Below are 57076 nucleotides of genomic sequence, written 5' to 3'. Positions count from 1 at the left end.
CTCGGTCCGCTGGTGGATATGGGGCTTCGTCTCGCAGGAAGTCGGTCAGGGCGCAATGCACGTAATGACCTGCAGAGTTATCTTGGCGGCTTCGACAGCGCCCATCGGGCACGACTGGTCACGCGCTTGGGTTGGCATGACACTGCCTTTCTACTACCCGAGCAGCAGGTGGGCGCGCACTGCGAACACTTGCACTTCTACGAGGCCGGCTCGCAACTTCCGCCGATCAGCGAAGCGGGCACGCTTGAGCAATGGCAGGAACAGATCGGCGCGCTGTGCATCGGTAATCACCGTTTGGCGTTTGTCGTCGGTGTGGCCTTCGCGGGGCCGCTGCTGCACATGCTTGGCCATGAGTCGGGCGGGTTTCACTTGTACGGCGACAGTTCCGGCGGCAAGACCACGCATTTGCAAGTCGCCGCCTCGATCTATGGCGGGCCGCGTCTGGTGCGCTCCTGGCGCTCGACCGACAACGCGCTCGAATCCATCGCCGCCGCGCATTCCGATGGCCTCCTGGTACTGGATGAGATCGGCATGTGCGACCCGCGCATCATCGGCGAGACGGTGTACATGCTCGGCAACGGCACCGGCAAGGCACGCGCCAACGATCGAGGCCAAGCAGGCCGTCAGGTACAGGAGTGGCGTCTGCTGTTTCTCTCCACCGGCGAGAAGACGCTGGCCCAGCATATGGCCGAGGCCAACAAGGAACTGAAAGCGGGCATGGAAGTGCGCATGCTTGCCGTCCCGGCCGATGCCAGCAAAGGCCTTGGCATGTTCGACACACTCAACGGTTTCGATGATGCCGCCGCCCTGTCCGACGCGCTCAAAGCTCGCGTAGCGAAGTACTACGGCACACCACTCACTGCCTTCCTGACGGCGCTATGTGAACCCGGTAAGCGTCACGGATGGTCCGCCATACTGCGCCGCACGTTGGAAGGTTTTATCGCCCAGTCGTTACCGGCGTCGGCCAGCGGACAGGCACACCGTGCCGCTGCTCGCTTCGGGCTCGCCGCCGCAGCGGGTGAGCTGGCCACCGCGATGGGGATCACCGGTTGGCCCGACGGAACCGCCACCACCGCTGCTCGCGTGTGTCTCAACGCATGGATGAACGAGCGTGGCGGCGCCGGAAACTTCGAGGGAGATGCAATCGTGGCGCGACTGAGGCAGATCATCGAACGCTTCGGCGAAAGCCGCTTCACCCGCTGGGAGTCAGCAGCGGCAAAAATCGATGAACACGGTCCGCGCACCATCGACCGCCTCGGCTTTCGTAAAACGCTGGAGCACGGTTTGGGCGACGCCCTTCACACCACCAATACCTACTACGTGCTTCCCGAGCTATGGCGCTCGGAAATCTTCCGAGGCATGAACATCAACGCGGTTAACAAGGAACTGCTCCAGCGCGGTGTTCTGGAACCCGGGAAGGACGGTAAGGCGTCGAGTCTGATCCGGTTACCCGGTCTCGGCACGCAACGTTGCTACATCGTAAAGACGATTCCGGGAGTGGATGAGAGCGAGGCTCGGGCTGCCTGAGGGCATCTTTGCTGATCGAGGAAGCGCCGGCTTAATCCCGGCCTCGCCAGCCACTCAACCAAACCAGAATCGAATTGAACAGAGACTAACCACATGAACGAGATTCAAGACCTGAAAGACCACCGCGACCAACTGCTGAGCGAGGCCGATCAACTGCATGCCGAACTATTGCCCCTTGAGGACGTGTTGGAAAGTGAGGAAACCATCGAGCCGACTCAGGAGCGCGAACTACGCGACAAGTACAACGAGCTGAAACGGAATTTCGATTCGCGCAAAAACAATGCCGACATTTTGGATAGGAAGATCAGTCGCCGTGAGAACCTTGCCAACTGCAACTCCCTGATGGCGGGTTACATCGAAGCAATGGATAACTGGACCGCTGATGAGCAGGAACTGAGGGAGAAGCGCCAGAGCCTCAGCACCCGCCTGGAGCAAATTCAGCAGCAGGCGAAAGAGGATATGGCGAAAGCTCGTCAGGCAGAATCGGACGCCGCCACGGCGTACGCGCAGGCAGTCGCGTGGGGCGATACTGAAGGCGAGAAGACCGCCAACACCGATGCGCAAAAGGCTGCGAAGAACCTCACGGTGGCCACCGAACACAATCGTCGCCAACACCTGATCATGACGGCTTTGGAACAGGAGCTGGTCACCGTAGATAAATACATCGCAGAAGCACGGATAAAGCATAAAGGGATAGAGCGCAACGCCCTGTTGCTATCGCAGACGGTACTCGAAGAGAAATGGAACGAGGCCGCTAAAGCGTTGTTCGAGGCCGGCGGAAAGCTGTGGGCGAATTACAACCTGCTTGGCCGTGACCAGATTGGACTTATGAAGCTTGCCGTTCCAGAGCAAGGTGAGAACTTTGGGAAGTGGACGTGGGAAGAGCTATCAGATCGCGCGCGCCAATATCGCGCTCGGGACTTAATCCAGCTCGACACCCTGCCAGTGCAGCAGCAGTCCGAAGATATGAGCAATCTCGAACAACGTAAGGATGAACCTAATGAACAAGCCAATACAGAACAGCGCCAGTTGGTCTGACACGCTCAAAACGCGGAAGGCCCATCTCAATGCCCTGCTGAAGACCATCAACGCAGGGCCGGGCAAATCCAGTCCAATACAAAAGCTGACGATTAACGCGATTAAATCGGAAATGATGCACATTGAAAGCCAACTGAACCGCCGAAAATAGCGCTGAACTTATAACCGGCTCATTTTATCTTAATAATTACGCACGACCACTCCGAACAAGGGAAAGACAATGTCCAAACTCGCAGAGTACCACCAGCTGGAAAAACACCTCGCTGAGCAGCTCCAGGCACTGGAAGCGATGAAAGGTGATGATGGACTGAAGAAAGAAATCGAGTTCGAAACCAAGCTTCGCAAGCTGCTCGAACACTATGGGTTTAGCCTGAAGCACATCATCAACATTCTAGAGCCGCAAACCACGGTGCGGCGTCCAGCCGCCGCACCGGCCGACAGCAAACGCAAACCACGCCAACTCAAAACCTATAAAAACCCTAACACCGGTGAAGTCATCGCGACAAAGGGCGGAAATCACAAAGCCTTGAAAGAGTGGAAAGCGAAACACGGTGCCAACGTCGTCGAAGGATGGTTGAAGAAGTAAAAACAGCTTCACCTGAAAAAGGGCCCAGACGGGCCCTTTTTGCTGCTGGCCCTTAACCCACAAAAATCACCGGTAAGCTCATAGCCACATGACGAAAGACCTGCGCAGTCGTGTGTTTCCACAGCATAGGTTTGCTTTCGGCCAAAAGCAGCCATGCAAAGCATCTACTACTCGGCAGGGGCGCTTCATCTGCTTGTCATTACCTCTCATATTGGCCGGCAGAGAGGCGTCGGGAAACGCGTGATAGCTACTAGGTAGGCAAACATGGACGAGCCGATGGCCACATGCTAGCTTTGTTAATTTTTACGACCATGAAAAGTTTCATAAAGATATAAAGGGACGTTATGGACAAGTTATGTGGGGTAGAATTATCAGGCTCTGAAGCAGTAATTGTGCTGCTGGAAAAAGTTAATGATGGCTATGTATTTCTTAGTAATGATTCACAGAAAGTTAAGCTCGGTGATGACGAATCCAGTGACGACATAAAGTCATTCTTTGAGACATTTCAGAATTTTGCAAGACAACACGACGTAGAGCTAGTAGTTATAAAAAAGCGTCCTCAAAAAGGAAAAATGGCTGCTGGTGCGGTATCCTTCAAAATGGAATCACTTATCCAGCTTAATGGAGTTGCGGAGGTAACATTTGTAACCGGTCAAGGGATGTCTGCATCTGAAAAAAAGGTTCCTTTTAACCTGCCTGCCGGTCTTAGAAAATATCAGGAAGACGCCTTCAAAGCGGCTGCTTTTTACATTCGGAAGCAGGGGCTATGACAGGGATACTAATTGACACCGTCGGTGCCCCTCGGCAAATAAAGGACCAACTTAGAATTTTGAGTAAAGACATAATATTCACTAGGGAGGGAAATAAAGGGGCGAATGGTTATTTGTTTTTTGGCCAGAATCGGATTTTGAATAACGAAGTAGCTGTCAAGTTTTACTACTGGGGAGGAAACGTCAAGTATCATGCTGAACCCAGTACTTTGGCGTTGATTGAAGCCCCAAATATTTTGCCAGTAAAGAGTGCAGGCCTTCTTGACGGGGAATGGGCATACTTTGTAACACCTCGCTTGGATGGCGATCTTGACGATGTGTTAGAAAAGACTGAGCACAGCAATCTTCGAGCTGTTGAGCGTATCAGGCAAGTTTTGTGTGGTGTTGTTCACTTACACCAGCGTCGCTACCTACACAGAGATTTGAAACCATCTAACATTTACGTGGGTGATGATGGTAGGTCGATCATCGGTGACTTTGGATCAATTAAATACATCCCTGAAGATCTGGATTCAATACCTGCTTCAAGCCATGCTGTTCTATACAGACCACCGGAATCTCTTGAGGCAGGATCTTACGGGTTCGCTGGTGATCTGTATCAGTGCGGAGTGATGCTCTATCAACTTTTGGGCGGCTATCTGCCTTATGAAGAAATGGCTTGGTTAAGCCAAAGACAAAGGCGTGAACATGATTTGCTTCCGTCGAGAGCTGATCAAGCGCTGTTTGTTGATAGGTGCATAAAAGAGCGGATTCAGCGTGGAAAGATTCTTGATCTCTCAACGCTTCCCCCCTGGGTTCCAGATATCCTTAAGAGAACAATAAGAAAAGCGACCCATGTAGACTCAAAGAAACGGTTTGCTTCTGCTTCTGCTTTTCACACTCACCTTAACAATATTAAGAGTAGTATCCCGGATTGGTCGGTAATCGAAGGGCGCCCTGTGTTGGTCACTCCTACCATTTCTTATAGAATCCTCGAAAAAGATAATATTCTTTATGTGCAAAAATCAAAAAATGGCGGTGATTGGAGACGGGATAATTCGATTGCTGGCACTAGCCTTGCTGACATTGTTCATGAAATTGAGGAGAAAATCTAGCGATACGCTCGCCCCGTTGGACTTCCCCTTTGGGTCAATTCCACCGAGCAGACGATACAAGCTGGCCTTTATTCCCTACAGCAAAAAGAAGGCTGATTTATTTAAGGAAAATACATCAGTTCCCTTTTTTATTTAAAGTAGAAAATCCGAATAAAAGATTCAAGAGAGAATTATGGATTGTACTAGAATGTATGATGAGGTTTTTAACGGTATTACTCTTGACGAAATACGCAGACGTATTGCAGTGTTTCAAGCATCCTCTGGGTCTTGGGGAGAGCGTGAGACTCATGCATGGATACTGGATCTAGCTATAGGGCAGGCGGGAATTGCAAGAACGCCGCGAATTCCTATATCACGAAGGAGCTACCCAAAAGATACAAACTTCATCAGGGCTCGGAACTTAAAAGACGAACCTACAGAAAAAGCATTCTTTATCTCTGATATGTGGGAAGCACCTCCAATAGCTATAAAGGCAGGGAGATTCAATGCTTCGGGCGAGCAGTTTTTGTATGTCACTGAGGGGCAAACGGAAGCGCCAAAGCTTGAAGTAGACGTAAAAGACGGTGACCCCTATCTTCTAATATTCTACAAGTCTACCGATGATGTGGAGCTAGTGGAAATCGGCTGGCCGAGTGAGAGCATTCCCGATTATTTTGGCAAGCACGCCGATAAAGCAAAAGAAATTCTTGATTTTATAAATAATAGTTTTCGCGAAGATGAAATTTATACAATTAGCAATATAATTGCAAAAGAAGTTCACTTGGGTGGATTTGATGGATGGTGCTATCCCTCCGTTAAGTTGGATGGGGCTATTAACGTTTGCTTCAATCTTTCCGCTAAAAGCAAGCTGGATTTCTCTGGCGCGTTTGCTGCACGAGATTATGGAGCTCAATGTCAAGCACTTGCTGTATTTGTTGATGGCTATGCAGGTCTAGCTACATTTAGTGACTGGAGTGGAGTCAACTCACTAGCGCAGAAATATTATTACGATATTTGGTCTGATTACGGGCGGACTGGTAAACTATCTGATCTTAAGGATAGTAATAAATCAACAGACACAGAAATCATATATATCCTAAAACCAGCCTCGTGACATCGATTCTGGGCAATTGTAAATTCAAAGCGGCGCTTCGGCAACAGTCTGCTGAATCGCCCCATATTTATCAACTCGCGAGAACGTCTACTTCTGGCCCAGGCTGTGTAAAACGCAGGCACCGTATTAAAGTCAGCGTTTCTACGTAAAATCTGGCAGTCCTTAGTTAACTAGCAGACCTGAAATTCGTGTAGGAACGAGATTTTCGTTCTGGTTCTGAATCTCAACTCTGCGCTAAAACGTTTTCACACAGCCTCGGCCGGAAGCGATCGATCATCAGCGGGGACTTTCGGACCAAAGCGTCATTCCGTCTATGGACGAAACCAGGGAGAACTATTATGCCCTTATGACATTGGATAGATATTGGGCAACAGAGTCTATCTGATATCCCTCATCGTTTTCTTGTTCTCCCCAAGCACACTCCACATCCTCCATCAACTTATCGTTAATAAACCATGATATGGGAATGGGCGACCCTGTCTTCAAGTAGTATGCTAACAACCTGTAATCACCGCGATCTTTGTGCGATAGCGATGAAGGGCCTTCACGTTGCACAACTGACCAGAATAGCTCATCTACTTCAGGCATATACTCCGAGGCTATATCAAGCCCATCCCCGAGCACTTCTTTCCATGCATAGTAAGTTAGATAAGATTGCATATCAGCCATTTGCATGCATACAGGCAAAACATTGCTTAGTCGAGAATGAAGCGCCGTAACATCCAAGGCAGTATCCCCATGAATGACATCACCAGAAATTGGAAGATGATAGCTATACAACTCACGACAAAATCGCAACTCATCAAGTAAAGATACAATCTCTCGCGCATAAAGATCTTGACGCACATAGTAGTTATCAATATCCCTAGCCAATGCGCTATGGGAAATTGATCTAACCTTTTCCAAACTAAAATCAGCGTTCAATAGCATATTTGCCGACAGAGCACTGAATAACGAATAGTAGCATGCGTAGAATGAAAGATTTTTCATCCCCTGCACTTGAAGGACTTGTGACTGTGTGAAGTAGAGTGCGGCCAACGATATTTTTTTTGATGCCAAGTAATGGCGTGCTATCCATTCTACCCCAACGAATACGTCGTGATTTCCAAAAATCTTCTTCAGCTTCTCGTGCTGAACTCCCGAAAACCGCCCCAGCTTTTCTCTAGAGATATCAGTGTTTAGTGCGGAAAATTTACCATACTCATTTTCAATTCTTTTTAAAACTGACATAAATACCCATTTTAATAGCGAACTTACACTACAACCTTCGTAGTTATGGTTTGGACCGAGAATTTAGTTTGTGAATTCGTAGCACAGGAAAGAGAAAAACCAAATAACAGCTAAACTTACGTGTGAAAGCAGGAGCAAAAGCACTACTGAAAAACAAGTTAAACGTAAAAGTCTAAACTGCCATGCAGACGCCTCGTCTAACACGGCAGCTTAGTGTCAAATTCTCGGTTACTCTAATGCACCCAAGTCGGAAGCTCCAACAATGCGGGATTTACCTAAAAATAAATTACCACCCACCAAATAGGGTCGTAACTTTTTAAGTCTGCGGTAATAAGCAAGCAGAACGCGCAACTGATGTAGCGCATCGACATTTAGATAATCAAAACTGCTTCGATAATCATCCCATTTCATTAAGTCAAAAAAGAAGTCTACAAACTCTTCTAAACGGATCAGAATTTCAGGAGCAAGAGTAGCTGACATTAATCTTTCATCATCAAAGCCTGATATCTTGTTATCTTTGAAATATCTATAAACCGTCGAATAATACTGCTCTAATGCCACAAAAGAATTTTCATCAAAAATTTGATTCGCGGACGTTTCAATTCTACGAGCAAGGTTAGACAACAAATTGAGTTTGATATGCCCTGGAGAGGCAAACTGAATCTCTGATACCTTTGCCCTGTGTATAGATGGCGTTACTGAATTCAACCCTGTGAAAAGGTGGACCGCACTGAACCCCCCTGTCCAACTGCCTGCAAGTTTACTCAATGCACCATGTACCGCTGGGCGATCAAGATGTTCCAGCCCGTAGTGAAATGAATAGAGCTGCTGATATATTTTAGGGACTAGTGAAAAGTCATCTATATACAGCTCACCATCTAAGCCGAGAAAATAAGACTCTGTAATTTCCTCTGCTAACTTCTCCGCCGCCGGAGTTGCTATCTCAGGAGTCAGATACGAGTCAAACTCAGGCAAATACGCTTCTGGTAATTTGTCCCAACTTGTACGAAGAAAAGCACTGCGTTTTGCGGAAACACCAGTATGAAATACAACTACCCACTCAGAGTCTATATATATATCTCTAAGTGTTATCTGTTGCTCCAAGTAATCTCGAAGAGATTTTCGGCCCACAGGTATTATGCACCAACGATTACGAGTCGCATTGCAATCGAGCCAAGCGTACAACAAATCATCGCCCGACTCGCTTTTATAAAGACTTAATAATGGCCCCTCAAATTCAATCAAATCAGCATTCCACTGATGCTTAGATAGAGTTCGAGCATCTATTTTTTCACCTTCAATACGGAGAAAGCTCATGGGATTGCTCGCACCGTCGAGACGTTATTATAAACGTTACCCGTCGCGTAGGGGTGAAAGTCAAAATGGCCATAGCGATCCGCCGTGGTACAGGCTCCGTCATTGGGGGTAATTAACAAATTTGCTACGTGCCCACCAAACACCTTACGTGCCATGCGAAAGCTTTTTTGAACGCTTTGGAAAGCACTGACACTTTGGGCATACGACATATGCATAGATAGCCCCCAGCAAGAGCACTTCTCGACTGGATCAGTGGCCCGAAGAAAGCGCGGAGGGTTTCGAACGGCCACTGGAGCAAAACACTGCGTACTAACGGGATTTGCCACCCACCGCCATGCATCTCGTTGAATCGGAGATGTTCCTGCTGGCGGACATTGATATCCATTCGCGGATAGCAGAGCTAGCTGGGCGCTATAGGTATAAGACATAAAATCCCTTTTTATGGTTCGGCGGCCGGAATCGAAGGCATTGCGCCATCATTTCATACCCGTGACATTTCCGAAACTAACGCTGCCTTCATATCTTCCGCCCCCGACGAATGGCAAGCGAAAGGTCACCTCAATTCGAGTCGTAACTCTACAGAATACTGCTATTGATTGAGGATGGGCTTTATCTGGATCCCCTGGATTTCCTAGACCTTATCCAAGCTCGCCCCCTTAATGTTTTCAAATTCTAGCATTGAATGTATTGCCTCAAATTTGTCTAATTTAAATGACTGCTTTGGCCGTTAGCAGACCTAGGTGCACCGTTCTGTATGATTCAGCAGGCGAGTTGGAAACGTTACACCTTTCGTAATTGCTACACCGCGTTCTCTAGGAGACGCCAGCCAGTGTAACTCGATTTTTATTCAATAAAATCAATACTTTGACCGATAACGCTACACCTGCAACACCAGTAACACGTCGTTTTCCGTATGTCCACCCCACCCCCCCATCAGCAATGAATTCCACCAGCGAAGAGAGTCCAGCAGGAGCCGGGGGGCCCCTAAGCAAAAGAGATATACACGGGGTCGAAAACCCGCAGGACTGTGTTAGCGACAGGATACCCAGCTTAGTGAACAGGTGAACCGGGTGAACACACAGTTCACCAGTGCAAATGCACAAGGTCTTGAGAGGTTGCCGGGGACCCTGAACAAATCTGAAAGACACGGGACACAAAACCCGCAGCATCTTGTTAGCGACTGAGTTTTCTACGTTGGTTGACAGGTTGACGTGGTTGCCACCATCCCCAAGGTTGACGGGGCTCCACCATTCGCTATCAACAACACAATGGCGCACCTTTACCGTTGCGGTAACGATGCCCCTTTCTCTTCAATATCCTTTCAATTTCAACGTCGAAATTTCAGTAAGCTCGGGGAACTGTCGCTACCAAGATCTCGCGGGTTTCCGACCCCGTGTCCTTCAGATATCCCTAGGGTCCCCGGCGGTATCTGGCGCACCAGGCCACTGCATCAACCCTGCTCACCCCCCCAGCTGGCAGGACTTTGCAGACGCCAAACCGATTTGCAACCCAGCGTTTGGTACGACCCGATGGCAACACTTTTACCCGCCATTGCCCCTTTTTTAACCACAGACGTCAGGAGGGGATTGAGATTGAGTTAAAACTCACGACTGGGATCATAACTTGGAATCTGGTTTCTTCAGTATATGACCCTGAGTCATCACCGTAAGTAAGACTCAACCCATCAAAACTACTTAAAATCACATCCATAACAAAAATATTGAGCGGGACTTTTGGCGACCAGCAATGGGTTAGCAACTCGCCTGGCTCCGTCTTATTTGAGTTCCATATGATATAACGATATTTAATTCCCGCTCTGCAGCACAACTCAACGTTTTTCGCATGAGAGATATCGAGGCCAAAGCTGGGGCTTTTACTTGCACTCCAGCGAGAAGAGTTACTAAACTCAACCTTAAACGTCGAATCCATACACTTGAATGCATAAACCCTACTTATGTAAAGCTCAACTCCAGACAACTCATTGTAGCGAGGAATGGCAACATACCTGACTCCATTAGCAGGATCCTTCCTTTTAAACTCTAGAACCTCGATAGAACCGTCTTCGCCCAACCCAACAGCATCTATATCAGATAAATAAAGCTTGGAAAAATTCATCAAACAACGCTGAGAGAACAATCTTTTCAAGCCACTCAAACTTTCCGAGCTAAGCCAACCACTAATTTTTTTATCTACCGCAAGCGAACTACGAAGCGAAAGTTCAGCAATGACACCATCCGTGATCTGCTTCTGATAGGCTTTTGCCTGTTCGCTCAAGTCGGGCAAAAGAGTGCCATCACCTTTAACAATCAGCTCTGTGACTTTCCATTGAACATCTATACACTCTTCGAGAATAGAGACCTCGGACTCAACGAGAAAAAACTGGTCTACTCTATTAGCGCTGCTAATCATTTCTATGAACTGACGGTTAACATCACCATTTACACCGCCCTCTGAAAGCTTGAACCAAACTCTGTCTCTTGAATACTTACTTTTATTCCTGTACATCCACCCAAAACTCAACCTTTCGGGAAGCTTTAGTGCATTATTCCTCACCAAATACTTTTCGAAATACATCTCCGTAACAAGGCTAGCTAATCGCTTTGTTTCGACGTACGTTCCATTTTCATCTAGCTTAAATTCAACCCGATGAATCCAGTCAATCAACACCTGTTGTTCAGTCATTCAACCTAGTCCTGTGTTCCCTCACTCGAAAACGAGCAATACTCAAGGCCAACAAAATATTTCAGCAGTCTTCACCGTTCAAAAAAGATAGCGTTATTACCTCTTGACGATCGGTACCGACGATCACCAGCCCACGAAAATTGATCTTTTCATTATGAAACGTACGAAATTTACGAATGTAACCGGAATCGGCATCAAAATCCTCTCCAACGCTATCGAAAGCCCTTCGGACAGTGGACCGCCATGAATACCTAGGTAACCGCAGCATCATTTTTCTCTGATGCATGCACGCACGCATCAATATGGTTAAAATGCATCCAGCACCGAGATGCCTGTATCCCCACTTGTATCCCAAAGCATCTGAATCGCTTGCAGACCGCGATTTATATGGAACACACGAGTCTCCCTCGGGCACCAAAATTAAGAAAGGTCTTGCTTAGCAAGGCCTTTTTTTTCGCCCGCAGAAAAGCACCTGACACCCCACCGTCCCGTGTAGGAGCTGCCGAAGGCTGCGATCTTTTGATCTTGCTTCTCTTCTGTCCTTCTCGCCGGAAGAACATTTCACAAGGATTCCCCCCATGGAATTACACCTGGAAACCGTCGCCCTCTTCTCCCTCAAACTGGCTTATGAGTCGGAAGATTCAAGCCCGATTTTGCGTGACGATTTGGTCATGGGTGATTACCAGCGGGATGTGTTTGAGTTGCTGGTGCGGCGGGGGGATGTTGAGGCGATTCAGGTGAAGGTGGATGAGTGTGTGGGGTTGGCGTTGGAGGCGGTTGGGGGTGTGGATAAGCCGTTGGGGCGGGAGTTGGGGAGATTGGCGGGGGAGTTTGCTGGGGTTCAGACGATCACGCACCTTGATGCCCCGCTCATCACGCTCAAGGATTATCTGAAAGACATTCAATGAATGAGGGTCGAGACTTCTCGGGTGCCGTTGATGCTATTTAAAACATGCAAACTATCACTTCTGCTAGTACCCAGACCTCGCGATTCCCTGAATACTGAACGCTTCAGTTAGAACTTTGAGGCGTTCACCCCATGACAACTCAACCTAAAACTCTACTTTGCCATTATCGCTATGATGCTCTCGACCGGCTGATCGGTAACTTGATCATGGGTGAACCAGAGCTGCAGCGATTCTATTGCAAAAATCGCCTAAGCACTGAGATACAGGGGAGGATACGCCACTCCGTCATCCAGCATGGCGACCAGCTATTGGCGCAACTACAGAGCAATGGCGATGCACTCCACACCACATTGCTGGCTTACGATCAAAAGCGCTCGGTGACGCAGACACTCAAAACCGATGGTCAAACACAAACCATAGCCTATTCGCCCTATGGTCACAGCGACCCTTTAAGTAGGGTACCTAGCTTACTCGGCTTTAATGGGGAGCGGCCGGAACCGTTGACTGCGCATTACCTGTTGGGGAACGGATATAGGGCTTTCAATCCAGTGCTAATGCGATTCAATAGCCCTGATAGTTTGAGCCCATTTGGTAAGGGCGGTTTGAACCCGTACACCTATTGTTTGGGAGAACCAATCAACAGCACTGATCCGACAGGACATGTAATACAAACATCAGCAATCGTAGCAGCACTCCAAAAACATAAACCCTATCTAAAAATACCGCGTCCAACACTTGCCTCACCCACAGCCCTCACCAAACTAAAAGCAACGCCACCAACGCTAGGTGAATATACCCTTGCGGGCTATCATGGCTCCTCAAGCAGACATATAAAAAGCTTCGAAAAAGGATTGAATATTAAACAAGCAGGATCAGCTAACGGATTGAATTATGGAGAGGGATTCTACGCAACACCCGACATTCAATTTGCCAGCAACTATTCCGTACCTGCTGCCTATGGCGATCGGCCATATAAAGACATTGGCATTTTTTTTCCGTACACTTCGCTTTCTCGAGACTCAGCCATAACAGATGTACATTACGTGCTTAACGCAGAACTACCAACTACATTCGGAGTTTACGTAAAGGATTACCACCTAAAAAAACCGGGTATAGACTTTCAATACATCCCATCGCTACATGGTCCACTGACTGACGCTGAGCTCGTTTTCCCACCATCAATGTATGAAAGCATCAAAGTAGTACCTCTACCTTCACGTGCCAACCCGCCAAAGCCTTACATCGACAATTTAAATATTAGAAAAAAAGTGAAGCTCTTTTAGCGGCGACTCTGGTCTTTATCGCTACGCAGAAAAGAGGTGGGGAACACATTACTTCCCAGCACGAGGGTCGGAGTCGAGCGCTCCGAAGGTTGCAGATCGAGAGTCTCCACGTTACGCTCCCCACCGTCGCTGCCAATTCAGCGACCGGGTGTGGTAACCCGAGTTATTCAAGGCGCAACAGCGCCCCAATCACGTCATCAGGCGCTTTTTTTATGCCTGCGACGTGAGTTATGGCGGCTGTGCGTGGGACGCCCTCGGGCGTGCCGGTTTCCTTGATTCCCGGTTTACCACCCTGCGCACAGCTGTCACCCATTCGTGTGGTAACGAACGTGGCAGCTCCTCATATCAAGGAGTTGGATAATGCGCAGTATCAATCCGTTTGAAATTTGGCTTTCCCCTCTACTCAACCCCCTATCGCGTACCCCCCTCCCCCATTGCCTCTCCATCCTCGGAGGTGGCCAATGACTGAACAATCTGAACTCAAAACCATTGGTCTGACGCCCGCGATCTACTGTGCGGATCAACCACTGTTCCACGTCACTCGCGGGGTTCCTCTTGGTGATGCGTTGTCCATGGCTTCCGATTTTTTGTTCCTGGCCAAGACGCTCACTGAAGATGCTGCTTATGCCAGGGACACTGATCGTCACGCCTGGGCTGCGCATTATCTGACTTCGATGAGTAAGGCGTTGGTGGATGATGCGGTGAAGGTGCTTACTCGGGATCGGGTTTATGTGCCGGTGTCCAAGCGGGCGGGGGCTAAGGCTGAGGGTTAGTGGTTGAGGCCTGTGGGGGTGGTTTGTGAGGGTGGTGGCTGATTCGGCATTTGTGTTGGCTGAGTGGGCGCTATCGCTGGCAAGCCAGCTCCCACAGGGTATTGCGGTGCGCTGTCGGGTGTTATTTGACCTTGGGGTTTGAGTGGGGTGTGGTGCATCTTCGGGATTGAGGGTGGTTGGGCTGACGATATCGCCAGCCATCCTGCGCTGAAGAAAAATCCTGAGGGTTACTTCAGCGCTTTTACGACTCGAACGTCGATGGGAAAGCCATCCGCACCGGCCAATTTCTTCCATCCCACGTACTGAAAAACCCCTTTCGGATTGATGTAGTCGCCTCGCTCCACGGTTTCACCGCCCAGCACGGCGACGTGCTTGTAGACGCCGCAGCTGCCGTCCGAACGATGGACGGTGTACACCACGTAGGGTTTGATGTAATGCGCGGCGCGGAAATGGCGGCCGCAGCCAAAATCGACAGTGAGCATCAAGGTTTTCAGATTTGCTTCGCCATCCAGTTCGGCGTGCTGGTCGAGGTCGCCGATTTCGCCGACGTCGGTGAAGCCCAGAAAGCGAGCACGTTTGTATTCCGGGGAGTTCAGGTGCTCGGTCTGGGCTTGGCGGAAATGTTGATCCATCGCCTCGTCGTTTTCAGCACTGCCCTTGGCCACTGTGTCTTTGGCTTGGGAGACGACGTTTTCACAACGGGCGTAATCGGGGGAGCTGAGGCTTGGCTGGGCCAGGTTCTTGCGGTGTACCGTAATGGTTCGCAGAAAGCCCTGGATGTTGGGCAAGACATCCATGGCCATCTTGCGCCCGTTCTGTACATCGGTCACATCCCGCTGTAATTGCTGGCAATCGGAGAGGTAGGTTTTCCAGGCGTATTCCGGAGATTCTTCCCAGTCGGCGAACGCCGGGGTCATCACGACGGCGAAAGTGATTGCGCAGAATAGGCGCGAGGCTGGAGTGGCAGTGAGCATGTGTAGTCCGTTACAGAGTTGAAGGCAGTGGCGCGACGCTACTATTTTGCCAATTTGCTGTCCACTGGCAGCCCAAGGGGCAGGCCCCATTTCCTGCTTGATGGGGGGTTGGGGTTTGGTGCAGAACATCCCTTTTTTGCATTTATAACTCGCCACCGATCCCCTACTGCTGTGGCGGTCCCAGCAAGGCCAGTCTCAGGGAAGGTCCCTCCAATTGCGTCTTAGAATCAAATGACAAAAAAACAGTAGATAGAAGCCGCAAATAATGTGAACCCACTAATGATCCATGGCACCAACAATTTTCGTTTCAGGTGAATGGGCAGATTCAACAACTCATCCTTTTCTATAAGCCCACGTTTTTCACAGAGCCGAGGAATCAAAAACATTAGAGCCATTGTACAATTCCTGATGAGCAGACCCACCAAACCTGCATGGGAAAGCACCTTGCGATTACTCGCTACAAACTTACTTTTATCCAGGTAACTTTCTAACAGCTCAGTAAAACGATACGAAGACAAAACAATCCAGAACGTTGATACGATTCCAAGAAAGAATATCAATATCACGATGATCGCCAGCGCAACATTATTCATTATGGCAAGACCTTACAAATAACTTCTCACTACCTTTCCAAACTTTTCACCGCACTCATCCACAACCCAACCACCTACATTTACTCTAATTACATCATGAAGCTAGCGCCTCTAGACTTCCGCTAACGGCACATAATACTAAGACCATCCTGTCTCTGTAATAGCTCAACCGAATCCACCCACGACTCGAAGGACAATACGCCCCGACTAATACCCACTCAGCGACTTTTTATAAAAATATCTGACCATCTTGAATACGACACGGCAGGAATTGATAAAAAATCATGCCAATCATCCAACTCAATTAACGCACTTCACAAAGGCCCCAAACACAATAAAAGCAATACTTAATAGCCAGAAACCCCCCACGAGATCACTAGCATCCTTTTTAAAGCTTTCGGAAATCGTTCGACTTCAGCAGCATTGACGATACCTCGCCTCACTGAAATGCCCGGCATGATCAAACCATAGTGAGAACCCCACTACGCATAAACTCCCCAAAAATCCCCATATTATAAAATGCGGCTTTGTTAACGCTCACAAAATGACCATTACACAAAAACGCTTCCGCTTTTTCGGTGTGAACTTGCACAATATACATCAGCCATACCGCGACAAGCAAAAGCGGCGCAAGCATCATTAAAAATACAAGGTCGACATGGACATTATTCATTGCGGATTTTTATTATAGGTAAAAATAGCAACTAGCAAACAACTTTACTTTCACTCACCAAATATCATAACAGCACCTATACACCAGCCGACTTATCAACATACTCAATGTAAAACCCTAAAATCATAAGTGCGCTCGTAAACAGGAAACACAACCCCCATGAAACAACCAAAACTCGTTTTATTCTTCTTGGAAACTCTTTGACCTCATTCACATTAACAAGCCCCCTTTTCGCCAAAAGATCTGGATTTATCAACACCAAAGTAATGAAGCCATTGCGCATAGCTTTCCCCAATAAGCCAGCTTGATCAAATGCTTCCAAATTAGCTTTTACAAAACCACTGTTTGACAGCAGTGCTTCTGCTTTTTCCGTATAGACATGAACCATATAAATTAGCCACACGAGGATAATTATCAGTGGCATACCAATGAAAAACCCCAGGAGCCCTAAAGAAACCGAACTCATTACATCAATTCTCTGTAAATAAACTCACCGAATTTTTCACCTGCTGCACCTCCGAGCTTTTCGCCTTCCTTACTTCCCACTACCCCTCCTATTACGCTGCACACCAGTGCGCCGCCTCCTCCAGTAGTCAAACCCAATATCGCTATACATCCGTACGAAGCTGCGAGACCGCCAAGTAATCCCCCACCGCTGCCACCAGCCAAACTAAGAACCAGAGAAGAACCCTCAACATACTTCGCCTTCGTACACTCATCCTCCCGCCCCAACGTACATGCCTGCTTAATCTTCAGCCCGGCGGAGGCAACGCTCAGGGCAGTGCCGATATAAACTCCTCGCTTGATCAACTTCGCCGCCCTGGCCACACCACTGACCTTCTGCGCGTAACCGGTAATCTCGCCGGTACTCATGTAGCTTTTGGTCGAAATCCCCAACATTCGTTTGATCGAACCTTGGGAACGCAATCCCGAGCCGTAAGAGGCAACATTGCCCAGTTGTTTTTCCAGCTTGATGAATAACATTGCGCGTTCGCTGTAGAACCTGTCTCTGGCTGCAATAGACCCACTGCGCAGATAGTTTTCATGGGCCTGTTCGATCTCCTCTAGCGTGGTCTTGATCGCGGCCATGTATTTGCTCCACCCATCACTGACGGCCCCGGCGCCGATAGCGCCATAGTCGAGTAACTCCTGCAGCAGTTCGAAGTTGTCGAGAAAGAAGTCGTCGGCGTCGACCTGATTAGTCAGCAGGGCGATGTGAATATCTCTGGCTTTGCTCATCAAGTACGCCTCTTGATGGGTACTGGATGAGGTCGTCACATCACCGATGATCACTAATTCACCCGCCAACACCGCAGTATTGGCGATATGGCTGTTGAGTGCATCAAACTTGCTTCTTGCAATGCCGGTCAGTCGCAGTTCGGCCTTGAGGGATTCGAAAGACTGTGTTCGTGAGTTGATAAACGCTAGAGGCTCTGTCATCTAAGCCTCACGAATATCTTTTATTGCTAATGCGATCCCAGCCACCCGCTATGTTGCCGCCGCCTGCACCATCGCTGCGTTTTTGCTGGGTGTACACAGTTTTAATGCGGCCGTAATTCAGTTGCACCATTTCAACGGGAATGCCGGCTGCGGCATTTTGCGTGTAGTCGGCGATGATGACTTCCTCTAGCACAATCTCGTAGTACTTGAGCTTGTCGGTACCCGCCCGGCTCAGCACCAAGGTGACCTCTTTCAGGTGCTCACCGGCGCAACTGGCTTCCATCAGTTTGCAGCTGGATTTGTCCAGCGTTTTGGTAAAAGTGAAATGGCTCAGGGTTGTCCGGCCGGCGGTAGCGCCACCGGCAGAGCTGGCGGTGGCTGAGGTGCTTTGATAAGTGCTAAAGCTGTAGCCACTCACTTCGATCCAGTTAAGGTATTTTTCGTCCAGCGCTTCGCCTGGAATACCTTCAATTTTGATAAAAGCGTCGAACGCCATGAGACCGCTCCTTGGCAGTGGGTAGTTTGTCTTTTTAAAGGAGCAGGAAATCTACGCCGTTCGGGATAAGCGTTGACTCATTCAGACATCGCCAAAAAACAGAATCAGATGCTTCCGATTCTGTTTGGGCAGACGGATGTAGGACATTTCCGCTCACTAGGCATTGGAGCGGGTTTGGGGGTGCAGCGGAGGGATCGACACATCTGCTCCGTAGAATTGCCCTCGATTCTGATGCTTCTTCTCATCTGTAATGCTTGCTATACATCACCCATCGACAAGCCCTCCGGGCATTAGGCCGGTGTGTGAACGCCCTTGCGGCGCTCATCTAGACTTAATGGATAGTCGTAGACAGAACTGAACACGTCGCTTTGGTGCAGTTGAATCAATAGCCGCGTGGCAATCTGCCTTTTATGCCCTGAAAGATGTGCGACAGAGATCGCATCGGGCACAACAAGATGCCCGCCAAGGGTGCCCTGGCCACCGGCCTGAAATCCACGATACCGTGACGTGGTGTGAATGCCGCAGCCGACACTTTCGGACGACCGACGACCTTCTGGTTTGTCCGTGACCGTGAGGATTGCTGAATGCCTGATGAGTTGTTGCACCTGCCTGTGGTCAACAGTCTGCTGGAGCGCCATAAGGGCACCCCGGGTGCGCTGTTGCCCATTCTTCATGATCTTCAGGAGCGCATCGGTTACGTCCCCGATGTCGCCGTCCCCGAGATTGCCCATGCCCTCAACCTGAGCCAGGCCGAGGTGCGAGGGGTGATCAGTTTTTACCATGACTTCCGTACCGCACCGCCCGCGCGACATATCCTGCGGCTGTGCCGGGCTGAGTCGTGCAAGAGCCGTGGTGCCGAGGATCTCGCTGCGCAATTGCGCGAGCGGCTGCAACTGGATGATCACGGCAGCAGTGCCGATGGCAGCATTAGTTTGCGTCCTGTTTATTGCCTGGGTGCCTGTGCCTGTTCGCCAGCGCTGGAGCTGGATGGCCGGGTGCATGCGCGGCTCAGTGCCGAGCGGTTGGATGCGTTGCTTGACGCTTGCCGGGAGGACGCGTGATGCCGACTCTTTATTTGCCTTGTGATTCGCTGGCTCGTGCCGTGGGGGCCGATGAGGTGGCGGTGGCGCTGATCACGCAGGCTCAGGAACGTAATTTGCCGCTGGAGTTGCAGCGCACCAGTTCGCGTGGTTTGTATTGGCTGGAGCCGTTGTTGGAAGTGGATAGTCCGCAGGGCCGTATCGGTTTTGGTCCGCTGACGGCTGACGATGTGCCGTCGGTGCTTGAAGCGCTGAACAATTCATCCGCTCATCCGCTGGCCTTGGGTCTTGTAGAAGAGTTGCCTTATCTCAAGTCTCAACAACGCCTGCTGTTCGCCCGCGCCGGTATTACGCGGCCATTGTCGCTGGACGATTACCGGGCCCATGGCGGTTTCGAAGGTTTAACGAGGGCCGTCAGTATTGGCGGTGAACAGACTGCGACGGCAGTGTTCGATTCAGGCCTGCGTGGCCGTGGCGGCGCGGCCTTCCCCGCCGGGATCAAATGGCGCACGGTGCGCGCTACCGAGGCGGCGCAGAAGTACATCGTCTGCAACGCCGACGAAGGCGACTCAGGCACCTTTGCCGACCGCATGTTGATGGAAGGCGACCCCTTCCTGCTGATCGAAGGCATGGCGATTGCCGGCATTACCGTCGGCGCCACCTTCGGCTACATCTATGTGCGCTCGGAATATCCGGATGCCGTGGCGACGTTGCGCGCAGCGCTGAACATCGCCCGAACTGCCGGTTACCTCGGCGCCAATGTCGGCGGCAGCGGCTTGGCTTTCGATATGGACGTGCGCGTCGGGGCCGGTGCTTACATCTGCGGTGAAGAAACCGCGCTGCTGGACTCTTTGGAAGGCAAGCGTGGGATCGTTCGCGCCAAGCCGCCGATTCCGGCGTTGCAGGGTTTGTTCGGCTTGCCGACGCTGGTGCACAACGTGCTGACGTTGGCCTCGGTGCCGCTGATTCTGGCCAAGGGTGCGCAGTTTTATCGTGATTACGGCATGGGCCGTTCTCTGGGCACCATGCCCTTCCAACTGGCGGGCAATGTGCGTCACGGCGGTCTGGTGGAACGGGCCTTTGGCCTGACCTTGCGGGAGTTGGTGGAAGACTACGGCGGCGGGACCGCCAGTGGCCGGCCGCTGAAGGCTGCGCAGGTGGGTGGTCCGCTTGGTGCCTGGGTTCCGCCCTCGCAATTCGATACGCCGCTGGATTACGAAGCCTTCGCCGCCATGGGCGCGATGCTCGGTCACGGCGGTGTGGTGGTGGCTGACGACACTCTGGACATGGCCCACATGGCGCGTTTCGCCATGCAGTTCTGCGCCGAGGAATCCTGTGGCAAATGCACGCCGTGCCGCATCGGCTCGACTCGCGGCGTCGAGGTGATCGACCGTCTGTTGGCCGCGCCTGACCAGAACAGTCGCGATGCGCAGGTGATCATCCTCAAGGACCTGTGCGACACCCTGCAATACGGTTCGCTCTGCGCGTTGGGCGGCATGACGTCTTATCCCGTGGCCAGCGCCCTCAAGCACTTCCCCGCTGACTTCGGTCTGCAAGCCTCGGAGGCCGAGCAATGATTACTCTCTTCGACCCGAAAACCGATATTGACCTCGGTACGCCGGCCCGCGACAGCGACGTGCAAGTCACCCTGAGCATCGATGGCCGCAGCATCAGCGTGCCCGAAGGCACTTCGGTGATGCGCGCCGCCGCGTTGCTCGGCACCACCATTCCCAAACTCTGTGCCACCGACAGCCTGGAAGCCTTCGGCTCCTGCCGCATGTGCCTGGTGGAGATCGACGGAATGCGTGGTTATCCGGCGTCCTGCACCACGCCGGTCAGCGAAGGCATGAGCGTGCACACCCAGACGCCCAAGCTCGCGACCCTGCGGCGCAACGTCATGGAGTTGTACATCTCCGATCACCCGCTGGACTGCCTGACCTGCTCGGCCAATGGCAACTGCGAGCTGCAAACCGTGGCCGGTCAGGTCGGCCTGCGGGAGGTGCGTTACGGCTATGAAGGCGACAACCATCTGGCCGACGTGAAGGACACGTCCAACCCGTATTTCGACTACGACCCGAGCAAATGCATCGTCTGCAACCGCTGCGTGCGTGCCTGTGAAGAAACCCAAGGCACCTTTGCCCTGACGATTACCGGGCGCGGGTTTGAGTCCCGTGTTTCGGCTGCGGGTGGGGATAACTTCCTCGATTCGGAATGCGTGTCCTGCGGCGCCTGTGTGCAGGCCTGCCCCACCGCGACCCTGATGGAAAAAAGCGTGGTCGAACTGGGTCAACCGGAACGCAGCGTGATCACCACCTGCGCCTATTGCGGCGTGGGCTGTTCGTTCCGCGCCGAGATGAAGGGCGACAAACTGGTACGCATGGTGCCGGACAAGAACGGCCAGGCCAACCACGGCCACTCCTGCGTCAAAGGGCGCTTTGCCTGGGGCTATGCAACCCACCCGGATCGCATCACCAAACCGATGATCCGCAAGCACATCAGCGACCCGTGGCAGGAAGTCAGCTGGGATGAAGCGGTGACTTACGCCGCCAGCGAGTTCCGTCGGTTGCAGCAAAAATATGGCCGCGATTCCATTGGTGGCATTACCTCCAGCCGTTGCACCAACGAAGAAACCTATCTGGTGCAGAAACTGGTGCGCGCCGCGTTCGGCAACAACAACGTCGACACCTGTGCGCGGGTTTGTCATTCGCCGACCGGTTATGGCCTGAAGCAAACGTTGGGCGAGTCTGCTGGTACGCAGAGTTTCGACTCGGTGATGCAGGCCGACGTGATTCTGGTGATGGGCGCCAACCCTAGCGACGCCCACCCGGTGTTCGCCTCACAGCTCAAACGCCGCTTGCGTGAAGGCGCGCGGCTGATCGTCATCGATCCGAGACGCATTGATCTGGTGGACTCGGTGCACGCCCGCGCCGAAGTGCACCTGGCGCTGCGTCCCGGCACCAACGTCGCCATGCTCAATGCGCTGGCCCATGTGATTGTCACCGAAGGCTTGCTCAATCAGGCCTTTATCGACGCCCGTTGCGAAGGTAGCGATTTCGCCAATTGGCGCGAGTTCGTCAGCCGCGCGGAAAACTCACCGGAAGTGCTCGGCGCAGTCTGCGGTGTAAACGCTGCCGACATCCGTGCCGCTGCGCGTCTGTATGCCACTGGCGGCAATGCGGCGATCTACTACGGATTGGGCGTTACCGAGCACAGTCAGGGCAGCACGGCGGTCATGGGCATCGCCAACCTCGCCATGGCCACCGGCAACATTGGTCGCGAAGGCGTGGGCGTGAACCCGTTGCGTGGGCAGAACAATGTGCAGGGTTCCTGCGACATGGGCTCCTTCCCTCATGAGCTGCCCGGTTACCGGCACATCTCCAACGAGGTGGTGCGCACGCAGTTCGAACAGGCGTGGAACGTCACCCTGCAATCGGAGCCTGGCTTGCGCATTCCCAACATGTTCGAGTCGGCACTGGCCGGCAGTTTCAAAGGTTTGTATTGCCAGGGCGAAGACATCGCCCAGAGCGATCCGAATACTCAGCACGTGACTGCGGCGCTGTCGGCCATGGAGTGTGTGGTGGTGCAGGATATTTTCCTCAACGAAACCGCCAAGTTCGCCCACGTGTTTTTGCCGGGCAGTTCGTTCCTGGAAAAGGACGGTACTTTCACCAACGCCGAGCGACGCATCTCTCGGGTGCGCAAGGTCATGGAGCCGCTGGGAGACAAGGCTGACTGGGAAGGCACCGTGGCGCTGGCCAATGCCTTGGGTTACCCGATGAGCTACCAGCATCCATCGCAAATCATGGATGAAATCGCCAGCCTGACGCCGACCTTCACCAACGTCAGCTACGCCGAACTGGATCGCCACGGCAGCCTGCAATGGCCGTGCAACGCGGCGGCACCGGACGGCACGCCGACCATGCACATCGAGGAATTCGTGCGCGGCAAGGGGCGGTTCATGCTCACCGGCTACGTGCCGACCGAGGAAAAGGTCAACGCTCGCTATCCGCTGTTGCTGACCACCGGGCGCATCCTCAGCCAGTACAACGTCGGCGCGCAAACCCGGCGTACCGACAACGTTGCCTGGCATGACGAAGACCGCTTGGAAATCCACCCGACCGACGCCGAGAGCCGTGGCATCAACGAAGGTGACTGGGTCGGCATCGGCAGTCGCGCCGGGCAGACCGTATTGCGTGCGCGGATCACCGAACGGGTCGCGCCGGGCGTGGTGTACACCACGTTCCACTTCCCTGAGTCGGGCGCCAACGTGATCACCACCGATAACTCTGACTGGGCTACTAACTGTCCGGAGTACAAGGTCACCGCCGTGGAGGTCAGCCGCGTTTATCACCCTTCGGAGTGGCAGAAGCGCTTTCAGGAGTTCAGTGATGAGCAGCATCGTTTGCTGAAGGAACGTCGGCATCCTGAGAAAGCCGAGGTGCGTAAATGAGTACGGACAACCTGATCAAGATGGCCAACCAGATCGGCCAGTACTTTGCTACGCAACCGGACCAGGAGCAGGCAGTGCTCAGTGTGCGTAATCATCTGCAGATGTTCTGGGCGCCGAGCATGCGCAAGGAATTGCTGGCGTGGCAGACGGAGCACAAAGGGGCGGATTTGCATCCGTTGGTGCAGGCGGCGGTGAGTGGGGCGGGTTGGGAGGCTTAGCCTTCTGCTGAAAATCTGTAGGAGCATAGCTTGCTCGCGATAGCGTCAGTTCAGGCAACATTGATGTTGAATGTATTGGCCTCATCGCGAGCAAGCTCAGCTCCTACAAAAGCTGTGTGTTGCTCATAGCAGGTGCTGGGAAATCATCTTGGAGACCTCGACCATCGAGGTCTTGCCGGTGAATTCGAACTTCACTTTCCCCAGCGACGAAAAATAGATTTCCAGTTCGGAATCCAGATCGAACGTCCCCGAGGTTTCCACCGAATACGCCACGATGTTTTTGTACGGCAACGAAGTGAAGTCTTTCTTGCTGCCGGTGATGCCCTGCACGTTCACCGCGATGATGCGTTTGTTGGTAAACACCACGCCGTCGCGCATGGATTTGTAGGAGTCGATGACTTTCTCACCGTCCAGCAACAGGGCGGTCACGCGTTCGGCGTACTCGTCGTTTTGCTTGAGCTTGAAGAATCCCTTGTTGTTGAAGTCGATCATGGATCATTCCCTGTGGGTCAAAACCCGCATCTAAGCACGACTTCATGGCATTGAGCCTGTCTTACTTGTCGCCACCTGTTACCCGCACCGCGATCTCGATCGCCCGCACGCTGATCGCCGCGAATATCGCGGTCAGCAGCACGCCGTTGAAGCCGAGCAGTATTGCCAATATTCGCGACAGCGGCATTTTCGGCACAAGTTCGCCGTAGCCGATGGTCAACCCGGTCACGAAACCGAAGTAGATGCCGTCGAAAGGCTCCCAACCTTCCAGATAGCTGATGATCAGGCCGAAGGTGACGATGACGACAAGCATGACGGAAAGGATCGGCGAAACGATTCGAAGGTAATAGCCGACGGCTTTGTAGAACTCTCGACGGATGTGCGACGTGCGAACGTGCTTCATGTCTTGGGCTTCCTGTGGGCAGCGGGCGAACGGGCATCCATCAGCTTGGCACAGGATTTGGAAATCGATGGCCGGACCAACGGAGCGTGGCAGGCGCAGAACACGGATTAAGCTGGAAAGACCCGGCACCGGAGAACTCCCATGCTCAAGCACTTGATTGCGCCGCTTCTGTTCGCCGTGGTCGTGGCCATCAGCGGTTCGTCCTGCCATGACACGCGCCAGGACGAACAGGCGAGCCCGCCCGTCAACGGTGGCAGTGGCAGGATCATCCCTCCCCAGCAACGCATGCCCTCGACCATGCCACGGCCGCGGATGTAGCGGTCAGTTGGCTTCGCTTTCGCGGATCAGTTTCTTGTTGATCTTGCCGACGCTGGTCTTGGGGATTTCTGCGACAAATTTGAACTGCTTGGGGATCGCCCATTTGTTGATGCGCCCGCCATCGACGAAGGCTTGCAGGTGGGTTTCCAGGATCTTGCGGTCGAGGAATTGACCCGGCTCGCTGACGACCATGGCCATCGGCCGTTCACCCCACTGTTCGTCGGCAATGCCCACCACCGCAACCGACATCACCGCCGGGTGTTGGCTGATCAGGCTTTCCAGTTCCAGTGAGCTGATCCACTCGCCGCCGGTCTTGATCACGTCCTTGATGCGGTCCTTGATTTCCACACCGCCCCATTCATCTATCGACGCCATGTCGCCGGTGTGCAGCCAGCCGTTGTGCCACAGCTCGGCGCCCTTCTCCTTGTCCTTCAAATAACCCTGGGTCAGCCACGGCGCGCGCACCACGATTTCGCCGAGAGATTCGCCATCGTGGGCGACATCGTTGCCTTCGGCGTCGATGATCTTCAGGTCGACCATCGGCACCGTCGTGCCGGTCTTGATGCGGATCGGCAGTTGGGCTTCGGCGGATAACTGGAGGTCTTCGTCACGCAGGTAGGTCAGGCACAGCAACGGGCAGGTTTCCGACATGCCGTAACCGGCGTGCACCACCATGCCTTTGTTGCTGGCTTCGCTGGCGATGCCCAGGGTCAACGCGCTGCCGCCGAGGAGCATTTTCCAGCCGTCGAAACGCGCCTGTTTGCCTTCCTCACAGTTGAGGATCATTTGCAGGATGGTCGGCACGCAGTGCGAAAACGTGACCTTCTCTTCGCGATAGAGGCGCACCAGGCTGTTGGGTTCGTAGCGGCCAGGGTAGACCTGCTTGATGCCCATCAGGGTCGCGACGTAGGGCACGCCCCACGCATGCACATGGAACATCGGCGTGATCGGCATGTACACGTCGTCGGAACGCAGCAGCGGCTGGCCCTGATAAACGCCCAACGTGCCGACGGCATTCAGGGTGTGCAGGACCAATTGGCGATGGGTGAAGTACACGCCTTTCGGGTCGCCGGTGGTGCCTGTTGTGTAGAACAGGGTGGCGACCGAGTTCTCGTCGAAGTCGGGGAAGGCGTATTGGTCGGATGCCTCGGACAGCAAATGCTCGTACTCGCCGACCACCGGCAGTGAGGTACTGGCCGCCGTTTCGTCGGTGAGTTGAAGGTAGCCTTTGACGGTGCTCAACCGCCCGTGAATCTGTTCAACCAGCGGCAGAAAATCATCATGCACCAGCACCAAATCATCCTCGGCGTGGTTCATGGTGTAGAGCACTTGTTCCGGCGACAGGCGAATGTTCACCGTGTGCAGCACCGCGCCGATCATCGGCACGGCGAAAAAGCATTCCAGATAACGGTGACTGTCCCAGTCGAGCAGCGCCACGGTGTCGCCCGCCTTCACGCCGGCCGCCGTCAGCGCGTTGGCCAGGCGGCGGATGCGCTTGTTGAGGGTCAGGTAGTTGTAGCGCAGCTTGTCGGCGTAGACGATTTCGCGACCTGGCTCGTAGCGCACGCCGGACAGCAGCAATTGCTTGATCAGCAGCGGATAGGCGTAGGCGCCGTCGGCGGGCGGAATTATTTTTGTCGCCATCATGTTGGGGTTCCTTGTCCTTTCAGAACTGATCGGCTTGCAACGCGAACAGGCATTCACTGCCAGCCTTGGCCGATGCGCTCAACGAGTGAATACGCGGCAGCAAGCGGGCGAAATAGAAGCGTGCGGTGGCCAGTTTGCTGACGTAGAAATCGTCCTTCGAATGGGTGCTCATCGCAGCCTTGGCCATACGCGCCCACATGTAGGCGTAGGCGGTGTAGCCGAACACGTGCAGGTACTCGACCGAGGCCGCGCCGATTTCATTCGGGTTGCTTTGTGCGCGGTCGAGCAGCCACGCGGTGAGTTCGTCGAGGGTGTCGACGGCGGCATTCAGCGGCTTGGTGAACTCGCCGAGATCGGCGCAGGCATTGGCGGTGAAGTTACGGATTTCCGAGGCGAACAAACGGTAAAGCGCCCCGCCGCTGCCGACGATTTTGCGCCCGGCCAGGTCCAGGGACTGGATGCCGTTGGTGCCTTCGTAGATCTGCGTGATACGCACGTCGCGCACCAGTTGCTCCTGGCCCCACTCGCGGATGTAGCCGTGGCCGCCGAAGATCATCTGACCGTGAAGTGTGGTTTCGAGGCCCATGTCGGTGAGGAAGGCCTTGGCTACCGGAGTCAGCAGCGATACCAGTTCCTGAGCGCGGTTGCTGGTGAATTCGTCTTCGCTGAACTTGGCGCTGTCCAGTTGCAGCGCCACGTAGCTGGAGAACGCGCGACCGCCTTCGTTCAAGGCTTTCATGGTCAACAGCATGCGCCGCACGTCGGGGTGGACGATGATCGGGTCGGCGGATTGTTCCTTGAACTGCGCGCCGGTCGGCGCACGGCTTTGCAGACGATCACGGGCGTAGGCGACGGCGTTCTGGTAGGAGCGTTCGCCCTGCGCCAGGCCTTGAATGCCCACGCCCAGACGCTCGTAATTCATCATGGTGAACATCGCCGCCAGGCCTTTGTTCGGCGCGTCGACGATCCAGCCGGTGGCGCCGTCGAAGTTCATCACACAAGTGGCGGACGCCTTGATGCCCATTTTGTGTTCGATGGAACCGCAGGACAGCGCATTGCGTTCGCCCAGTGAACCGTCGTCATTGACCAGCACCTTCGGCACCAAAAACAGCGAGATGCCTTTCGGGCCTGCCGGTGCATCCGGCAGTCGCGCCAGCACCAAATGGATGATGTTTTCCGTCAGGTCGTGTTCGCCGCCGGTGATGAAAATTTTACTGCCACTGACTTTGTAACTGCCGTCGGCCTGAGGTTCGGCGCGGGTGCGGATCATGCCGAGGTCGGTGCCGGCGTGGGCTTCGGTCAGGCACATCGAACCGGTCCAGGTCCCGGCGTACATGTTCGGCAGGTACTTGGTTTTCAGTGCTTCGCTGGCGTGGGCGTTGATCGACAGGCAAGCTCCCGCCGTCAACATCGGATACAGGCCGAACGACAGGCTGGCCGAGTTGACCATTTCTTCGACCTGCGCCGAAATCGCCTTGGGCATGCCCATGCCGCCGAACTGCGGATCGCCGCCGACACCGACCCAACCGCCCTCGGCGAACGCTTGATAGGCCTCGGCGAAACCATCCGCCGCGCCGACCACGCCGTTGTTCCAGGTGCAGCCCTGTTCGTCGCTGGCGCGGTTGAGTGGCGCGATCACTTCGCCGCTGATCTTGCCGGCCTCTTCCAGAATGGCGGCGGCGGTTTCTTCATCGATCACTTCAGCCAGGCCCGGCAGTTTGGCCCACAACCGGGACACCTGGAAAACCTCGTTGAGTACGAAGCGCATGTCGCGCAAAGGAGCTTTGTAGTCAGACATTGTTGGCTTACTCGGAAGTGGTCAGGGCATGAGGCACGCCCGGACGTTCAGTGGATTCGATGGTTTCGGCCGGCATGACAGGCGCGGTTTGCGGCACCCTTTCACGCAGCAGGAAGTACGACAGGGCCGGGATCAGGATCAGCGCGCCGAGCATGTTCCACAGGAACATGAAGGTCAGCAGGATGCCCATGTCGGCCTGGAACTTGATCGGCGACCACACCCAGCACACCACGCCCGCTGCGAGGGTGATGCCCACCAGCCCGACCACCCGGCCGGTGAACGACACGGCATTGCGGTAGGCCTGGGACAGCGGCAGGCCCTGGCGCTGGAAGTGCAACTGCACGCTGAGCAGGTACAAGGCGTAGTCGACGCCGATGCCGACGCCGAGGGCGATCACCGGCAGGGTCGCGACTTTGACGCCGATGCCCATGGCGACCATCAGCGCTTCACACAGGATCGAGGTCAGCACCAGCGGTAACAGCGCGACCAGCGTGGCGCGCCAGCTGCGGAAGGTGATCAGGCAAAACAACGTCACCGCCGCGTAGACGTACAGCAGCATGGTGCGATTGGCTTCGCGCACGACGATGTTGGTCGCTGCTTCGATGCCCGCCGTACCGGCCGCCAACAGGAACTGGCGATCTTCGGTGCTGTTTTCCTTGGCGAACTGGTCGGCAATCGCCACCACGGCGTCGAGGGTTTCGGCCTTGTGATCCTTGAGGAAGGTGATCACCGGCATCAGCGAACAATCAGTATTGAACAGCTCCGGCGAGTTGACCGAGGCTTGCTGCGCGGCGTAGTTGAGCACGTCCTGATTGCGCTGGATGCTGTTGAGTTTTGGGTTGCCTTCGTAGGTGCCGGCGGTGATTTGCCGCACGGCGTTGACCAGCGACGCCGTGGCCTGCACGCCCGGATACTGCTGCAGTTCCCAGGCCAAGCGGTCGGCGAGCACCAGGGTTTTATAGTTGAGGCAGCCTTCCGGCGCGGTCTTGATCATCACCGCGAACAGGTCGCTCGATAGCGCGTAATGCTGGGTGATGTAGGCGTTGTCGCGGTTGTAGCGCGAGTCGGCACGCAGTTCCGGCGCACCGCTTTCAAGGTCGCCGATTTTCAGGTTGAGGCTGACCATGAAACCACCGACGCCCATCAGCACCGCGACCAACACCGCGCCGGTCGCCCACTTGGCGGTGGTGAAGCGGTCGAGCAGATCCCAGAGTTTGCCGAAGCCTTTGTGGTGTTCGGCGCGGGTGTCGATTTTCAGTGCGCGCTCGGCGGCTTTGGCGCCAACGCCGACATAGGACAGTGCCACCGGCATCAGCAACAACGAAGTGAAGATCAGCACCGCGACGCCGATGCTGGCGGTGATCGCCAAGTCCTGGATCACCGGGATGTCGATCAGCATCAGCACCGCAAAACCCACGGCATCGGCCAGCAACGCGGTGACGCCGGCAATGAACAAACGGCGGAAGGTATAGCGCGCAGCGATCAGCTTGTGGGTGCCGCGGGCGATGTCCTGCATGATGCCGTTCATCTTCTGCGCGGCGTGGGACACGCCGATGGCGAAGATCAAAAACGGCACCAGCACCGAGTACGGATCGATGGCGTAACCCAGCCAGGCGACGATGCCCAGTTGCCAGACCACCGCGATCAGCGAGCAGCCGACCACCAGCAATGTGCTGCGTACGCAACGGGTGTAGGCGTAGATGATTGCCAGCGAAGTGATCACCGCCAGACCGAAAAACATCATCACTTGAATCAGGCCATCGATCAGGTCGCCCATCAGTTTGGCGAAGCCGATCACCCGCACCTTGTACTGGCCCTTGCCCTCTTCCCCGGCCTTGCGCGCGGCGCTGTCGCCGGCGAATTCGATTTTGTCGCGCAACTGCTCTTCGAGCATTTGCGAGAAGGCGTGGTAGTTGATGGGTTGACCACCGGCCGCCGCTTTGTCCAGCAGCGGCACGATCAGCATGCTCGATTTGAAGTCGCTGGCCACCAAGCTGCCGACCAATCCGGCGCGGGAGATGTTCTGGCGCAGTTGCTCGATTTGCTCAGGCTGACCGGAATAGGTGTCGGGCATTACCGGGCCGCCCTGGAAGCCTTCCTCGGTGACTTCGGTCCAGCGCACGGCCGGGCTCCACAGCGACTTCATCCAGGCCCGGTCGACGCCTTCGGTGAGGAACAACTGATCGTTGACCTGCTTGAGCACGTCGAGGTACGCCGGGTCGAAAATATCGCCTTGGGTGTTCTCGACAACGACGCGCACCGAGTTGCCAAGACCGCGCAACGACTGGCGGTTTTCCAGGAAGTTCTGAATGTAGGGCTGGCTCTGCGGAATCATTTTTTCGAAGCTGGGGCGCAGTTCAAGGCGCGTCACGGCCATGAAGCCCAGCACCACGGTCGCCAGCGCCATCAGCAGCATGAACAGCGGACGGTAGTTGAACACCAAGCGTTCGAGGAGGTTACCGGAGTGCTGGTCGAAATCGCGCAGCTCGCGGATCACCGGCATGGCGTCTTGTTTGATATTGCCCATGTCTGGGTTCTCGCTCTTAGGGTTCGAGGGCTAGCGTCTGGGCGCCACGGCTGCCCGCGACCACCAACGCGCCAGCGGCGGACTGGGTGGCACCGGCGACCGGCGTCGGCACCGGTTGGCGCAGCAGCTGCAATTGCGCGCCCGTGCCCTGGCTGACCAGCATCTGTCCGCCCTGGGTGAACAAGCGGTAATTACCACGGGCATCGATCAGGCCAGCGGTGATGCTGACGTGCAGGCCGGAGTCGAGCGCGGCCCAGTTCTGGCCGCCATCGATGCTGCGCAACACGTTGCCGCGCAGGCCGTAGACCAGCACTTCGCCGGGCTTGCCGAGCACGCCGAAGAAACTGCCCTGATAGGGCGTCGGCACGGCGGCGAAGCGTTGGGCGTGGTCATCCCATTTGAGCAACAGGCCTTGTTCGCCAGCGATGTACACCGCATCGCCGGTGGAGGCGATGGCGTTGAGGTGGAAACCCTGCGGGTTGTCGGTGCGATCCTGGAATGGCGTCCAGTTCTGGCCACCGTCGTCGGTGCGCAGGATCAGATTGAACACGCCGACCACATAGCCAACTTTGTCGTTGGCGAACCAGACGTCGAGCAGCGGTTTATCCGCGCCCTGCTCGACCAATCGCTGGCCCTCGGCAACCAGCAACGGCCATTGCTCGTTGCTCGGTTCGGCGTTGGCCCGCGCGGTGTAATGCTTGACCAGTAAAGCGCCGATCTGGCGACCGTCGAGTTGCTTTTGCCAGGTCGCGCCGGCGTCGCTGCTGTGCAGCACCACGCCGTCATTGCCCACCGCCCAGCCTTGGGTGGCGGTCGGAAAATTCACCGCAGTGAGGTCGGCACTGGCCGGCACGGTGGCCTGCTTCCAGTGCTGACCGGAATCATCGGAAAACACAATATGGCCACGCTGGCCGACGGCGATCACGCGCTCACCGGCGCGGGCCATGCCGGACAACGGGCTTTTGATGGCCAAGGCGCTGACCTTGACAGGCAGGTCCAGCACATCGACGTAATCGGCCGCGTGGGTGGTGCCCTGCAACAGGCCGAGCACCACGCCAAACGCCAACGGCAAATAATTTTTATACGAACACATACCGCGTCCTCTTCGGAAAACCGCGCCGGGACACACGTCCGTGTGCCTGACGTTGAAACCTGGCGCCCGCTCGTTCCCACCGCCTCGTGAGCCGTGAATCGAGCGGGCGTTTTTGCGGTTGGCTTAGCGAATACCGGCGCCGGCCAGGGATTCCGACGACCACTGCGCCTTGGAGAGCGGGTCGATGTACTTGATGCCGCCATACGGGCCGACCACACCGTTGATGTTGTAGGTGCCGCCGACCAGGTCGTAGATCATGAACGGCGTGGAGTCCGGCACCTGCTTGTCATAGCTCTGGCTGAGGAAGGCGAAGGAGCCGCGATAGAGCTGGCCACGGGCGTCGTATTGATCCGAGGCCAGAGCGGTCCAGCTGTCTTCGTCGAGGTAGAAGCGGCGCTTGGCGTAGATGTGGCGCGCACCGGACTTGAGGGTGCCTTCGACGACCCACACGCGGTGTTTTTCCCAACGCACGAAGTCTGGCGCGAGGTGGTTGGCGCTGGTCAGCGATTTCGGATCCTGGACGTAGGTCAGTTTGTAGGTGTTGTAGGGCACGATCATTTCCTGCTTGCCCACCAGCTTCCAGTCGTAGCGATCCAGCGCACCGTTGAATACGAACACGTCATCGTAGGTGCCCGCGCCGGCGGTGCCCGGGTTCGGCGTGTCGTAGGCCAGGTTCGGCGCCAGTTTCACTCGACGCTGGCCCGGCAGGTATTGCCAGGCGCGGCGTGGCTGCTGCAACGGGTTGGCCGCATCCTTGAGCATGATCGCTTCCCCGGCCCGGCGCGCAGGGCCGGTGTAGGACAGCTTCATCTGGTAGTACACGTCGGCGCTGCTGATCGGCTGCGCCAGGTTTTCGTAGATCGGGTAGGAAATGAATGCCTGCCCGGTGATCGCCAGGCTTGGCACACCCGCAGAGTCGACGTTCCACGAGTCGTACTTGGAGTTGATGCTCACGCCCTGATAGCGCAACAGGAAGTTCCACATCGCTTCATTGCCCGACTGCGGAATCGGGAATGGGACGCCCGGCAGCACGTTTTCGATGGCCAGCCCACCTTCGAGCGACTTGGCGCCGCTGGCGTTTTTCACACCGTTATCCAGCACGGCCTGGGGCAGCGAGACGGTGCGGTGAGTCGGGAACACATCGACACGAAAAGTCGGGAAGCGCTTGGCCAGTTCCACCGTGGTGGCGCTGAGCATGTTCTTGTACTGATCGACGTTTTTGCCGTCGATCACCAACAGTGGTTTTTCGTTGGCGAACGGGTCCGGACGCATGCTGTCGCCGGCCTTGAAACTGGCCGGCGGCGTGGTCAGGCCACCGTTGTAGGCGGGGATGGAACCATCAGCGTTCCCGGCCTTTTCGGCGCCCACCAGCGTCAGGCTGCTGCCGAGTTTGGCAACGTCCTGAGGTGAAACAGCGGCCTGCGCCTGCGCGGCGAGGACCATGGCCAGCGAAGCGGCCAACACGGTTTGTGCGAATTTCATGTTGTTATTCTCCTGCTTGCATTGAGCAAATCAGTGGTGAATCAAAAAGTGGTTTTCATCGTCAGGTACACGGCGCCACGGTCCTCAGTCGTTGCACCGCCACCGGAGAAGGCCGAGTAGCCACCGGCGTAACAGGCGTAGTTTTCGTTGCCGCTGAAGGCGTTCGGCGTGGAGCCGTCGCCACCGGTCGGGCCGGTGCTTGTGCCGCTGACGTTGCACTTGTCGGTCTTGCCGAAAGAGTCCACGTACTTCAGGTCGACAAAGTATTTGTTGTACACAACGGCCCCGAGGCCGACGGCGTAGTTGCCGGTGTCTTTGGCACCGCCACCGGAGACCGGTGACACGCCGTCGAGACCGACGTTGACGGACATCGGCGCGTTGAGGTCGACACCGGGAAACACCTGGTACCAGGTCGGTGTGAAGTTGACCGCGATGCCCCAGTTGTCCCGGGTCGGCGCGTCGATGCCGCGATAGCTGTCCTTGCCTTTGTAGAGCGCCTCGTTCTTGCTATCGAGCTTGAGCAGGTTGCTGTAGTACAACTCGCCAAGCAGGGTCGCGGAATCGAACAGTGGCGTATCGGCAATGGTCATCAGGCCATTGAGCGTCCAGTGCAAGGTGTCGCCGGTGGCGGCCATGCTGTCGCCTTTTTCCGGGGTGTCGTAGATCACGCCGGTGGCGGCGGTGCGCGCCGGCAGCAAGCCAAGCCCTTGGCCCAGACCCAGCGGACTGTTGGTGCTGACAATCGCCGGAATACTGGCCAGCGGCATGTTGTGGCGAATGTTCAGGTCCGAACCGACGCTGACCCCGCCGACGTCCTTGGACAGGCTCAGGCCGACGATCTTGATGTTGTCGGCATAGGCCATTTGATAGGTGGCGGTGCTCAACGAGTTGAGGGTGTTGATCACGGCAGGCACTTGCCCGGCCGGGCGGGTGCCGTTGGCGTTGGCCGAGGACAGACCGCGAGCATCGAGCCAGGCTTGCGGCAGGATTTCCGAGGTTTCGCGGTAGTAAACGCCGAGGGTGCCGTCCAGCCACGCGGGTGACCACTTGGCCATGACGCCCCAGTCGCCGCGCTTGTCCGGCGTCAGGTCATGGCCGCGACGCACGTTGGTCAAGCCGTTGCACGGCGCCAGGCCACAACCCAGCGGACTGCCCGGAACCACGGCGTTGGTGTTGCCGAGCAGGAACGACTGGGCGCCGAAACCGACCAGGTCGGAACCGCCGTAATAGGTTCCGGCCTCCGGCAAACGCGCTTCATCCCAATCAAGGAAGTACTGGGCGCCGACGGTCAATTCCGGGTTGACGGTGAACGACATCGACAGCTGGTTGCGCGGGACAAACAGCTCTTTGGCTTCAGTGCCCGGCGACGCCGCGAGCTTGGCCAGATCGAGACCGGACTGACCGTAACTGACCGAATGCACCGGGTTAAGAATGGTCTCGCCCCAGAACACGTTGTGCTGGCCGGCCTTGACGCTGAGTATCGATTCTTCGCCAATTTCGGTGCTGTAGAACACGAAGGCGTCGAGGATTTCGCCGGACGGGCCGGTGTAGTAGCGCTGGGCATAGTTGCTCAGGTGCGGGCTGCCGGTGCCGACGTTGTCATTGGTGACGCCCGCCAGACGCGGATCGTTGGCGATCAGGCCCGAAGTCGAACCGTTGCCGTTGACGAACGGGTTGGAATTGGAGCCAGCGTTTTCGTAAGCCTTGTCGTACCAGCTGGCGGCGCTGACGCGAAAGCCCATGTGGTTTTGATAGACCACGTCCATCTCGGTCAACAGGTCGACGCGGTTGGTGATGTTGGTGCCGGACTTGCGGAAGTTGTAATCGCCATCGTTGTTGTTCGGCGTGGCCAACATGCGCTTGTCGGCGCTTTCGGTACGCACGCCGTAGTTGTACTTCACGGTGTTATCCAGGCGAACGGTCCAGTCCGGGTTACCCGTCTCGATCTCCGCCGCATGGGCCATCGGCACCGTTGCCGCGAGAATGGCCGAGGCCAGCAAGGTGTAGCGTGAAGCGGTGAACCCGTGACTCTTGTTGTTGTGCATTGCGTTGTCTCCGCCTTTTTGTATTTGTTTTAAGCGCAGCCGCCCTCTCGCGGACCTCTTCGGGTCAACGTTTCAGGAGTGAGGGCAAATACCGGTTGGCGTAATGCCTGCCGGTTCCTGTATTAGCGGTCCAGCTGCAGGATCAGCGCCTCGGCTTGCGCCCAGTGGCCAAATCCTGCGGCCGGATTGAGATGGCCGACTTCGCCCAGATCGAGCAATTCGGCGCCCCAGTTTTCAGCCATGCGGGACACGGCGGAAAGACTGGCCAGGTGATCGTTGGTGCTGCCGGCCACGATGCTGCGAAATGGCAGCGGACCTTGCGGCAGCGGATTCCAGCCCTGGCTGCGCAGGGTTTCAGAAGACGGATCGTTTGGCGGCCAGACCGCATCGAGATCCGGTGGCGCGGCCAGCAAAGCGCCCTTGATCGGGTGGCTGTACTGCGCCGCCCAGTGCGCGACCATCAACACACCGGCGCTGTGGGCAACCAGAATCACCGGCCCGTCGATCTGCTCCAGTTCATGCTGGATCGCCCGCACGCGAGCAGCGCAGTCGAGCTTGTCGGTCTCCAGTGGCGGGACACTGCGTACCTTGGCGAGCCTGGCTTCAAGCAACGTTTGCCAATGTTCGGCGACGTGCTCGCGCAGGCCCGGTACGATCAGAACGGTGGCGGCAGTTTGCAATTTGTCCACGGTCAACACCTTCGCTTTCTCGATAACTCGACTGGCTGTTTTCGCCAGGGGCTTTTTGTAGGGTCGACATTAAAGAGCGGCCAGCGGGGGTGCTTTACATTGGACGTCAGGCACTTTTCTTTTGATGACAAATTGTCCGACACTTCATCGCCGTGACCGCTGGTCGAAAAACCCCGCAGGTTGGCGCAGGGTCACTGTAATCAACGGATGAGGCTGGATCACTCCCGCCAGCTGCGCTGATTCGGCAGCGGCCAGCGTGAAATCCATCGACGACAAGACAACTGTTCAACAGGCGATGCGCTGGATATAGTCGCCTCGCTCATGCCATTCGCCATCGGCCCAGGGAAGACCCACGCATGTCCAAGCTTGTTCGCGCCGCTGTACTGACCAACTACCTGGAGGTCACCCAGTATCTGGGCTTCAACCCGCGCGATGCATTGGCCGCCGTCGGTTTGAGCAGGGCTCAATTGCTGGCTCCCGAACACCGCATTCCCATCGATTCCGCCGTGCGTTTGCTGGAAGACTCGGCCGCCGCCAGCGGTTGCCAGACCTTCGGCTTGAGCATGGCCGAGTCGCGCCAGCTCTCGGATTTTGGCGTGGTCAGCCTGTTGCTCAGCCATCAGCGCACGTTGCGCGATGCTTTACAGGTGGTGGTGCATTACCGGCACTTGATGAACGACTCGCTGGCGATCTTCATCGAAGAGGCCGGCAAGATGGTGATCATTCGTGAAGAGGTGGTGACCGAAACGCCGATGCCTAGCCGTCAGGCCACCGAGTTGGCCATCGGCGTGATGTTTCGCTTGTGCGCGGCGCTGCTCGGCTCGCATTGGCATCCCTACAGCGTCAACTTCATGCACCAGGCACCGGACAATTTGCAGCTGCATCGCCGGCTGTTCGGCTGCACCCTGGAGTTCGGCAGCGAGTTCAATGGCATCGTCTGCTCCGACGCCAGCCTCGACATGACCAACCCCAACGCCGACCCGGCCATGGCCCGCTACGCGCAAAGTTACCTCGACTCGCTGCAAAGTAATCAAGGCACCTCGATGCTGTTCGAAGTGCGCAAGGCGATCTACCTGCTGCTGCCCATGGGCCGCGCCACCATCGAGCAAGTCGCCCAGAGCCAGGGGATGAACGTGCGCACGTTGCAGCGTCGCCTCAAGGACGATGGTTGTGCGTTCAATGACGTGATCAATGATGTGCGCCGCGATCTGGTGCTGCGTTATCTGGATAACCCGAACTACTCGCTGAGCCGGATTGCCGATATGCTCGGCTACTCGATGGCGAGTTCGTTTACCCGGTGGTTCATCAGCCAGTTCGGTATGCCACCGGCGACATGGCGGGCGCAGAAACAGAAACCGTCCTGACGGCAAAAAAACGCAATCCCATGTAGGAGCGAGCTTGCTCGCGATGACGGAGTGTCAGCCGACATCAATGCTGAATATCAGACCGCTATCGCGAGCAAGCTCGCTCCCACAGGTTTTGTGTGATGGCTAGAAACCCCAGCGCAGCAACAGCAGCACCAGCACGACGAGGAATACGGTCTCCCCTACCATCAGCAGAATCGGCTTGATCCCCACTGCTGCCAGCTCGCGCAAGCGCGTCTTCATGCCCAGCGCACTAATGGAAATCACCAGGCACCAGCGCGACAGTTCGTTGATCGAGCCCTGCACTGCCGGGGCAATCCATCCGGTGCTGTTGATACACGCCAGGATCAGGAATCCGACGGCGAACCACGGCAACAATGGCGGACGTTTGCCGGTCGGATCGGCGCCTTGCATGCGGGTGATCATCGCCGCCGTGACGATCACTGGCAGCAACATGGCGACGCGCATCAGCTTCACGACGGTGGCCGTGTCGCCGGTTTCGGTGGACATGCTGTAACCGGCGCCAACGACCTGGGCCACGTCGTGAATGGTCGCGCCGAGGAATACCCCCGCCACCTGCGGCGACAACTCCAACCAGTTGGCAATCATCGGATAGACAATCATGGCCATCGTCGACAGCGCCGAAACACCAATCACCGTGAACAACGTCGCCCGCTCTTTCTGCGGATGGTTCGGCAGCGCCGCCGCCAACGCTAACGCTGCCGAAGCGCCACAAATCGCCGTCGCCCCGCCCGTCAACATGCCGAACAAGCGCTGAAAACCCAGCGCCTTCGCTGCAATCACCGATACGCCAATGGTCACCACCACCAGAATCACCACCAGCGCAATCGGCTTCCAGCCCATCGCGGCCATTTGCTCCAGGGTGATGCGCATCCCCAGCAGCGCCACGCCGATGCGCAGCACCGTGCGCGCGGTGAATTCGACCCCGGCCTTGCACGGGCCGTCATCGGCGAGAAAGTTCAGGGCCATGCCCAGCAGCAAGGCAAACAGCATGACCGGCGCACCGTAGTGCTCGGACAAAAACGACGCGGCGGCCGCGACGATCAGGCTGACGATAAACCCCGGAGCCAGTTCGCGCGTGCGACTGTGGATGCGGGTGAGAGCGATGGCGCTCATGGCGCGGACTCCTCGCAAGTGATGACGATAAACGCCTGGTCGTCGATGATCTCGACCGGGTAGCTGTTGACTTTGACCAGCGTGGAATTGAGCAGAAAACCGCTGCGCAGATCGAAGCGCAAACCATGGGCGAGACACTGGATCACCCGCCCCTCAAGCCGCCCGCCACACAGCGAAGCACCTTGATGCGGACAGCTGTCGTCGATGGCAAACAGCTGCCCGTCGACGTTGAACAACGCCAGGCTTTTGTCTTCGAATTCGAACAGCGCACGACCACCGGCCTGCGGGTATTTACCGGCAGGTACGGGAATGCGCCGGGTCATGCCGGCTGCCGCTCGCGCTCGCTTTCCCTGAGGGCTTCGTTCATGGCCCCGAGCAGCGCCTGGGCCGGCTGTGCGCCGATCACCGTCATGCGGCGGTCGAACTGAAAGCTCGGTACGCCGCTGGTCGCACCGGGGAATCCATCAAACGCTGTAGCGTCGCCCTTCAGGCAATCGACCACAGTGTCCGGGTCGATGCCGCAAGCGCGGGCAATGGCGAGCAAGGTTTCACGGCAACCGAGGTTTTCGCGTCGCTGGAAATACGCGGCGAACAGGCGTTCGAGCAACATTTCACGCTGGGCAACATTGCCCAGTTCGCCGACACGCTCGAACAAACGATGGGCGTCTGCGGTGTTGGGCATCGTCTCGATGCGGCTGAGGTCGATGCTCAATCCCACGGCCCTCGCAGCCTCTTGCACCTGAGCCTGACGCATGGTCATGGCGTCGGCATTGCCCAGGCGCTTGCGGTAGAAATCGGCGAAGGGCTCGCCCTCCAACGGCAACTGCGGCAGCAATTGCACACCGTGCCACGCCGTGGTGATCTGCACGTCCGGGTGACGACTGCGAAACTGCACCTGCGCATGCTCCAGTTGGCGTTTGCCGATCAGACACCACGGGCAGATAAAATCGAAAAACACATCAATACGTAAACGACGACTCACAACTTCACCTCGATCCCGGCTTCGCTCACAGGCTCAGAAACGCTCTGACCCTGAAGACGGGCAATATCTTTGTGGTAATGACACTTGGCATAAAAGAACACCGCTGCCGCCGCGAGGCTGACCAGTGGCACCAGTTGAAAAGCAGCATGCAAACCGATCAGGTCGGACACCCGGCCAGTGATGAACGGCCCCGGCGCCAGCCCCAGCATGTTGTTGGCCAGGGTCAGCGTGGCGAACGCCGTGCCGTGGACCGAGTAATGCGTCAGGTTGGCGACCATCGCACCGCACGGGCCGGTGGTGCCGGTGGCGATCAACATGCCCAGGCAAATCAGCGCCAGTTGCAACGGCCCCGCCTGCAAGGCAAATGCCGCCGACAAGAGCAGACAGCTGCCCAGGCAAAAGCCGATAGCCAGGCTGACCTTGCGTTCCGGCGAGTGACGGCACAGCCGATCGCTGAGCATGCCGCACAGGATCATCCCCGCGCCGCTGCACAACACGATGATCGCCGCCATGCCGCCCGCCTTGTCGGTGGGCATTTCGTAATAGCGGTTGAGGTAGCTGGGAATCCACACCATCACCGTGCCGCCGACAAACAGTTGCAAGCCGCTGGCGACGTAAGTAGCGACCACCGAACGACTGGACCACAAGGTGCGCAGTGGACGCTTGACCGTTGCCACAGCCTTGGCCGCACGCTGCGGGGCGATGCGTGCTTCCTTGACGATGAGCGGATAAAGCACCGCCAGGCACAGGCCAAACAACGACATGCCGGCAAACGACCAGCGCCAGCCCAGCTTCGCGGCAATCGCACCGCCCAAGGCCATGCCCAACACCGAACCGAACATTCCGCCGGCCATGAAGGCACTGGCCAGGGTCGCGCGCATGTGTTTCGGGAACACCGAAATCACCACCGCGATGCCGACGCTGCCGTAGGCCGCCTCGCCGACGCCGACCATGAAGCGGGCGATGAACATCTGCTGGTAGTCCTGGGCCAACGCGCAACCCAGGGTCGCGAGACTCCAGAGCATCGCCATCAGCGCCAGGCTCTTGACCCGGCCAAAACGGTCGGCCATCAGCGACAGGGGAAACGTCAGCAGCCCGACCATCAAAGCGACGATGCCGCTAAGCAATCCGAGTTGGCCGTCGCTCAGTGCCCACTCGCTTTTCAGCAGCGGGAACACTGCGTTCAGCACCTGGCGCGACATGTAATCGGAAATCAACAGGCCGAACGTCAGGGCGAAGACGATCCAGGCATATTTACGCGCAACAACAACTCCACCGGAGTCATCGTCGTCGGCGATTGGGTGAAAGGCCATGCAGCCTCCTCAAAGCTTTTATTTATTGTTGTTATCAAGCGTGTAGCAGTGCGGCGAACGAGCGGTCACGGCCGCTCGCTCGCCGTGTCGGTCAGCCGCGTTGCGGCACGCCTTTCTGCCCAGCCTTGCGGTTGGGGGCCATGCCGTTAGCCAACAGGGTTTCCTCGATCGTTTCGTACTGCACACCGATGCGGTAGATCTCGCGGGCTTCTTTGCCGGTGGCGATTTCACGACCCAGTTCGTGGGCAATGCGCACGGTTTGCTGGATTTGCGCCACCGAGCCGAAGCGATCGCCCTTGTGATCAATGATAGTGTCTTCGTTGCCCACACGCGGGTGCATGCCCATGGCCATCGACATGGTGTTGAACGGCATGACGTTCTTCAGCAGCGACTCGGAGGTCAGGGTGCAACCATCCGGCGCGCGGTGGATGAAGTTGAAGAAGTTGAACGGGTTCGGACCGTCGAAACCGCCGCCGATGCCGATCCAGGTCAGGTTCAGCGGGCCTTTGTAAATGCCACGGCGCACCAGGCGCTCGAGGGTTTCCAGGGCGTGCATGCCGGTCAGCTGGAAGTGCGGCTGGATGCCGTTGTCCATCAGGCGCTTGAGGTGTTCGGCCACCCAGGCTGGCCCTGCCGGTACGGTCATTTCGCTGTAGGCGGCGTGGATCATCGGGTTATCCAGAGAAGTGCCTTTGAGGTACTCCGGATACAGCAGCTCCATGATGTTCATTTGCGTGGTGTTGATCGCCACCGTCACCTGATCCGGTTTAGGCGTCAGCTCGGCCAGCATGTGGCGAGTGTCGTCCGACAGCCACTTGGCCGCTTCACCGTCGCTTTCCGGGGCGAAGGAAATCGAACCGCCGACCTGGATGATCATGTCCGGTACGGCTTCACGCACACCGGCGATCAGCTCGTTGAATTTCGACAGGCGCTTGGAGCCCTTGCCGTCCAGTTCACGCACGTGCAAGTGCAATACGGTGGCGCCGGCTTCATAGCAATCGACTGCTTTCTGGACTTGCTCGTCCATGGTCAGCGGGATGTCTTCCGGGAAATCTTCCGGCATCCATTCCGGGCCGTACGGGGCCACGGTAATGACTACCTTTTCCATGTTTTCCGGGTGCAGGGAATCGTCGAAGAATTGCATGGGTTACTCCAGTTCTTATGCCAGTTCTTATGATTATTCCGCCCACCCGGGGTCGCGCCGGGCAGGCGTGTTTACGAGAGCGAATGCAGAGGCGTTGGATCAGTAAGTCTTGTCGCCGATGATCCCGGCGCGCTCCATCTTGCGATGGCACGGCGGGTAATCCATGACGGCGTAGTGCTGGGTGCTGCGGTTGTCCCAGATGGCGATGCTGTTGGGCTTCCAGCGCCAGCGCACCTGATACTCAGGGATGTATGCCTGGCTGATCAGGTAACGCAGCAACTCGCTCGCACCAGGATTGGCGTCCTGGCCGAAGCGCACCCGGTCAGGGGTGTGGTAATTGCTGAAGTGCGTGGTGAAGGCGTTGACGAACAGCACCTTCTCGCCGGTTTCCGGGTGTGTGCGCACCACCGGGTGCTCGGCGTCCGGGTACATCGCCTTGAGCGCCAGGCGTTTTTCAATCGGCATGGCCGCACCAAAACTCGCTTCGATACTGTGGCGAGCGCGCAGGTCGGCGATCTTCAGCTTCACGTCTTCGGGCAGGTTCGCGTAGGCCTGGACCATGTTGGCCCACATGGTGTCGCCGCCCACCGGCGGGCACTCCACGCAACGCAGCACGCAGCCCATCGGCGGGGCTTCGCGCCAGGTGGCATCGGTGTGCCAGGCGTTTTCATAGCGGTCCATCGGCTGGTCCGGACGCTTGTAGATTTGCACCAGCCCCGGATGCTCCGGATCGCTACCGGCTACCGGGTGATCTTCCAGCTCGCCGAAGCGCCGGGCGAAGGCCACGTGTTCGGCGCGGGTGATGTCCTGATCGCGCAGGAACACCACGCGGTGCTTGAGCAACTGGGCACGGATCTCGGCAAACAGACCGTCGTCATGCACCGCGTCAGCCAGGTTGACGCCAATCAGTTCGGCGCCAATGCTGCAGGTCAATTGTTCGACTTTCATGGCTGGCAGCTCCTTAAATGACGAAGATCGACGAGCCGGTGGTCTTGCGTGACTCAAGGTCGCGATGGGCCTGCACCGCATCCTGCAAGGCGTAGTGCTGGTTGATCTCGATCTTGATGCGGCCGCTGCCGACGTGGTCGAACAACTCACCGGCCAGCTCGGCTTTTTCGGCCGGGTCGCTGATGTAGTTGGCCAGGGCCGGACGGGTCAGGTACAGCGAACCTTTCATCGCCAGCATCACCGGGTCGAACGCCGGGATCGGCCCCGACGCGGTGCCCACGCAAACCATCAGGCCACGGGGTTTCAGTGAATCCAGCGAGCCCATGAAAGTGTTCTTGCCAACGCTGTCGAACACCACGTTGACGCCCACGCCGTCGGTCAATTCTCGAACGCGTGCGGCGACGTCTTCATGGCTGTAGTTGATCGTGTGGTCGCAACCGTGAGCCCGGGCGATTTCAGCCTTTTGCTCGGTCGATACCGTGCCGATCACGTTCAGGCCCAGCAGCTTGGACCATTGCGAAACGATCAGGCCGACACCGCCAGCGGCGGCATGCAGCAGGATGCTGTCGCCAGCCTTGAAGTCGTAGATGCGGCGCATCAGGTACGAAGACGTCAGGCCGCGCATGGTCATGGCGGCAGCGGTTTCGAAGCTGATGGTTTCCGGCAGCTTGATCAGCGGCGCGGCCGGGATCAGGCGTTCGGTGCTGTAGGCGCCGAGGGTGTTGAGAAAACCGGTGTACGTGACGCGATCCCCCACCTGGACGTTGGTCACGCCTTCGCCGATGGCCTGGACCACGCCGGAGGCTTCGACGCCCATGCCGTTAGGCATCGGGATCGGGTAGGTGCCATTGCGGAAGTAGGTGTCGGCATAGTTCAGGCCGACCGCCACATGACGCAGACGGACCTGGCCGGGGCCGGGCTCGCCGACTTCGACGTCCTCATAACGTAGAACTTCGGGACCACCGGTTTCGTAGAAGCGTACGGCTTTGGCCATTTTTTCTTATTCTCCAATCTGCAATATGGGCGTGTTGCATCGAATTGCGCTGATTGGACTGTAGGACGAGGCCTGTCGGGACGCTTCTCATCAGACGACAATGGCTTTTCATTTGGTGACAGGCGGGGCGGCTCCTTCTTTTGTGTCAGTGCTCGGCGCTTTGGTTTTTTCGCCAGCGGCAGGTGCTGCCGGGTTGGTGAAGCCTGCCTTGGCGTTTTCGGCCTTGGTCTTGTGGATATCACAGCCCTGTAACTCACTCACCTGGGTGCACCCGGACTTCTCCAGTTGCTTACGGTACTTGTCGTTGATGGCATGGGCCGGGGACTGGGCCAGCAGGAAAATGGCCAGTGCTGGCAGGATGATTTTGTTCATGTGACCTCACTTCTGATCGATGCCTGATTGAAAAGGCGTGGCGGGCTCACATTAGCCTGTCTCGTCGTCACCTGCGCTATCATCCCCCGCCTCTGCGCCCCAAGAGTCTAGAACCCGGATGTCCGCAACGCTGCCACTGCCCGACGATCACCCTTCCCTGCCACCGGTATTGGCCGGCCCGCTGCTGCGGCGCCTGGAGCCAACGCGGCTGGTGATGTGGCTGGTGGGGTCCCAGGCACTGGAGCTGACGTTGCGCTTGCAGGATCTCGCCGACATTCGCCTTGATGAACGGCAGTGCACGGTCATTGCGGTGGGCAGCCATGCGTTTGTGCACTTGATTGATGTGCAACTGGATGTTGCCCTGCCCTCGGATACCCGGATCGATTACGACTTGCTGATCGATGGCATGGGCATCGCCGATTGGGCGCCGCATCTGCTGTATGGCGAGGCGGGTTGCCCGAATTTCGTCCTGCGCTCACGCATCGATCAACTGCTGCACGGTTCCTGCCGCAAGCCTCATCACCCGGCGACCGACGGTTTGCTGTGTGTGGATAACTTGTTGGCGCAAGAACACCAAGCCAAGGATCGCCCGGCGCTGCTGATGATGAGCGGCGATCAGGTGTATGCCGATGACGTAGCCGGGCCGACTCTGCGGGCGATTCATGCCTTGATCGAACGTCTGGGCCTGTTCGAAGAACACCTTGAAGGCGCAGTGGTCACCGACAGTGCCGCGCTGTACGGCCACGCCGCCTGCTACTACCACCGCGCCGATTTGCTGCCGGCATTGAAAAGCAACGAAACCCTGCGTGATCGCTTCTTCGGTGGGGCGCGCAAGCCGATTTTCACCAGCAGCAGCGCCGACAATCACTTGGTGACGTTTGCCGAAGTCATGGCGATGTACTTGCTGGTCTGGTCGCCAACGCCCTGGACGCTGATCGCGCCAAAACCGCCAAAGCTGATCAAGGAACGACGTGAGCGTTATGCGCTGGAGCAGACGCGCATCGACGGTTTCAAGGCCGGTCTCGGCAACGTCGCGCGAGCGCTGGCGCACGTGCCGACGCTGATGATTTTCGACGATCACGACATTACCGATGACTGGAATCTTTCCGCGCAATGGGAGGAAACGGCCTACGGCCATCCGTTCTCCAAACGCATCATCGGCAATGCGCTGATCGCCTACATGCTGTGCCAGGGCTGGGGCAACAACCCGGATGCCTTCGGTGATGTTCTGGAAAAGGCCCGCGCCTTCAGCGCCACCGGGCACGACCGATATCTCGACAGCGACGTGCAGGACGGGTTGATCGATGAGCTGTTGCGGTTCCAGCACTGGCATTACGTGCTGCCCACCACGCCGGCCATGGTGGTGCTCGACACCCGCACGCGGCGCTGGCGCAGCGAGATGAACCTCAAGCAGCCTTCCGGCCTGCTCGACTGGGAAGCCCTCAGCGAACTGCAACATGAGCTGCTGGATCATCCGTCGGCGATCATCGTTTCGCCCGCGCCGGTGTTCGGCGTAAAGCTGATCGAAACCGTGCAAAAGGTGTTCAGCTGGTTCGGTTATCCACTGTTGGTCGATGCCGAAAACTGGATGGCCCATCGTGGCGCGGCGCAGGTGATCCTGAACATTTTCCGCCATTCACGCACGCCGGGTAATTACGTGGTGCTGTCGGGCGATGTGCATTACTCCTTCGTCTACGAAGTGCTGATCCGCCACCGCAAGGCCGGGCCGCGCATCTGGCAGATCACCAGCAGCGGCATCAAGAACGAATTCCCGCCAGCGCTGCTGGAATGGTTCGACCGCCTCAACCGCTGGCTCTATTCGCCACGCTCGCCGCTGAACTGGCTGACCAAACGTCGGCGCATGCGCATCGTGCCGCATGTTCCGGAGCATGCTGAAGCGGGTGAGCGGTTGTGGAATTCGGCGGGGATTGGCCAGGTGTTTTTCAATGAGAAAGGACAGCCGCAGGATATCTTTCAGCACAACTCGAATGGCTCGCCGAAGACGCGAATGGTCCCTCCTGAAATCGACGAGTGACCGCAAAAACCTGTGGGAGCGAGCTTGCTCGCGATGAGGGCATGACTGACACCGCTAGAGTGACTGTTAGATTGCTATCGCGAGCAAGCTCGCTCCCACAGTTATCCGCGTCGGGCACACAGGCAGAGGCAACTCGATATGGACCTCACCCGAACCCTGATCATCGGCAACTCCGGCTCCGGCAAGAGCTGGCTGGCGCAAAGGCTGGCCGAACAACTGCAAGTACCCTGGACCGATCTCGACCGGATTCACTGGCTATCCGACGAACACAGCATTTCCCGCCCCCGCGCCGAGGCCCTGGGCATGGCGCGGATCGCGGCCGATGAACCCAGTTGGGTGATCGAAGGAGTTTACGGCTGGATCGTCAGCGAAGTTATCCACAGGGCGACAGCGCTGGTCTGGCTAAGCGTTGAAGATGAGGTTTGCGTCGCCAATATTCGTCAGCGGGAAACCAAGGACGACGAGCGATTGATTTCGTTGCTGGAGTGGGCCGGTAGCTATCGAACGCGTGATGGGTCGAGTGGCTTTGCGGCGCATCGGCGGTTGTTTGAAGGGTTTACCGGCTCCAAGGTTCAGTTGCTGGACCGGGTTGGAATCGCAGACTTCGTCCATGCAATGCGATTCGCCGATTAATTGATCTACACAATGCTTTATCAGATAAGGACTACATCGTTCACGGAAACGTCCCGAAGGGGTTTAGACGATACTCAGAACAAACGTTGATGCGCCAATTGCACAACGACCATTCAGAGGTATCGCCTTGTCAACCTGTACCCATTTCTGTACGTTCCTTGCATTGAGCGAGGATTACAGCATGCACACCATCAATTACACCACCGCCCGCGCGCACTTGGCTGACACCATGGATCGCGTCAATGAAGACCGCACCCCACTGCTGGTCACCCGCCAAAAAGGTGAGCCAGTGGTGATGATGTCGCTGGCGGAATACAACGCTCTGGAAGAGACCGCCTACCTGCTCCGTTCCCCTGCCAATGCCGAACGTTTGATCAAGTCCCTCGGCAACCTGCGCGCCGGAAAAACCAAAGCCAGGCAACTTATCGAAGAATGAAAATCGAGTTCACTCCTGAAGGCTGGGATGACTATCTCTCGTTCCAGCAAAACGATAAGGCCGGACTCAAACGAATCAACCTGCTAATCAAGGCCATCCAGCGAGAGCCCTTTAGCGGTCTGGGAAAACCAGAGCCGCTCAAACACAATCTGAGCGGCTGTTGGTCACGACGAATTACGGCTGAACATCGATTGGTTTACTCAATCGAGAACGGTGAGGTGCGTGTCGTACTGTGCAGATACCACTACTGAGAAATCGCCCGACTCAATCCCCTGACAATCATCCCCACCTCCCGCTCATCAATCGTCAGTGGCGGCAGCAGCCGAATGATCTGCCCCCGCGTGACATTGATCAGTAACCCATGATCCCGGGCGGCGATCAGGCTCAGGTCGCGGATCGGTTGTTTGAGTTCGATGCCGATCATCAGGCCCTGTCCGCGTATCGCCAGCACATTTGAATTGTCAGCCAATTCCATGCGCAATCTTTCCAGCAACCGCTCGCCCTGAAACCGGGCGTTTTCCAACAGGCCTTGTTCTTCGACAATATCCAGCACGGTGCAGCCGACCCGGCAGGCCAGCGGGTTGCCGCCGAAGGTGCTGCCGTGGCTGCCGGGGGTGAAGAGTTCGGCGGCTTTGCCTCGGGCCAGGCAGGCGCCGATGGGCACGCCGTTGCCCAGGCCTTTGGCCAGGGTCATGACGTCCGGGACGATGCCTTCGTGCTGGAACGCGAACCACTGGCCCGTGCGGCCGATGCCGGTCTGGATTTCGTCGAGCATCAGCAACCATGCGTTCCGGTTGCACAGATCGCGCAGCGCTTTGAGATAGCCGGGTGGCGCCAGTTGCACGCCGCTTTCGCCCTGGATCGGTTCCATCAGGATCGCGACGATGCGCGAGCCGTGGGATTGCCGGATTTTGTCCAAAGCCTTGAGATCACCAAACGGCACCTTGATGAAGTCGCCCGGCAATTTATTGAAGCCCAGGCGCACGGCCGGGCCGTCGCTGGCGGACAAAGTGCCGAGGGTGCGACCGTGGAAGGCGTTTTCCATGACCACTACCAACGGCTGCTCGATGCCTTTGTGCCAACCGTACAACCGGGCGATTTTCAGTGCTGTTTCGTTGGCCTCGGCTCCGGAGTTGTTGAAGAACGCCCGGTCCATGCCCGACAACTGAGTGAGTTTCTGCGCCAGTTGCTGTTGCCAGTCGATGCTGTAGAGGTTCGACGTGTGCAGCAGCAACCCGGCCTGCTCAGTAATGGCGGCAACGATTTTCGGATGGGAGTGGCCGACATTGGTCACCGCCACACCGGCCACCGCGTCCAGGTATTCGCGACCGGCCTGATCCCACAGGCGCGTGCCCAGGCCCTTGTTGAAACTCAAGGCCAGCGGTTGGTAAGTGCTCATCAGGCAGGCGCCGGTCATGACATCAAGCTCCATCAATTGTCGGTGTTTTTGCAGTATGGTTAGCCACCTGAGTTGGATAAACGCTGCAACACTTCAATCATTTTAAAGTCGGGCTTGATAATGGATTTGTTCCAGGCAATGAGCGTTTACGTGAAAGTGGTAGAGGCCGGCAGCATGACGGCCGCCGCTTCGCAGTGCGAAATGTCCACGACCATGGTCGGCAACCACCTCAAGGCGCTGGAGCAACGCTTGGGTGTACGCCTGCTCAATCGCACGACGCGGCGCCAGCGTCTGACGGAGTTCGGCAGCGCCTATTACCAGCGCTGCCTGGAAGTGTTGGGACTGGTGGCGGACTCCGAACGTCTGGCCGAACAGGCACTCGACGAACCGAGCGGCAACTTGCGCATCACCGCCCCCTTGACCTTCGGCACCGAGCGCCTGGCGCCGGCACTGAGCGAATTCAGCCTGCAAAACCCGCGAGTGAAACTCGACGTGGTGCTGACCAACCGTCGCCCGGACCTGATGGAAAACGGTCTGGATGTGGCGTTTCGTCTCGGCGCACTGGAACCCTCCAACCTGATCGCCCGCCCGCTGATCGACTACACCCTGACCATGTGCGCATCCCCTGAATATCTGGCCCGTCGCGGCACACCGCAAACACCTGAAGATCTGCGGCACCACGACTGTCTGTCCTTCGCCTATCCGGCCGGGGATGACTGGCAATCGGTGCAAAAGGAGTGGCGGCTGGCCGGACCTGACGGCGAAGTCAGCGTGGGGGTCAGCGGGCCGATGCTGATCAACAGCTCGGCCGGGCTGCATCAAGCGGCGCTGACCGGCATGGGCATCGTGATGATGCCCGATGCGCTGGTCGAACAGGATCTGCGGGACGGAAAACTGTTGGCATTGATGCCCGATTTCTGCCCGCCCAGCCGGCCGATGCACCTGGTTTACGCTCAGGATCGCTACCGCCTGCCGAAATTGCGTCGTTTCGTCGACTTCGCCGTGCAGAAGTGGGGCAAGCACTAGCAGGCGGAATGCGCCATGCACTAATCTGCGGGCTGATGATTCAGTGACAGGGAGAGCACAGATGGGTGAGGCATCGAATATCGAGCCGTTGAAGTTCAACGCGGCTGACATGAATGACGACATGCTGCACACCATCCTGGAACTGGTCAGCGACGGCATCTGGGACTGGAACGCCAACACCGGTTTCGTCTACCGCACGGCGCGCTGGTACGAGATGCTCGGCTATACGCCGCACTCCCTGGACAACAATGTGCTGACCTGGGAGAACGTCATCCACCCCGACGATTACCCACGAGTAATGGCCCTGTTTGACGACTACCTGAGCCAGCGCGCCCCCGGCTATCAGGCCGAGTACCGCTGTCGCATGCAGGACGGCAATTACCTGTGGATCGAAGATCGCGGCCACATCCTGGCGCGCAATGCCGACGGTTCAGTGGCACGGATGATCGGCGCACACCGCAGCATTGAAGACAAACGACGCCTGTTCGAAGAACTCGAACGGCGCAATCATTCCCTGGAAGCGTTAATCGAAGAACGCACTCAGGAGTTATCCCGAGTCAATCAGCAGTTGCAGCTGCAACTCGAAGAAAACCGCAAACTGGCACAAACCGATACCCTGACCGCCATCGCCAATCGCTATCGCCTGGAACAGGTGCTGCCCCAGGCCTGCGAACGCGCCCAGCGGTTTCGCGAGCCACTGTCGCTGATCGCCATGGACATCGACGACTTCAAGACCATCAACGATCACTACGGCCATGCCTTGGGCGATGCCGCGCTGGTGCAGGTGGTCGAGAGCGTCAAACGCTTCGTGCGTGAAGGCGACCTGCTGGCCCGTTGGGGCGGCGATGAATTCATCATGACGCTGCCCAACACTTCGTTGGCCGAAGCCCGGACTCTCGCCGAAAAAATCCGTCATGGCCTTTCTGAATTGCTGCCCGTGGGCGACTTCCACGTGACCATGAGTTTCGGCGTGGTCCAGCGTTTTGATGAAGAGCAACAGACCGGCCTGATGGCGCGAGCCGATCAGGCACTGTATCGCTCGAAAATCGCCGGCAAGAATGTGATCTCGGGATAAATCCTTAGATCCCGTCCTTCACCAGCACCGGTTTGTCCTGATAGCGATCCGGGTACAGCTGCTTGAGCTGTGCCACTTTTGGCAGATCGTTGATCACGATGTACGGATAAGTCGGATGTTCGGTCAGAAAATCCTGATGTTCCTCTTCAGCCGGGTAGAACCCGTTGTAGCTTTCCAGTTTGGTCACGATCGGTTTGCTGAACGATTTGGCGGCGTCGAGCTGGGCAATGTAGGCCTCGGCGACTTTTTGCTGTTCCGCGTTTTTGGTGAAAATCGCCGAGCGATATTGCGTGCCGGTGTCCGGCCCCTGACGGTTGAGTTCGGTCGGGTTGTGCGCCACGGAAAAGTAGATTTGCAGCAAGGTGCCGTAGCTGACCTGAGTCGGGTCGAACGTCACTTCGACCGATTCGGCATGGCCGGTATTGCCGTTGCTGACACGCTCGTACTGCGCCGTATTGGCCGCGCCACCGGCATAACCGGAGACGGCATCTTTCACGCCTTTGACGTGTTGAAACACCCCTTGGACGCCCCAGAAGCAACCGCCGGCAAAGACTGCGGTTTCGCTGTGGGCTTGGGTGATTTCGTCGAGCGTCGGCGGCGGAATCACGACTGCCTCTTCTGCACTTCCGAAGGAGAACGCCGAGCATTGGCTGATGACACCGGCAGCAGCCAGCCCCAACAACGTACGACGCCAGGTGAACAGGGTTTTCATGATTTGGACTCCTGAATATTTGAAGGGCAATCAGCCGAAGGTAAAGGCGTAGGCGGATGCGCCCGGATCAAGAAACTCGATGCTGAAGGTTCGGTCAGTCACGCCGCCGTTCTGCCGCACCAATTGATACAAACGCTGGTCAGTCACGGTGCCGCTGCCATCGGGGGCCACGTCCATGCCGTGGTCAGCGCCCGGGGTCTTGCCGTCGATCAGCACCTTGAAGCGCACCGGTTTGCCATCGGCGCCGGGGCCGAGCACCAGATGCAAATCCCGGGCATGGAAGCGGTAGACGATGCGACTGTCCGCAGCGCTGGCGGTGGCGCGTTCCGAGCCGACGTGCCATTGGCCGCCCAGGCTCCAGTCGTTGAGCGCCAGTTGTGCAGGCGGGTTGTAGGCGGCGACCTTGTCAGGCACCAATGCAGTTTCCGGCACGAAATGCTCGGCACGCTGGTAGCCGACATAGGTTTCCGGTGATTGCACTTCGTTGCTGTCCGGCGCCATTTGCACGCCGTCGGCCTTGGCATTGATCAGCCCGTCCGAGACTTTGGCGGCACCGGCTTCACGCAGCAGTTGCTGGATGACCCGCTCTGATTCGTCGTACGCGCCTTCGCCAAAATGGTGATACCGGATGCGACCCTGGGCGTCGGCGAAATAGTGCGCCGGCCAGTATTCGTTGTTGAAGGCGCGCCAGATCTTGAATTCGTTGTCGATGGCCACCGGGTAGTTGATGCCCAGATCCTTCATGGCTTTGGTGACGTTCTTGATGTCGCGCTCGAAGGCGAACTCCGGTGCGTGCACGCCGATCACCACAAGGCCTTGATCGCGATATTTTTCCGCCCAGGCTTTGACATAGGGCAGCGAGCGCAGGCAGTTGATGCAGGAGTAGGTCCAGAAATCCACCAGCACCACCTTACCCTTCAACGCCTGGGCATCGAGCGGTGGCGAATTGAGCCACTGCACGGCGCCGTCCAACGGCGGCAGGTTACCTTCGACCGGCAGGCTGCCCGTGGATTTGTCAGCCACTTGCATTGCGCCTTCGGTGGCAGGATCTTGCGCCATCATCGCCCCGCTGTTACGCGGAGATTTACCGGCCAGTTGTTCCACCAGCACTTGCTCGATGCCGCCGGTGGAAGCTGTCGAAACCCGCGCCAGAATCCCGGTGTCCAGCCCCAGCGCAATCGCCGCCACACCGGCCAGCATCGCCGCACCCAAGCCACGACGCACCCACTCACCAGCGCCGATCGAACGCTTCATCGCCGTGAAAACTTTACCGCCCAACAGCAACGCCAACGCCAGGGACGTCGCCGCACCGGCAGCGTACGCCAGCAGCAACAAGGTGGTTTGGATGCTGGCGCCTTGCAGCGCCGCACCGGTCAGCAACAGGCCCAGAATCGGTCCGGCACATGGCGCCCACAGCAAGCCCGTGGCTACGCCGATCAGGAACGAAGCACCGGGACGCGGCCGCGCATCGGCACCCGCCGCTTCCGAAAGGCGACTGCCCGCCGCAACCAACGGCCGGGTCAGGCGCTCGGCCAGTTGCGGCAGCATCAGGGTCAGGCCGAACAGTGCGACGAACACCAGCGCCAGCCAGCGCCCGTACTGATTGAGCTGCACCACCCAACCGCCACCCACCGCCGCCAGCGTGGCGACCAGCGCGAACGTGAGCGCCATCCCCGCCAACAGCGGCAAACCACTCTTCATGAACGGCTGCCCGGTGCGGGCAAAGACAAACGGCAGCACCGGCAGAATGCACGGGCTGACAATCGTCAGCACACCACCGAGATAGGCGAGGATCAGGAGCCACATGGCGTTTACCTGTTCAAAAGTGAGTGAAATGGATCAGGCGGTCTTGGGCTCGAACTTCATCGACAACCCGTTCATGCAGTAGCGCAGGCCGGTGGGTTTCGGGCCGTCATCGAAGACATGGCCCAAATGCCCGCCGCAGCGCCGGCAGTGCACTTCTTCGCGGACCATGCCGAAGGTGCGGTCCTGACGGGTGGCCACAGCCTTTTCCAGCGGTGCCCAGAAACTCGGCCAACCGGTGCGGCTGTCGAACTTGGTCGCCGAGGAGAACAGCGGCAGGTCGCAACCGGCGCAGGCGAACGTGCCGTCGCGGTGTTCGTTGTTCAGCGGGCTGCTGTAGGCGCGCTCGGTGCCTTCCTCGCGGAGGATTTCGTACTGCTCGTCGCTGAGGATTGCGTGCCATTCGCTGTCGCTGTGGGTCACTTCGAACACCTCCGCTGCGTCGGCCTCGCTGATCAATGCCGAGCCTGTGGAAAACTTCGGCAACAGGCCGATCGCCAGGGCTGCAACCCCCAGCCCGCCGCTTGCTACAAGAAATTGCCGTCGAGAAAACATGCGTGCCTCCAAAAATCCAGGGTGTTTCATGGAACACAGCCTAGGCTTGGGGTGATCGCCAAATCCTCACGGGAAGTTAAACAATTCGTGATAACTCGGGCTGTGAAAAACCCGCACAATGGCCCCATTGCGCCGAAGGATGAGCAGGATGGAACAGACCAAACGCGTCCTCGTGGTCGAGGACGACATGCACATCGCCGACCTGATCTGCCTGCATCTGCGTGATGAGCAGTTCGAGGTGGTGCACAGTGCCGATGGCACTGAAGGCATGCGCCTGTTGCAGCAAGGCAACTGGGACGCCTTGATCCTCGACCTGATGCTGCCCGGCGTCGATGGCCTGGAAATCTGCCGCCGTGCCCGGGCCATGGCGCGCTACACGCCGATCATCATCACCAGCGCGCGCTCCAGCGAAGTGCACCGGATTCTCGGCCTCGAACTGGGGGCCGACGACTACCTGGCCAAGCCGTTTTCCATGCTCGAACTGGTGGCGCGGGTCAAAGCGCTGCTGCGCCGGGTCGAGGCCATGGCGCGCAACCTGAAGATGGACGCCGGCAGCCTGCTCATCGACGGCCTGGCCATCGACCCGATCACCCGCGAAGTGGCCCTCGACGGTCGGCGCCTGGACCTCACGCCCCGGGAGTTCGACTTGCTGTACTTTTTCGCCCGCCAGCCCGGCAAAGTGTTTTCGCGCATGGACCTGCTCAATTCCGTGTGGGGCTACAGCCACGAAGGCTATGAGCACACGGTCAACACCCACATCAATCGCCTGCGCGCCAAGATCGAGGCCGATCCGGCGCAACCGGTGCGCATCCTCACGGTGTGGGGTCGTGGCTACAAATTTGCCACCGGTGAGGAGCCGCAGCCATGAGGCTGACCCTGACGCAGCGCCTGTCGCTGGTGTTCGCCGTGTTGCTGCTGGTGTGCTGCGGCACGTCGGCGTGGATGCAAGTGCGCTCCAACCAGATGCATGAACAGGAAGTGGTGCAAGGCTTGTCCCGCGATCTGGCGCAACACATCGCCCGCGACACGGTGCTGATGGACACCCAGGGCCTGATGCCCAATGCCGTGCGTGATCTGTTCAGCAAGCTGATGCAGGTCAACCCGAGTGTCGAGGTGTACCTGCTCGACACCGAGGGCAAGATTGTCGGCAGCGCCGCGCCCGAGGGCCGGATTCGCCGGGAGAAAGTTGACCTGGCACCGATCCAGCGTCTGCTACGGGGTGACCCGCTACCGATTCCCGGCGACGACCCGCGCAGCGTCGATGCACGCAAGGTGTTCAGCGCCGCGCCGCTGAAGGTCGACGGCAAACCGGCCGGTTATCTCTACGTGGTGCTGCTCGGTGAAGACCATGATCGACTGGCCGAACGCGGTGCGACCAGCGCCGCGCTCAACACCGCCCTGCTCTCCATCGGGCTGGTCGCGCTGCTGTGCCTGATTGCCGGTCTCACCGCGTTTGCCTTGATCACCCGGCCGTTGCGCCGCTTGACCGAAACCGTCAGCCAGTTCGACATCGACGGCGTCCCGGTGACCCCGGCCCTGCCCCTCACCCCGGAAAAAACCGCCAGCCACGACGAAATCGCCATCCTCGACGCCACGTTCCGGCAGATGCAGGCGCGCCTCGGCGAACAATGGCGCTCGTTGACCCGCCAGGATCAGGAACGCCGTGAACTGGTGGCGAACATCTCCCACGACCTGCGCACACCGCTGGCTTCATTGCACGGTTATCTGGAAACCCTGTCACTCAAGGACGCCACGCTGTCGCCTGCCGATCGCCGCCGCTACCTGGGCATCGCGCTGGATCAGAGCCGCAAGGTCGGTGGCCTGGCGCAATCGCTGCTGGAACTGGTGCGGCTGGAGCATGGTTTTGTGCAGCCGGTGCTGGAACGGTTTTCCCTGACCGATCTGGCCCAGGACATCTTCCAGAAATTCGAACTCACCGCCGAAGCGCGTCAGGTCGAACTGAAGGCCACGTTCGCGCCAAACGTTTCAGCGGCCTGCGCCGATCTGGGTTTGATCGAGCGGGTGCTGACCAACCTGTTCGACAACGCTTTGCGCCATACGCCACAGGGTGGAGAAGTCGAACTTGGCTTGCGCCCGCAAGGGTCGTTTATCGAAGTGACCGTCAGCGATACAGGACCGGGGATTGCCCCGGAATTGCGTGAAGGGTTGTTCTTGCGGCCGTTCAACATCGGTGGTGCGCGGCGCGATGGCGGGTTGGGATTGCGGATTGTGCATCGCATCCTGCAATTGCATGGGCTTGAGATTCAGTTGATCGATGTGCCGGGGCGTGGCGCGACGTTCAGGTTTTCATTGCCGGTTGATGAAGAGACGGCGTCGACGTTGGCGGTGCGGTCGATGAACCTGAATACACCGCGGCAGGCCTGAAATTGTGGCGCCAGACCGGGCCTCATCGCTGGCAAGCCAGCTCCCACAGGGTTAATAGGTATACGCAAGATCTGCGGACAACCT

At 57.1% G+C, this 57076-nt stretch carries 53 protein-coding genes (1 of these 53 cut by a window edge); 23 read left to right on the top strand and 30 right to left on the bottom strand.

Going from position 1 to position 57076, the window contains the following annotated elements; all coding sequences use genetic code 11:
- The 6 genes from ACW9JC_RS04175 to ACW9JC_RS04150 all read left to right on the top strand — a co-directional run.
- Positions 1-1527: the 3' portion of a DUF927 domain-containing protein gene (locus ACW9JC_RS04175; protein ID WP_457453781.1), read on the top strand. 1380 nt of this gene lie to the left of the window's left edge; 1527 of the gene's 2907 nt are visible here — the last part of the coding sequence; its start codon lies beyond the left edge, outside the window; the stop codon is at positions 1525-1527.
- Positions 1528-1620: 93 nt separating this feature from the next.
- Positions 1621-2565 carry a chromosome segregation protein SMC gene (locus ACW9JC_RS04170; protein ID WP_457453779.1) on the top strand — a complete coding sequence of 315 codons (945 nt, stop codon included), beginning with the start codon at positions 1621-1623 and terminating at the stop codon, positions 2563-2565.
- A 220-nt stretch (positions 2566-2785) separates the two neighbouring features.
- Positions 2786-3151: a histone-like nucleoid-structuring protein, MvaT/MvaU family gene (locus ACW9JC_RS04165; protein ID WP_457453777.1), complete on the top strand. Its 366-nt coding sequence runs from the start codon at positions 2786-2788 to the stop codon at positions 3149-3151.
- A 344-nt stretch (positions 3152-3495) separates the two neighbouring features.
- Positions 3496-3921, top strand: coding sequence for a DUF3010 family protein (locus tag ACW9JC_RS04160; protein WP_457453775.1), 426 nt, complete (start codon positions 3496-3498; stop codon positions 3919-3921).
- A complete protein-coding gene (locus ACW9JC_RS04155) occupies positions 3918-5015 on the top strand; it encodes a serine/threonine protein kinase (protein ID WP_457453774.1) in 1098 nt (365 codons plus the stop codon). The genes ACW9JC_RS04160 and ACW9JC_RS04155 overlap by 4 nt, the downstream gene beginning before the upstream one ends.
- Positions 5016-5202: 187 nt before the next feature.
- Positions 5203-6108 carry a hypothetical protein gene (locus ACW9JC_RS04150; RefSeq protein WP_457453772.1) on the top strand — a complete coding sequence of 302 codons (906 nt, stop codon included), beginning with the start codon at positions 5203-5205 and terminating at the stop codon, positions 6106-6108.
- Between the two features lie 336 nt (positions 6109-6444).
- On the opposite strand, the gene ACW9JC_RS04145 is transcribed toward ACW9JC_RS04150, so the two are convergent.
- From ACW9JC_RS04145 to ACW9JC_RS04135, 3 genes are all read right to left on the bottom strand, one after another.
- The gene (locus ACW9JC_RS04145) at positions 6445-7338 is read right to left on the bottom strand and encodes a hypothetical protein (protein WP_457453770.1); all 894 of its coding nucleotides are present in this window, start codon (positions 7336-7338) and stop codon (positions 6445-6447) included.
- 228 nt (positions 7339-7566) lie between these two features.
- Positions 7567-8655 carry a DUF6575 domain-containing protein gene (locus tag ACW9JC_RS04140; RefSeq protein WP_457453769.1) on the bottom strand — a complete coding sequence of 363 codons (1089 nt, stop codon included), beginning with the start codon at positions 8653-8655 and terminating at the stop codon, positions 7567-7569.
- Between the two features lie 1575 nt (positions 8656-10230).
- Positions 10231-11337, bottom strand: a complete 1107-nt coding sequence (locus ACW9JC_RS04135; RefSeq protein ID WP_457453768.1) for a hypothetical protein — start codon at positions 11335-11337, stop codon at positions 10231-10233.
- Positions 11338-11915: 578 nt separating this feature from the next.
- Here ACW9JC_RS04135 and ACW9JC_RS04130 point away from each other — a divergent pair.
- The 3 genes from ACW9JC_RS04130 to ACW9JC_RS04120 all read left to right on the top strand — a co-directional run bounded on the left by ACW9JC_RS04130 (position 11916) and on the right by ACW9JC_RS04120 (position 14301).
- Positions 11916-12245 (top strand): hypothetical protein, encoded by a 330-nt coding sequence (locus tag ACW9JC_RS04130; RefSeq protein ID WP_457453766.1) that lies wholly within the window; start codon positions 11916-11918, stop codon positions 12243-12245.
- A 131-nt stretch (positions 12246-12376) separates the two neighbouring features.
- The gene (locus ACW9JC_RS04125) at positions 12377-13528 is read left to right on the top strand and encodes an RHS repeat-associated core domain-containing protein (protein ID WP_457453765.1); all 1152 of its coding nucleotides are present in this window, start codon (positions 12377-12379) and stop codon (positions 13526-13528) included.
- A 461-nt stretch (positions 13529-13989) separates the two neighbouring features.
- A complete protein-coding gene (locus ACW9JC_RS04120; protein WP_457453763.1) occupies positions 13990-14301 on the top strand; it encodes a DUF3077 domain-containing protein in 312 nt (103 codons plus the stop codon).
- Between the two features lie 227 nt (positions 14302-14528).
- On the opposite strand, the gene ACW9JC_RS04115 is transcribed toward ACW9JC_RS04120, so the two are convergent.
- From ACW9JC_RS04115 to ACW9JC_RS04090, 6 genes are all read right to left on the bottom strand, one after another.
- Positions 14529-15275: a hypothetical protein gene (locus ACW9JC_RS04115; protein WP_457453762.1), complete on the bottom strand. Its 747-nt coding sequence runs from the start codon at positions 15273-15275 to the stop codon at positions 14529-14531.
- 227 nt (positions 15276-15502) lie between these two features.
- Positions 15503-15868, bottom strand: a complete 366-nt coding sequence (locus tag ACW9JC_RS04110) for a hypothetical protein (protein WP_457453760.1) — start codon at positions 15866-15868, stop codon at positions 15503-15505.
- Between the two features lie 460 nt (positions 15869-16328).
- Complete coding sequence (locus tag ACW9JC_RS04105; protein ID WP_457453759.1) at positions 16329-16541, bottom strand: hypothetical protein; 213 nt, start codon at positions 16539-16541, stop codon at positions 16329-16331.
- A 76-nt stretch (positions 16542-16617) separates the two neighbouring features.
- Complete coding sequence (locus ACW9JC_RS04100; RefSeq protein ID WP_457453757.1) at positions 16618-17007, bottom strand: hypothetical protein; 390 nt, start codon at positions 17005-17007, stop codon at positions 16618-16620.
- A complete protein-coding gene (locus tag ACW9JC_RS04095; RefSeq protein ID WP_457453756.1) occupies positions 17007-17981 on the bottom strand; it encodes a hypothetical protein in 975 nt (324 codons plus the stop codon). The genes ACW9JC_RS04100 and ACW9JC_RS04095 overlap by 1 nt, the downstream gene beginning before the upstream one ends.
- Positions 17982-17988: 7 nt before the next feature.
- Positions 17989-18477 carry an Hcp family type VI secretion system effector gene (locus ACW9JC_RS04090; protein ID WP_457453754.1) on the bottom strand — a complete coding sequence of 163 codons (489 nt, stop codon included), beginning with the start codon at positions 18475-18477 and terminating at the stop codon, positions 17989-17991.
- Between the two features lie 584 nt (positions 18478-19061).
- Here ACW9JC_RS04090 and ACW9JC_RS04085 point away from each other — a divergent pair.
- Genes ACW9JC_RS04085 through ACW9JC_RS04070 form a run of 4 tightly spaced genes read left to right on the top strand, consistent with a single transcriptional unit; the run spans position 19062 to position 24185 of the window.
- Positions 19062-19538, top strand: coding sequence for a formate dehydrogenase subunit gamma (locus ACW9JC_RS04085; RefSeq protein WP_457453752.1), 477 nt, complete (start codon positions 19062-19064; stop codon positions 19536-19538).
- The gene (locus tag ACW9JC_RS04080) at positions 19538-21094 is read left to right on the top strand and encodes a formate dehydrogenase beta subunit (protein ID WP_457453751.1); all 1557 of its coding nucleotides are present in this window, start codon (positions 19538-19540) and stop codon (positions 21092-21094) included. The genes ACW9JC_RS04085 and ACW9JC_RS04080 overlap by 1 nt, the downstream gene beginning before the upstream one ends.
- Positions 21091-23967, top strand: coding sequence for a formate dehydrogenase subunit alpha (fdhF, locus tag ACW9JC_RS04075; RefSeq protein ID WP_457453749.1), 2877 nt, complete (start codon positions 21091-21093; stop codon positions 23965-23967). The genes ACW9JC_RS04080 and fdhF overlap by 4 nt, the downstream gene beginning before the upstream one ends.
- The gene (locus ACW9JC_RS04070) at positions 23964-24185 is read left to right on the top strand and encodes a formate dehydrogenase subunit delta (RefSeq protein WP_457453747.1); all 222 of its coding nucleotides are present in this window, start codon (positions 23964-23966) and stop codon (positions 24183-24185) included. Before fdhF ends, ACW9JC_RS04070 begins: the two co-directional genes overlap by 4 nt.
- 123 nt (positions 24186-24308) lie before the next feature.
- Here the strand turns inward: ACW9JC_RS04070 and ACW9JC_RS04065 are convergent, their stop codons facing one another.
- Both ACW9JC_RS04065 and ACW9JC_RS04060 read right to left on the bottom strand, forming a co-directional pair.
- Complete coding sequence (locus ACW9JC_RS04065; RefSeq protein ID WP_448106417.1) at positions 24309-24677, bottom strand: PH domain-containing protein; 369 nt, start codon at positions 24675-24677, stop codon at positions 24309-24311.
- Between the two features lie 61 nt (positions 24678-24738).
- Entirely contained in the window at positions 24739-25080 is a 342-nt protein-coding gene (locus tag ACW9JC_RS04060; protein ID WP_457453744.1) for a potassium channel family protein, read from the bottom strand.
- Positions 25081-25221: 141 nt separating this feature from the next.
- On the opposite strand from ACW9JC_RS04060, the gene ACW9JC_RS04055 reads away from it, so the two are divergent.
- Complete coding sequence (locus ACW9JC_RS04055; RefSeq protein ID WP_457453742.1) at positions 25222-25398, top strand: hypothetical protein; 177 nt, start codon at positions 25222-25224, stop codon at positions 25396-25398.
- 3 nt (positions 25399-25401) lie between these two features.
- Here ACW9JC_RS04055 and ACW9JC_RS04050 read toward each other — a convergent pair whose 3' ends face one another.
- The 7 genes from ACW9JC_RS04050 to ACW9JC_RS04020 form a co-directional block, all read right to left on the bottom strand.
- Positions 25402-27045, bottom strand: coding sequence for a fatty acid--CoA ligase (locus tag ACW9JC_RS04050; protein ID WP_457453741.1), 1644 nt, complete (start codon positions 27043-27045; stop codon positions 25402-25404).
- A 19-nt stretch (positions 27046-27064) separates the two neighbouring features.
- Positions 27065-28843, bottom strand: a complete 1779-nt coding sequence (locus tag ACW9JC_RS04045) for an acyl-CoA dehydrogenase C-terminal domain-containing protein (RefSeq protein ID WP_457453739.1) — start codon at positions 28841-28843, stop codon at positions 27065-27067.
- A gap of 7 nt (positions 28844-28850) precedes the next feature.
- Positions 28851-31370 carry an efflux RND transporter permease subunit gene (locus ACW9JC_RS04040; RefSeq protein WP_457453738.1) on the bottom strand — a complete coding sequence of 840 codons (2520 nt, stop codon included), beginning with the start codon at positions 31368-31370 and terminating at the stop codon, positions 28851-28853.
- Positions 31371-31386: 16 nt separating this feature from the next.
- Positions 31387-32463: a WD40/YVTN/BNR-like repeat-containing protein gene (locus ACW9JC_RS04035; protein ID WP_457453737.1), complete on the bottom strand. Its 1077-nt coding sequence runs from the start codon at positions 32461-32463 to the stop codon at positions 31387-31389.
- 123 nt (positions 32464-32586) lie between these two features.
- Positions 32587-33945 carry a DUF1329 domain-containing protein gene (locus ACW9JC_RS04030; protein WP_457453736.1) on the bottom strand — a complete coding sequence of 453 codons (1359 nt, stop codon included), beginning with the start codon at positions 33943-33945 and terminating at the stop codon, positions 32587-32589.
- Between the two features lie 41 nt (positions 33946-33986).
- Entirely contained in the window at positions 33987-35990 is a 2004-nt protein-coding gene (locus ACW9JC_RS04025) for a DUF1302 domain-containing protein (RefSeq protein WP_457453735.1), read from the bottom strand.
- Positions 35991-36112: 122 nt separating this feature from the next.
- Positions 36113-36679 carry an RBBP9/YdeN family alpha/beta hydrolase gene (locus tag ACW9JC_RS04020; protein WP_457453734.1) on the bottom strand — a complete coding sequence of 189 codons (567 nt, stop codon included), beginning with the start codon at positions 36677-36679 and terminating at the stop codon, positions 36113-36115.
- A gap of 356 nt (positions 36680-37035) precedes the next feature.
- Between ACW9JC_RS04020 and ACW9JC_RS04015 the strand changes: the two genes are divergently transcribed.
- A complete protein-coding gene (locus ACW9JC_RS04015; RefSeq protein WP_457453732.1) occupies positions 37036-38043 on the top strand; it encodes an AraC family transcriptional regulator in 1008 nt (335 codons plus the stop codon).
- Between the two features lie 126 nt (positions 38044-38169).
- Here the strand turns inward: ACW9JC_RS04015 and ACW9JC_RS04010 are convergent, their stop codons facing one another.
- From ACW9JC_RS04010 to ACW9JC_RS03975, 8 genes are all read right to left on the bottom strand, one after another.
- Positions 38170-39180 (bottom strand): YeiH family protein, encoded by a 1011-nt coding sequence (locus ACW9JC_RS04010; protein ID WP_457453730.1) that lies wholly within the window; start codon positions 39178-39180, stop codon positions 38170-38172.
- Positions 39177-39503: a Rieske (2Fe-2S) protein gene (locus ACW9JC_RS04005; protein WP_150701912.1), complete on the bottom strand. Its 327-nt coding sequence runs from the start codon at positions 39501-39503 to the stop codon at positions 39177-39179. The genes ACW9JC_RS04010 and ACW9JC_RS04005 overlap by 4 nt, the downstream gene beginning before the upstream one ends.
- On the bottom strand, positions 39500-40162 hold the full coding sequence (locus tag ACW9JC_RS04000; protein WP_457453729.1) for a DsbA family oxidoreductase: 663 nt from the start codon (positions 40160-40162) through the stop codon (positions 39500-39502). Before ACW9JC_RS04000 ends, ACW9JC_RS04005 begins: the two co-directional genes overlap by 4 nt.
- Complete coding sequence (locus ACW9JC_RS03995) at positions 40159-41475, bottom strand: MFS transporter (RefSeq protein WP_457453728.1); 1317 nt, start codon at positions 41473-41475, stop codon at positions 40159-40161. Before ACW9JC_RS03995 ends, ACW9JC_RS04000 begins: the two co-directional genes overlap by 4 nt.
- Before the next feature lie 91 nt (positions 41476-41566).
- Entirely contained in the window at positions 41567-42619 is a 1053-nt protein-coding gene (locus ACW9JC_RS03990) for a BKACE family enzyme (protein ID WP_338584858.1), read from the bottom strand.
- Positions 42620-42718: 99 nt separating this feature from the next.
- Positions 42719-43567 (bottom strand): TauD/TfdA dioxygenase family protein, encoded by an 849-nt coding sequence (locus ACW9JC_RS03985; protein WP_457453726.1) that lies wholly within the window; start codon positions 43565-43567, stop codon positions 42719-42721.
- 13 nt (positions 43568-43580) lie between these two features.
- Positions 43581-44561: a quinone oxidoreductase family protein gene (locus tag ACW9JC_RS03980; RefSeq protein WP_457453724.1), complete on the bottom strand. Its 981-nt coding sequence runs from the start codon at positions 44559-44561 to the stop codon at positions 43581-43583.
- Between the two features lie 108 nt (positions 44562-44669).
- Positions 44670-44933, bottom strand: a complete 264-nt coding sequence (locus ACW9JC_RS03975; protein ID WP_457453723.1) for a hypothetical protein — start codon at positions 44931-44933, stop codon at positions 44670-44672.
- 118 nt (positions 44934-45051) lie between these two features.
- On the opposite strand from ACW9JC_RS03975, the gene ACW9JC_RS03970 reads away from it, so the two are divergent.
- From ACW9JC_RS03970 to ACW9JC_RS03955, 4 genes are all read left to right on the top strand, one after another.
- Positions 45052-46968 (top strand): alkaline phosphatase D family protein, encoded by a 1917-nt coding sequence (locus ACW9JC_RS03970; protein WP_457453721.1) that lies wholly within the window; start codon positions 45052-45054, stop codon positions 46966-46968.
- A gap of 138 nt (positions 46969-47106) precedes the next feature.
- Positions 47107-47601, top strand: coding sequence for an adenylate kinase (locus ACW9JC_RS03965; RefSeq protein ID WP_457453719.1), 495 nt, complete (start codon positions 47107-47109; stop codon positions 47599-47601).
- A gap of 181 nt (positions 47602-47782) precedes the next feature.
- Positions 47783-48037, top strand: a complete 255-nt coding sequence (locus tag ACW9JC_RS03960; protein ID WP_457453718.1) for a type II toxin-antitoxin system prevent-host-death family antitoxin — start codon at positions 47783-47785, stop codon at positions 48035-48037.
- The gene (locus tag ACW9JC_RS03955) at positions 48034-48288 is read left to right on the top strand and encodes a Txe/YoeB family addiction module toxin (protein ID WP_457453716.1); all 255 of its coding nucleotides are present in this window, start codon (positions 48034-48036) and stop codon (positions 48286-48288) included. The genes ACW9JC_RS03960 and ACW9JC_RS03955 overlap by 4 nt, the downstream gene beginning before the upstream one ends.
- On the opposite strand, the gene ACW9JC_RS03950 is transcribed toward ACW9JC_RS03955, so the two are convergent.
- Positions 48282-49454, bottom strand: a complete 1173-nt coding sequence (locus ACW9JC_RS03950; protein ID WP_457453715.1) for an acetylornithine/succinylornithine family transaminase — start codon at positions 49452-49454, stop codon at positions 48282-48284. The genes ACW9JC_RS03955 and ACW9JC_RS03950 overlap by 7 nt on opposite strands.
- Before the next feature lie 102 nt (positions 49455-49556).
- On the opposite strand from ACW9JC_RS03950, the gene ACW9JC_RS03945 reads away from it, so the two are divergent.
- Together ACW9JC_RS03945 and ACW9JC_RS03940 are read left to right on the top strand one after the other, a co-directional pair.
- Positions 49557-50462, top strand: coding sequence for a LysR family transcriptional regulator (locus ACW9JC_RS03945; RefSeq protein ID WP_457453713.1), 906 nt, complete (start codon positions 49557-49559; stop codon positions 50460-50462).
- A gap of 61 nt (positions 50463-50523) precedes the next feature.
- The gene (locus ACW9JC_RS03940) at positions 50524-51537 is read left to right on the top strand and encodes a sensor domain-containing diguanylate cyclase (protein WP_457453711.1); all 1014 of its coding nucleotides are present in this window, start codon (positions 50524-50526) and stop codon (positions 51535-51537) included.
- Positions 51538-51541: 4 nt separating this feature from the next.
- Here ACW9JC_RS03940 and msrA read toward each other — a convergent pair whose 3' ends face one another.
- The 3 genes from msrA to msrB are packed head-to-tail and all read right to left on the bottom strand — an operon-like array spanning position 51542 to position 54607.
- The gene (msrA, locus tag ACW9JC_RS03935; RefSeq protein WP_448106395.1) at positions 51542-52249 is read right to left on the bottom strand and encodes a peptide-methionine (S)-S-oxide reductase MsrA; all 708 of its coding nucleotides are present in this window, start codon (positions 52247-52249) and stop codon (positions 51542-51544) included.
- Between the two features lie 30 nt (positions 52250-52279).
- Positions 52280-54055, bottom strand: coding sequence for a cytochrome c biogenesis protein DipZ (locus ACW9JC_RS03930; protein ID WP_457453709.1), 1776 nt, complete (start codon positions 54053-54055; stop codon positions 52280-52282).
- Positions 54056-54088: 33 nt separating this feature from the next.
- Positions 54089-54607 (bottom strand): peptide-methionine (R)-S-oxide reductase MsrB, encoded by a 519-nt coding sequence (msrB, locus tag ACW9JC_RS03925; RefSeq protein ID WP_457453707.1) that lies wholly within the window; start codon positions 54605-54607, stop codon positions 54089-54091.
- A gap of 148 nt (positions 54608-54755) precedes the next feature.
- On the opposite strand from msrB, the gene ACW9JC_RS03920 reads away from it, so the two are divergent.
- Together ACW9JC_RS03920 and ACW9JC_RS03915 are read left to right on the top strand one after the other, a co-directional pair.
- The gene (locus ACW9JC_RS03920) at positions 54756-55475 is read left to right on the top strand and encodes a response regulator transcription factor (protein ID WP_457453705.1); all 720 of its coding nucleotides are present in this window, start codon (positions 54756-54758) and stop codon (positions 55473-55475) included.
- Complete coding sequence (locus ACW9JC_RS03915) at positions 55472-56992, top strand: HAMP domain-containing sensor histidine kinase (protein WP_457453703.1); 1521 nt, start codon at positions 55472-55474, stop codon at positions 56990-56992. The genes ACW9JC_RS03920 and ACW9JC_RS03915 overlap by 4 nt, the downstream gene beginning before the upstream one ends.
- Positions 56993-57076 lie beyond the last annotated feature (84 nt).

This window comes from Pseudomonas sp. SDO5591_S426 (assembly GCF_054070755.1).
This window is presented reverse-complemented; position numbering and strand designations above follow the sequence as displayed.

Coding starts and splice junctions, on each gene's coding strand:
- ACW9JC_RS04170 (WP_457453779.1), top strand. CDS start 1,621: ATGAACGAGATTCAAGACCTGAAAGACCACCGCGACCAACTGCTGAGC.
- ACW9JC_RS04165 (WP_457453777.1), top strand. CDS start 2,786: ATGTCCAAACTCGCAGAGTACCACCAGCTGGAAAAACACCTCGCTGAG.
- ACW9JC_RS04160 (WP_457453775.1), top strand. CDS start 3,496: ATGGACAAGTTATGTGGGGTAGAATTATCAGGCTCTGAAGCAGTAATT.
- ACW9JC_RS04155 (WP_457453774.1), top strand. CDS start 3,918: ATGACAGGGATACTAATTGACACCGTCGGTGCCCCTCGGCAAATAAAG.
- ACW9JC_RS04150 (WP_457453772.1), top strand. CDS start 5,203: ATGTATGATGAGGTTTTTAACGGTATTACTCTTGACGAAATACGCAGA.
- ACW9JC_RS04145 (WP_457453770.1), bottom strand. CDS start 7,338: ATGTCAGTTTTAAAAAGAATTGAAAATGAGTATGGTAAATTTTCCGCA.
- ACW9JC_RS04140 (WP_457453769.1), bottom strand. CDS start 8,655: ATGAGCTTTCTCCGTATTGAAGGTGAAAAAATAGATGCTCGAACTCTA.
- ACW9JC_RS04135 (WP_457453768.1), bottom strand. CDS start 11,337: ATGACTGAACAACAGGTGTTGATTGACTGGATTCATCGGGTTGAATTT.
- ACW9JC_RS04130 (WP_457453766.1), top strand. CDS start 11,916: ATGGAATTACACCTGGAAACCGTCGCCCTCTTCTCCCTCAAACTGGCT.
- ACW9JC_RS04125 (WP_457453765.1), top strand. CDS start 12,377: ATGACAACTCAACCTAAAACTCTACTTTGCCATTATCGCTATGATGCT.
- ACW9JC_RS04120 (WP_457453763.1), top strand. CDS start 13,990: ATGACTGAACAATCTGAACTCAAAACCATTGGTCTGACGCCCGCGATC.
- ACW9JC_RS04115 (WP_457453762.1), bottom strand. CDS start 15,275: ATGCTCACTGCCACTCCAGCCTCGCGCCTATTCTGCGCAATCACTTTC.
- ACW9JC_RS04110 (WP_457453760.1), bottom strand. CDS start 15,868: ATGAATAATGTTGCGCTGGCGATCATCGTGATATTGATATTCTTTCTT.
- ACW9JC_RS04105 (WP_457453759.1), bottom strand. CDS start 16,541: ATGAATAATGTCCATGTCGACCTTGTATTTTTAATGATGCTTGCGCCG.
- ACW9JC_RS04100 (WP_457453757.1), bottom strand. CDS start 17,007: ATGAGTTCGGTTTCTTTAGGGCTCCTGGGGTTTTTCATTGGTATGCCA.
- ACW9JC_RS04095 (WP_457453756.1), bottom strand. CDS start 17,981: ATGACAGAGCCTCTAGCGTTTATCAACTCACGAACACAGTCTTTCGAA.
- ACW9JC_RS04090 (WP_457453754.1), bottom strand. CDS start 18,477: ATGGCGTTCGACGCTTTTATCAAAATTGAAGGTATTCCAGGCGAAGCG.
- ACW9JC_RS04085 (WP_457453752.1), top strand. CDS start 19,062: ATGCCTGATGAGTTGTTGCACCTGCCTGTGGTCAACAGTCTGCTGGAG.
- ACW9JC_RS04080 (WP_457453751.1), top strand. CDS start 19,538: ATGCCGACTCTTTATTTGCCTTGTGATTCGCTGGCTCGTGCCGTGGGG.
- fdhF (WP_457453749.1), top strand. CDS start 21,091: ATGATTACTCTCTTCGACCCGAAAACCGATATTGACCTCGGTACGCCG.
- ACW9JC_RS04070 (WP_457453747.1), top strand. CDS start 23,964: ATGAGTACGGACAACCTGATCAAGATGGCCAACCAGATCGGCCAGTAC.
- ACW9JC_RS04065 (WP_448106417.1), bottom strand. CDS start 24,677: ATGATCGACTTCAACAACAAGGGATTCTTCAAGCTCAAGCAAAACGAC.
- ACW9JC_RS04060 (WP_457453744.1), bottom strand. CDS start 25,080: ATGAAGCACGTTCGCACGTCGCACATCCGTCGAGAGTTCTACAAAGCC.
- ACW9JC_RS04055 (WP_457453742.1), top strand. CDS start 25,222: ATGCTCAAGCACTTGATTGCGCCGCTTCTGTTCGCCGTGGTCGTGGCC.
- ACW9JC_RS04050 (WP_457453741.1), bottom strand. CDS start 27,045: ATGATGGCGACAAAAATAATTCCGCCCGCCGACGGCGCCTACGCCTAT.
- ACW9JC_RS04045 (WP_457453739.1), bottom strand. CDS start 28,843: ATGTCTGACTACAAAGCTCCTTTGCGCGACATGCGCTTCGTACTCAAC.
- ACW9JC_RS04040 (WP_457453738.1), bottom strand. CDS start 31,370: ATGGGCAATATCAAACAAGACGCCATGCCGGTGATCCGCGAGCTGCGC.
- ACW9JC_RS04035 (WP_457453737.1), bottom strand. CDS start 32,463: ATGTGTTCGTATAAAAATTATTTGCCGTTGGCGTTTGGCGTGGTGCTC.
- ACW9JC_RS04030 (WP_457453736.1), bottom strand. CDS start 33,945: ATGAAATTCGCACAAACCGTGTTGGCCGCTTCGCTGGCCATGGTCCTC.
- ACW9JC_RS04025 (WP_457453735.1), bottom strand. CDS start 35,990: ATGCACAACAACAAGAGTCACGGGTTCACCGCTTCACGCTACACCTTG.
- ACW9JC_RS04015 (WP_457453732.1), top strand. CDS start 37,036: ATGTCCAAGCTTGTTCGCGCCGCTGTACTGACCAACTACCTGGAGGTC.
- ACW9JC_RS04010 (WP_457453730.1), bottom strand. CDS start 39,180: ATGAGCGCCATCGCTCTCACCCGCATCCACAGTCGCACGCGCGAACTG.
- ACW9JC_RS04005 (WP_150701912.1), bottom strand. CDS start 39,503: ATGACCCGGCGCATTCCCGTACCTGCCGGTAAATACCCGCAGGCCGGT.
- ACW9JC_RS03995 (WP_457453728.1), bottom strand. CDS start 41,475: ATGGCCTTTCACCCAATCGCCGACGACGATGACTCCGGTGGAGTTGTT.
- ACW9JC_RS03990 (WP_338584858.1), bottom strand. CDS start 42,619: ATGCAATTCTTCGACGATTCCCTGCACCCGGAAAACATGGAAAAGGTA.
- ACW9JC_RS03985 (WP_457453726.1), bottom strand. CDS start 43,567: ATGAAAGTCGAACAATTGACCTGCAGCATTGGCGCCGAACTGATTGGC.
- ACW9JC_RS03980 (WP_457453724.1), bottom strand. CDS start 44,561: ATGGCCAAAGCCGTACGCTTCTACGAAACCGGTGGTCCCGAAGTTCTA.
- ACW9JC_RS03975 (WP_457453723.1), bottom strand. CDS start 44,933: ATGAACAAAATCATCCTGCCAGCACTGGCCATTTTCCTGCTGGCCCAG.
- ACW9JC_RS03970 (WP_457453721.1), top strand. CDS start 45,052: ATGTCCGCAACGCTGCCACTGCCCGACGATCACCCTTCCCTGCCACCG.
- ACW9JC_RS03965 (WP_457453719.1), top strand. CDS start 47,107: ATGGACCTCACCCGAACCCTGATCATCGGCAACTCCGGCTCCGGCAAG.
- ACW9JC_RS03960 (WP_457453718.1), top strand. CDS start 47,783: ATGCACACCATCAATTACACCACCGCCCGCGCGCACTTGGCTGACACC.
- ACW9JC_RS03955 (WP_457453716.1), top strand. CDS start 48,034: ATGAAAATCGAGTTCACTCCTGAAGGCTGGGATGACTATCTCTCGTTC.
- ACW9JC_RS03950 (WP_457453715.1), bottom strand. CDS start 49,454: ATGACCGGCGCCTGCCTGATGAGCACTTACCAACCGCTGGCCTTGAGT.
- ACW9JC_RS03945 (WP_457453713.1), top strand. CDS start 49,557: ATGGATTTGTTCCAGGCAATGAGCGTTTACGTGAAAGTGGTAGAGGCC.
- ACW9JC_RS03940 (WP_457453711.1), top strand. CDS start 50,524: ATGGGTGAGGCATCGAATATCGAGCCGTTGAAGTTCAACGCGGCTGAC.
- msrA (WP_448106395.1), bottom strand. CDS start 52,249: ATGAAAACCCTGTTCACCTGGCGTCGTACGTTGTTGGGGCTGGCTGCT.
- ACW9JC_RS03930 (WP_457453709.1), bottom strand. CDS start 54,055: ATGTGGCTCCTGATCCTCGCCTATCTCGGTGGTGTGCTGACGATTGTC.
- msrB (WP_457453707.1), bottom strand. CDS start 54,607: ATGTTTTCTCGACGGCAATTTCTTGTAGCAAGCGGCGGGCTGGGGGTT.
- ACW9JC_RS03920 (WP_457453705.1), top strand. CDS start 54,756: ATGGAACAGACCAAACGCGTCCTCGTGGTCGAGGACGACATGCACATC.
- ACW9JC_RS03915 (WP_457453703.1), top strand. CDS start 55,472: ATGAGGCTGACCCTGACGCAGCGCCTGTCGCTGGTGTTCGCCGTGTTG.